Source organism: Paenibacillus sp. J22R160, from assembly GCF_059692135.1.
The window spans coordinates 57,672-115,342 of record NZ_JCAUAU010000009.1; the positions used below are offsets into that span (position 1 = coordinate 57,672).

Genomic DNA, 57,671 nt, shown 5'->3' on the forward strand with positions numbered 1-57,671 from the left:
TGCCTAGCAGTTTTCCCATGTGCGAGAATGCCGTGACCAGCAGTTGAACGACGGACATGAATACAAGACTGGTGAAAAAGGCAAACGCGAAAAATTCGAAAGGGAACGTAGGACTTAAGCCCACCGCGGCAATCAGAATGACGCTGGCGATGGCGGTTTGAACGAGCGCGACGAAGGCAAGCACGCCGAATTTCGAGATGTACCACAAAAATCCGGACGGAGGCGGCGACACCGTCGCTCTGAATGAAAAGATGTTGCCAAACAAGAGAGCACCGATATAGAAACTGAGCGAAACGAAAAACGGCGCCACCCCCGTTCCATAGTTCGGAAGCGGATGAATGGACTGCTCCTTCAAATGGACGGGATTGGCAAGCATCGCGAATAAATTATCCGACGCATGAAGACGTCCCGCTTTTTCCGCAACTTCCGCCAGCCCCCGGCTCAGCTCAGCTCCTCCTTGTGCGAGCGCTTGCTGCCCGTCAGACAGCTTAGCCACGTTGGTCGTAAGACTGTTCCATCCGCCGGACACTTTATGAATACCATCGGCTGCAGCAGTAACACCATCATGAAGCTTCGAAGCGCCGTCGCCAAGCGCCGCCGAACTGCTCGCGATGAGTCCGGTTTCGTTCGCAAGCTGTTGCACGCTGCCGCCGACATTCGCAATACCCTTGGACAACGAGTTCGTCCCGCCTTTTACTCCCTCGAGCTCATCGGATAGCTGCTTGCTTTGCTTTCCGATGAGCGTCAGATCCGCATCTTTGGCTTGAGTGGGGTGCGCTGCAAGCCATTTCGACAACGCATTGTTCAGTTGCTTAGCTGCAGCCGCTGCCTTGTCCGTCCCTTGAGCAGCGTCTGTGCTTCCCGTTTTCAGCTGATCAATCCCTTTTTGAAGACTCACAATGCCGCTGGAAAGCTTCGTGGCTCCTTCCTTTAGCTGCCCGGCGCCTCCGGAAAGGCGATCCGAAGCAGAAATCAGCTCGGAAGCACCCTGATCCAGCTTCGATATGGAAGCTTGTCCATTGTGCAGACCTTCGAGAAGAGCTTTCGTCCCGTTCGCCGAATCCGTCAGACCGGTATCGAGCCGAGAGGCTGCATCGCTAGCCTTCTGGAAGCCCCCGCTGAGCGGGCTCAATTGTTCATAAATGGCTTTGGAGTAGCTTGCTGAAAGTTTTTCCGATAGTCCCTGCCTGATCGTCTCGACTGCGGATTTGCCAATTTTACTCACGATATAATTCAGACCCTCGTTCAGCTTTACCGTAAGCTCCAGCGGCGTTGGCTGGGCAGCCCCTAGGGACGTCGCCCGATGGGAAAAGTCGGAAGGAATGAATATTTCAAAATAATATGTCCGGTTCCGGAGTCCCTCATCGGCTTCCTCCGCATTGATAAATCGCCATTCTAAGGAACTGTCCTTCTTGAGTTCGTTGACGAGATCATTGCCAATCGCAAACGTATTACCTTGGTAATCAACCGGCACATCCTCGTTCACAACGGCGACCGGCAGCCTTTCCAAGTGCGCATACGGATCCCAATATGTCCATAAATAAGTTCCGTTGTAGAGCGAGGGTATCAAACACATTGCGATTAACGGCACGAGTATTCTCCGAGATCCAAAAAACGCGCGCCATTCCTTCCATATCCATTTCAAAAAATTCGCCTCCCCGAATTTGAGCGTTTCGACCTTGCTCCAACATTTCCTTATTATCCATCAATTGAAAGAAATCATTCAGGCAACGACAAATTGTGTGAATGATGGTTTATCCTGAGATTTGTTCTTAGGCTGTTAGGATGGTTGTTATAAGAGTATGAATAAAAAAGGAATTAACTCGATACTAATGAACGCATATAATTAGATCTATTGGAAGGCAGTGATCTTATAGAAGGAGTGTGGAAAGTATGTTTCATGTAAAAGATGTTTTATCCGATCAATTATTAGCAAATGCTAATGACCCTAGTTGGTACCTACCGTTTTCAGATGCTGTTGAAAACTTGACGGAGGAGGCAGCGTTTTGGAAACCTAGCGAAGATTGTAATAGTATCGCTGAAATTGTGCAGCATCTGATTTATTGGAATGAAACTTGGCAAACCAGGTACCAAAAATCTGATGTCCATGCTGTACCTTCCATAGGAAATAATAATAAAAGTTTTATCATCCCGAATAATCAAAAATTCAATGACTTAAAAGAACGATTATTAGAGGTGCTTTTACAATGGCAAAATCTGCTTACTGAAGAAAAAGTAGAAAGTGATGTGCATGGTTTCCCTGTGCCTGCCAAGTGGTGGGAAATACTTGGAAATGTTTCAACACATAATGCCTATCACATTGGTCAAATCTGTTATATTCGGAAGCTGCACAAGAGCTGGAAAGTAGATACAAACTAAGAGCAGTTACCGGAAAAAATGAAATCCGCCTATATGGCGGTTTTTTTTATCGAAAAACACAACAATAATACCGGTAGTAATCCGACTATGAATAAACAAAATCAGTTATTTTTGCGTCCTTTCCGTTATGAGAAACCCATTAATGTGGTTTCTGACGGAGATCTCCAAAAAAGTCTAAGTGTATAAGACTCTTGAAACCAGAAATGTCTAATTGCTGGCAATATTCCATTCCCCGTATAGTGTTGTCAGGAAAGGAGGCGAGATGTCAGCGACAGGTTAAACAGTCGCCCGCAACCCTCGGTTAATGTTTTATAATAGTAAAAAATAACGTCAACGAGGGTTGAACGATGCGCAGGTGGAAAGCGATGCAGCATATGAAAAAAAATGAAGTCATATCCAAATCCTTTTTACGCAAGAACTTGTTTCTGATGATGGGGGCAGCCGTACTGCCAACCATGATCATTGCACTAGTCACTTATGGGATCGGTATCTCTCAAATTAACAAGCAGGTGAACGAAACCCATCAACTCATGTTGAACAAAATGTCCGGGAAGCTCCGCTCCGAGCTTTCTCGTGTGGAAGTGACCGTACGCAGATGGGCTTATAATCCGCTATTTGGAGAGTATTTGAACGATTTTGACTATTACAACGATCTGACTACGAACAAGACGCTGCTTAATTCGCTTTCTTCCATGGAACAATCAAATCCATTGTTTAAAAGTATCGAATTGTATTTGAATCATTCCTCGCTCCTCGTATCCAATGTAGACGGCGTATCGCCGATCAATAACGAGGCGAAACGAAACAGGTACCATAATGTGTTCATGAAAGAATCCGACTTTTATTGGGATTACGGTTTACCTGCCGGAAGCAGCTCTGTTCATGGCCAGTCCGTTACGTTAGTGCAAAAAATTCCTGCCGAATCGTCAGAGCCGATTGGCGCGTTGTTTATTCATTTAAACGAATCTGATTTGAACAATATGGCGCAGCAGTTAAATCCTTACGGCTCAGGTTTCTCGATCTTGCTTAACAGCGATTTGCAAACCATTGCTTTTGGCAGTACGGATGAGAAAAGCATACCTGCCGAACTTGTTGCACACATTCGTGAACAGTTGCAGCATACCTCGGATCAGGCTGGTTCGTTTCGGGAAAAGCAAGGTTCCGAAACATACGCTATCTCCTACGGAGCATTTCAACGGACGGGCTGGACGTTCGTTATCTGCACGCCGCTGACTAAAATGACGGAGACGGTGACACTTGCTTCGAGAGTGATGATTGGAACCGGACTGTTCAGCTTGCTGCTTGTTATGTTGCTTTCCTGGGCTGCAACTCTGCGGATGAACAGGCCGATATCCCGTCTGCTTCAGTTACTGCGGCACGATAAGCCAAAGAACGGACAGCTTTACAAAGACGAGATCGAGCTGATCGAGAAGCGTTGGATGGAGCTAACCAGTGAAAGCGAGACCCTTCAGGCACAGCTGGAAAGCAACAAGACAACCCTAAAGGATGGTTTCATGCATCGGCTGCTCAGCGGACATTTCTACCATTTGTCAGAATCCGATTTGCAGACCATGATGAATCAATATGGCTGGGATACGGCGAAAAAAACCATTAGACTGCTCGTAATTCAGCTATCGGGGCTGTCGCAGCTGGACGGCAGATTTTCCTCTGGTGATGAGCGGCTCCTTACCTTTGCGGCGGCTAACATTGCGGATGAACTGACGACTTACGCTAAAGACCGTATTGAAGTACACAATTTACATGATTTAACCATTGGTGTCTTTTGTTTTTCTGATCACGCTCAAAGCGTGGAGAAAAACAAGTCTGAAGTGGTCGACTTGGCTCAAATGCTCCTGAGTACGCTTTCGGCTGTACTTCGTATGAACGTGACGATCGGAATCAGCAAAATCAGTTTATCACTCGGAGACATTCCCGCTTTGTTCGAAGAAACGAGGAGGTCTCTGCGTTACCGAAATGCTTCCGAGCCGCTTCAAATTATGGACATGGAGGAGCTGCTGACCGGAGGTTCGGCTGAACTTGACTATCCGTTTCAAACGGAGAAAGAGCTGCTGCAGGTGATTCGTATGGGCATAGAGCGTGAAGCAAGTCAACTCTCTCACCGCTTTGTGAAAGAACTGCAGACGAAATCCGGCAGCGAGCAGGCTGTGCAGCAGGGGCTGCTGCAGCTCCTGGGAAGCATACAGCAGGCGGTATGGCAGTCGGGGTTTAATCCGAATCGTCTGTACCAGGGACAAAATCTGTACGAACAGCTGATTGGCATTCGCGATTCCGGGGACATGCTGCAGTGGCTGGAGACTGGTGTGCTGAAGCCCTACATGAAAGAGCTGAACGAGACACAAAACGTGAGGCAAAAGCAGCTCGTAGAGCGCGTTCAGGAAACCATCCAGCAGCAGTTTATGAAGGATCTTTCGCTGGAATATGTCGCTGAACTGCATGGCGTCGACCCGTTTCATTTAAGTAAATCGTTCCGCAAAATATTGGGAATTACTTTTATCGATTATTTGACAGATTGGCGGATGCATCAAGCAAAAACGTGGTTAGCGGAAACAGATATGAAAATCAACGATATTGCCGAGAAGGTAGGGTATCAGGTGACATATTTTAACCGTATATTCAAAAAACAAATGCAGATGACGCCAAGTCAATATAGAGAGAAATTTACCAAAGTGGATTGAGGTGTTGCATGTTGTGGTGGAGAGAGGTATACCGTCATCGGACGAATTATTTGTTTATTTTGCCGATGTACTTGTTTTTTACCGTATTTTTGATTGTTCCGACTGTTCAGGGCATCGTCTGGTCGTTTTATGACTTTTCACTTGGGCAGCACAAAGAGTTTGTCGGCTTGCAGAATTTTACCAAGCTGTTTCATGAGAACGTGTTTTGGCTTGCTCTACGCAATACGTTTCTTTTGGTTCTAGGGGTTGTCCCGCTCAGTCTTCTTATTTCACTTATCATCGCGGTGGCGATAGCTAATAGGAACCAATATCTCAAATCTTTTGTACGCGGTGCTTTTTATTTGCCGCTTGTCGTTTCTGGCGTGGCGCTTTCGCTGACATGGAAATACATTTATGATCCGGCAGCGGGGCTAGCTAATCAATTGCTAAAACAGGTCGGACTAGAATCGGTCACTTGGCTGGGAGATCCGAAATATGCGTTATTATCTATCATTATTATCATTTTCACGTATAGTCTGGGCAATCCTATCATTTTGTATCTGGCTGCGCTTGGTAATATTCCAGAGACGTACTACGAGGCTGCCCGTATCGACGGGGCTGGCAAGCTGCGGCAGTTTTTTAACGTGACGCTGCCTATGCTCAAGCCGACGACGCTTTATTTGGTTGTCACAGGTACTGTAGGTGTATTTCAGGTGTTTGTCATCGTCAAGCTGTTAACGACCGGCGGACCAAATAACTCGACACAGACGCTTGCTTATTTGCTATACGAGAAGGCGTTTGTATACGGACAGTACGGGGTTGCCTGCGTAGTAGGAACCGTGTTGTTTGTGCTGGTTACCTTGATAGCACTAATACAGTACAGATTTCTCTCATCGGATATCGAATACTAGGAGGTCATCACGTGTTAAGTAACAGAAAACGTTATTCTCCTCCTCAATTGCTGACAATTGCCTTGGTGCTCCTGGCATCAATCCTAAGCATCGTTCCATTGTATTGGACGGTCATCAATTCCTTGCAGCTTAACCAATATTCGGTCAAATTTCCGCCTGATGCACCCTGGAGGCACTTGAATTTAGACAATTACGTCTATCTGTTCACGAAAACGAAAGTAGTCCGCTGGCTGTTCAACAGTGTTCTAGTTGCGATTGTTGCCGCATTTCTGATCGTTTACTTAGCGGCCTTGGCCGGCTACCCGTTGGCTAAAAAGAAGTTTCCAGGTTCGAAGGTTTTATTTCTTATTGTGTTGGCTTTTATGACGATTCCCCGTGAAGTAATCCTGCTTCCGTTGTTTATGATGATGAAGAATCTGAAGCTGTTGGATTCCTATTTGGGGATCCTGCTGCCGGTCATCGGCTGGCCGTTCGGGGTGTTCCTGATGAAACAGTTTATCAGCACTGTACCTTCAGAAATATTCGATGCTGCGGAGATTGACGGGTGTGGTCAATGGGCAACATTTCATCGGATTCTGCTGCCAATCCTAAAACCGGGGCTGGGTGCATTGGCCGTGTTCGCTTTCGTCTATGTCTGGAACGATTATATTTGGCAGTTGATTGTCGTTAAATCGGATGTTATGAAAACGCTGCCGCTCGGTATTGCTTCGTTGTCGGACGAAATTGTGTTGAATTATGGCCGGCTGATGGCGGGGGCTGTCGTCGGAGCGTTTCCGCTTGTAGCGGTATTCATTGTGTTCCAACGCTACTTTACAAGCGGTATAACGATGGGGGCTGTAAAAGGCTGAGGAGCGATTCGAACTTCTTAAATGTTAAACGAATAGCTTGCCAAACAACAACCAAATCATGAATAAGAACTTTTAGGGAGGTTACATAGATGAGAAAATGGATGGCATTCACCGGAGCGGTATTGCTCGCCAGCATGGTAATCGTAAGCGGCTGTTCTACAGGTTCCAGCTCAAGCGGAGAAGCTGGAACCAGCACGAAAAAGGTATCGCTTGAATTCTGGAACCTGACCTTCAGCCAGGAAGACATGGAGAAGTTCGTTAAGAAATATGCAACTATTGCACCCAACGTGGAAATCAAGGTAACAACGCTGCCAGCGACTGGAATTGACGAGAAAGTCAACGTGGCGATCGCTTCGAATGATTTCCCTGATATTTATGACGACGGGGTGCAGAGGTTGGGTCCCCTTACGCTGCGCGGCGTACTGGCGCCGCTCGACAGCTATATCACGAAAGATTATAACCTCGATGACATGAATCCGGCGGCTCTGGAGCTGAGCAAATACAACGGGATGATGCATTTTTTACCAGTGGCGATCAGCAGTCAGGCGTTGATGATCAACAAGTCGCTGTTTGAGAAAGCGGGTGCCGCTGATTTGCTTCCGAATGCGACAACCCGGGCCTGGTCCAGGGACCAGTTTGCCAAGGCCGTTCAGAAGATCGGCGCGCTCGGTGACGGCACGTACGGCTTCGGTCTTGCGGTTGGCGCAAAAGATCACGATAAATTCATGGATGGTTTCATTTATAGCGACGGAGAGGAACAAGTGGACAGCACGTTTAAAAAAATTACGTACAATACACCTAAGAACGCTGCGAACCTTGATTGGCTCATAAAACTGGCGACTTCCAAGGATGCTGTTCAGGGGGTTACCGGAAATAAAATCTCTAACGTGTTCGAACTCTTTAAGCAAGGCAAGGTCGGCATTATGAACACGAATACCGGCTATGCCGATGAAATCCGGAAAGGGCTGAAGGATGGCAGCATCAAAGGCCCGCTGGAGCTCATGTACGCACAGTTTCCGACTGGAGACGGATCTGTCGGCAAAACGTACGTCGGCGGCAACGGGTTTGCAATTAAAAAACAAGAGGATAAAGTGAGAATGGAAGAATCAGCCAAGTTTATTATGTGGATGACAAGCGGGAAGGACGCTGAGATCAACGACGCTTTTTTTGTGAAAATGGTGCAATTCCCGGCCCGTAAATCGCTGCAGCAGCTCATTACCGATCCGGAGGAGAAAGTGCTTAGCGGTATGCCGCAAAAAGCGATCTTAAATGTCAATATGATTCCGAATTACCAGCAGATGCGTCAAAACTGGTTCAACAGCTTTCAACCTGCTTTCTTGAACGATGGGAAGATGACGGCGGCTCAGGCGCTGGCTAATTACGAAAAGGAAAATCAGAAGCAATTAGATGAAGGGAATGCCAAAAAATAATAGGAAGGAGCTGTAGCACGGTATGAAAAAGAAGTGCATTTCACTTTTACTTGCGGTCGTTCTAATCACCTCCATTTTCACGGGTTGGGACATCGCTGCCGCTGCCACGAACCCTGTCTCCTATGTCGATCAATCGTGGGACACTACTTCCGGTTGGACGGTAACCTCCGGCTCAACCGCAGAGATTAGCCCAGTTGGGCAGCTTTATCTGCAAAGTGTCACGACAAGCAACAGCGAAATTTACAAGAACGCTGCGGTTCCAGCTAATTTTGATTTAGAAATTAAGGTGAAGGTAACTGCCTTCGGCAACCAGAATAACTGGAGGGTGAACAACGGGACACAGCGTTTGTTTATGGGTCTCAAGGCGGACGGCATTTATGCGTTTAACTCCTCCGGTACTTTCGTCAACATATATGCAGCTGCAATCGACGCAGACTGGCACACCTACCGTGCCGAGGTGAGAGGGCAGAACGCTTACGTGTATATGGACGGCGACTATGTGGCTAATTTCACGATTCAGGCAAGCACACAGACGGCGGGGGTACACATTTGGACAACAGGTCCGGCGGAATCCGACATGTACGTCGATTATACCAAGGTGTACAGTGCAAACACGTATGTTTACAATGACAACTTTGAGGATGAAACAGCAGGCGGCGATCCGAGCCACTGGATGGAAAAACCGGGCTACGAGGGCTTGCCTGGCAGTTGGAGTGTTGTGAACGATAGCGGGAATAGCGTGTATGCGCAGACGGCTGCGGATTCAGAATATTATTCTTTGTTACACGGTTATGGCCGAAATTTGGTCTACCAGGGGCGGATTAAAGTCGTCAGTCATGCCAGCGATTCGTGGATCTGGTTTGTTGTTCGCTGGAACCATATGCTGTCCTCCGTGCAGGCCGGCTACGATTACGGATTGGGCAAATGGGTGCTGAAGGAGCGGATGTCTGAGGATGCGAACTGGACGAACCGGTCTGTAAGCGCTGCGGAAAGTCTGTCCAGCGGCTGGCATACATTCAAAATTACCGCCAATGAATCTACGGTCACACTATATATTGACGGGCTGCAAAAGGTAAGTGCATCAACGATGTCTAAACTGACCTGGGGGCATATGGGGTTAGTCACGAATAAAGCCCAAGTCTATTTCGACGATATCGACCTTGTAGCTGACGGCAGGGTGAACGACGGGATCTACGAGTATATTTTGCCTGATGGAACGGGTACCTATTATCAGCGGAATTTTGATATGACGGCTAAAAGCAATGGAGATCTGTACGCCATATTTAATGAAGGCAGCACCGCCGATAAGACAGTTTCAAAATATATAACCTCCACGAATAACGGCACAACATGGTCTGCCCCTGCTTTGCACAAATCGTCGACTCTGAACAGTGCAACCGGATTATATGACCAGACTGGCGGTTCGAGCCCGAACATCATTCATCTAAATTCAGGGAAATGGCTGGAAGCGCTGCGTGAGCAGAACACATCGTCTGCTTCGGTTCCAGGCACATACAAAGATTATGTCCGCTTATCGAACGATATCAATAGCGAGGCGAATTGGAGCGGTAAATACTACATCGAAAATGATTGGTACAACCGGATAGCAATGCCGGGTAAATTGACGCAGGCAACGACGGGGAGAATATTTTTCCCAGTAGGGACAGGCAGCGAAGCGACAGGTGGCTTGCAGATTTATTACAGCGATAATGACGGAGCCTCCTGGTCAGCTGCGAACGTATCCGGCTTGGCAGGGGTGAATTTGCAGGAGGCAAAAGTTGTTCAGCTTCCGACTAGCGGACAGTTTAAAGCCTTCTTCCGCACCGATCTGGGCAAGCTTTACCAGAGCCTTTCCACCGACAACGGTGTCACATGGGGAACGCCCGCTGCTACTGTATTTGTATCACCGATGAGCGCGTTTAATATCGAACGGGACGGCACAAGCAATACTTATTATATGTACTGGAGCTATAACGATCCAAGCAGAGATACTGCCCCGCAAACACCGAGATTCCGGAATGCGCTTGCCGTTAGCAATGACGGAACGAGTACCTGGAGCTACGCGATGGACGTGGACGATTGGGAGGGTGAAATGGAAGCAGGCGCAAGCACTCCTTTGAATAATGCAAGATACATGAACAACAGCATGAAAATCATTGGCAATTATATCTTTTTAAGTGTCAGCGAACAACAGAAGCCGTTCCCCAAAGCGGAGTTTGACGGCAAGTTCAAAGTTAAGTTTTACCGCATAGATAAAGCCAAGCTTCAGGTATACGCCAAGTTCCCACCACTTCACTAGCTGAGCTGTTGCGGCCCTTAACCCTTGTGGTTGAGGGCTTTTCAATCGGTATGAATAAAAGAATAATTAATATTCCTTGACGGGAATATTCCCTTGATGGTATATTTTGTGCATGAGCAATAAACCATCCAAAAGGAGGAAACGAAATGAATCAAGAAGTTACGGCCTACATCGATAATCTGCCGGAATGGCAGGGAGGGATCAGTTCGACCCTGCGGGACATGATTCATGAGACAATTCCGGAAGCCGAAGAGCGCATTCAGTATAAGAAACCACATTTTCTGAAAAACGGTCATTATGCGGCGGTCATTTCGCCTTCAAAGGATGCCATTGCGTTTATGATCATGAATGCAAATGGTATCGACTTTCCGAAGGGATTCGAAGGACCCGCTGAACGAAAGTGGATCAAATTGCGGGAAGGCGACACGCCGGATTTCGCCCAGTTGTCTGGGCTTCTGCAGCAAGCCTCCAGTACACTATAGTTGAAATCTTCGGGAGGGCCAATGAAAACGACAACCTTGAACGCGCTCGCGGAACCCAACCGATTTCAGATCATTGAACTGCTGCGCGAAGGTCCGCTTACGGTCGGAGAAATTGCGGATCGGTTGCACCTTCGGCAACCCCAGGCATCCAAACATCTCAAAATCTTGAGTGAAGCAGGTCTTGTCGAAATACGAGCGGACGCCAATCGACGAATCTATCGACTGCGCCCGGAACCCTTAATGGAAATGGATGAATGGATCAAATCGTTTCGCGGCATGTGGGAAGAACGTTTTGGCCGTCTTTCCGATTATCTCATTCATCTAAAAAGATCAGGTTCATCTCTAAATTCCAAGGAGGAAATCTAATGAGCAACCAACACGGACTTTTATTGAAACGTGAGTTTAACGCCCCTCGAGAACTCGTATTTAAGGTATGGACTGATCCGACGCATTTTGGTTCTTGGTGGGGTCCCAAGGGTTTCTCACTTGAAGTGGCAAAGATGGACGTCCGTCCAGGCGGTATGTTCCTAGGCTGCCAGAAGTCTCCGGATGGGCAGCATGCGATGTGGGGCAAGTTCGTTTACCAAGAAGTGCAAGAGCCGGAGAAACTGGTATGGGTTCAATCCTTTTCCGATGAAGAAGGGAACATTATTCGTGCCCCGTTCAATCCGAACTGGCCGCTAGAGATTATAAATATTCTAACGCTCGAAGAAAAAGAGGGGAAGACGGTTTTGGTGCTGCAAGGCGGACCGATCAACGCTTCTGCTGAGGAACAGGAAGCATTTGACGCGATGGCACCAATGGTTGCGCAAGGGTTTGAAGGCACGTTTGAACAACTCGAAAATTACCTGGTCAGTCAACTGTAACCCTGTACAAATCGATGAGACGGAAGCCTCGGGATATATAAAGGAAACCTTTCCGAAATAACCACTTTTACTTTCCCTTCCGATACTAAATTCGCAATGGTGGCCAATTGTTCAATATTGGTCGCCATCCTGACTCTGAATGCCGTGATTATCCGCTCCAAGGTCGCGTAAAAACGCAACATTTTTTCCACTTGTCGTCGTGGCCACATTCGCACCGAAATGTTCTGGCGAATTGAATCGCGAAAATACCGACTCCGCCTGGGACTTGGCCGCAGATTTCATTCACGACCTCCAGGCACGACAGTCGAGGTGAACGAGGCTCATCTCGGCGATCGTGGCGATCCGCTCGGCAGGCTGCCTGCCGGACAACGTTGCTTGGGAGATGGAACCCTCGCAAGTTCATTACCGAACTTTAAATTAAGAAAGACGCCTGATAAGGCGTCTTTCGCTCTTTTGACGATACGGTTAAATTATAATAGGAGCACAGAGAATATCTCTCCTTTGAATTTACAAATGCAAACTAAAAACATTTGTTCGAAAAAAGGGCGGGTCGATTTCGTCCGGATAGCTCGCTTTGTAATAGTCGACGAATAGATATTAGAACCATATATGGGAGGGAAACCTTGTAATGAAACGAAACAGATTAGGTACTTCGGAGCTCATGGTAGGCGAAGTAGGATTAGGATGCATGTCGTTAGGCACAGATCACCAGCATGCAATCTCTATCATTCATACAGCATTAGATCGTGGGGTAAATTTTCTAGATACGGCGGATTTATACGATGAAGGTCTTAACGAAGAAATCGTAGGTGCAGCGATTCATGGGCGCAACCGTGGGGAACTCATTATAGCCACAAAAGTGGGTAATAGACGAATTCCAGGCAGAGAGGGCTGGGTATGGGATGCCTCCAAAGCGTACATCCTTTCCGCGGTTAAAGAAAGCTTGAAACGGCTGCGTACGGATTACATTGATTTATATCAATTGCATGGTGGAACGCTTGCAGACCCGATCGACGAGACGATCGAAGCCTTTGAACAATTGAAGCGAGAGGGAGTAATCCGCTATTATGGTATATCCTCGATTCGTCCAAATGTCATTCGTGAATATACAAGCCGATCATCAATTGTTAGCGTCATGAGTCAATATAGTTTATTAGATCGACGACCGGAGGAAGCAGTGCTACCTTGGCTTACCGAGCATTCAATCAGTATGATAGCTCGTGGTCCAGTGGCGAGAGGCATTCTGTCGAATGGTGGACAGCGACTTCAGGAAGGTTACCTTGATTACACAGGAGAAACACTAAGCACCCTTCATCCTAAATTGTTGAATTTAGCCGATTCAATTGGCCGTAATCTAAGTCAGCTTGCCATTCGCTATGCACTGTCGCATCCCTCGGTTGCCGTGACCATCCCAGGAGCTAGCTCTCTAAACCAATTGTTGGAGAACATCGATGGAGCAGAAGCCCCTTCCCTAAGAGAAGAAGAGGTCATTTTGCTACAGAAATTGACCCGATCAAATAGGTATGAACAACATCGATAAAAGATACAAATGTGCGAGATTCTGTCCTAGGCAAAATGGAGATAATGATGCAAACCTGAATCGGAGAGAAGGAACTCGATAGATCAAAGAGAGTGAATAAACATGACACACTGTTGTCTAGTTATATATGATAATCTAAGATAAAAATGATTGGAATCGAAAGGAGTACTAACATGGAAAAGCAGCCTATTGGATTTAGAAATGCAGAACCATTTTTTAACATCATTATGGAAGGACTTAAAGGTGAAGTTGATGGTGAATACTTTTGGGATGCTGTTGCGGATGATGCCGTATTTGATTTTTTATACAACATTCCAGGATTTCCAAACAAGATGGTGGGCCGCTCGACATATATGAATTGGTTTAGTAATTATGGTGTGAAGCTTAATAATGCCGATAACCTTAAGACATATAAAGTGCAGGGAGAAAATATTATTGTTATGGAATATCAAGTCCACGGAATCCAACCAAACTCCGGTAAGCCTTACGATAATCGATTTTGTTCAATTGTTACAATTAAAGATCGAAAAATAGTTTATTGGAGAGACTATATGGATTCGCTTGCTGTTATGCTGTAGAGGAGGAAGCAGAATGTTGGTTCAACAAACGAAACCACGATTAAGAAAGTTTGGTCCAACGGATTTATTCCTATCTCCGCTTGGGCTCGGTTGCTGGCAGTTCAGCAGAGCACGGGGTATCGTCGGGGGGTTCTGGCCAAAGCTGGACAATGAGCTCGTTCACGACATCGTACGCGTCAGTCTCGAGGGCGGCATCAACTGGTTCGATACGGCCGAAATCTACGGCGACGGGGAATCTGAGCAAATACTAGCTGAATCCTTGCATGCAGCTGGGGATTTAGCCAAGGATGCTCACGTTGCCACCAAATGGTGGCCAGCGCTTCGTACCGCTAGCAACATTCCGCGCACGATCGATGAACGGCTTCGCCTTTTGGACGGATACCCTATCGACTTGTATATGATCCATCAACCTTTTTCTTTTTCCTCGGTTACAAGCGAGATGAGGCAAATGGCGAAGTTGGTGAATGAGGGCAAAATCCGCAACATCGGGGTCAGCAACTTCAATGCACGAAAGATGCGGGAGGCGGATCGCGTCTTGAAGGAGTATGGTCTGAAGCTAGCATCCAACCAAGTGAAATACAGCTTGCTGGATCGTCGGATCGAACGTAACGGCATACTGGAGACTGCCCAAGAGCTTGGTGCTGCTATTATCGCTTATTCTCCACTCGAGCAAGGCATTCTAAGCGGCAAGTTTCATTACAATCCGGAGCTAATTCGTAAGGCCCCCGGACCGCGCCGTCTCATGAAAGGCTTCAAGCCGCACGGCTTGCGGCAAACGAAACCGCTCATCGACGTCTTGGAAAGATTGGCCGTCCAATATGATGCCTCCGCGACGCAAGTCGCGCTCAACTGGATCATTCATGCACACGGCGATTCCGTGTTCGCCATCCCCGGAGCGTCCAAGCTCCGCCACGTCGAGGAGAATGTGAGAGCGATGAGCTTCCGTCTGACGGCCTCCGAGATCGGTGAACTAAGCGAAATGTCTGCTCAAGTTGCATTAAAGTAATTGGCTGATAAGCTTAAACTTCGATTATTAGCCACTATATGAAACCGATCCTTGAGACCCCAAGTCCATTGATCGGTTTCTTTGTGCATACTACTGTTGAGTCATCTAACCTCATCTTACAAAAAAAGTAAATTGAAGTTGAGCAAATATTGCAACTTTAAGAAGATACCTTTCGTCTATTAAATAGGTTTAAATTTACTAATGTGGATGAAGGAGGTAATTGTTGAATGAAGGATTCGCTTTTTGAAGATGCAATGATGCTCAGGGCTGGTCAGCACACTTGTACAGAACAGCGTATCGCAGAAAATTAGGGATAACATCCATCTCAACTCTTCAACTAAAGTTAACATGAAAATGAAAACTTTGGAACGAATACCGAGTATAACCAAATGTACAGGTTTAACTCGAGAGAATGGATAGGAGTGTGATCCAATGAGCTGGAAAAAAGCAGCCATTGCGGCTGTAGTTGGAGCGCAAGTCATCATGACATGCGCTTTCGACGCATCAGCGGAAGGGGCAACTGTTGTTTGGAAGCCCGTACCTAGTGTGCAGCCGGAGTTTCAGCACGAAATGTTCCCTTCGGAGGTACCTGAATCAGGTAGAGTGCCTGCCGTTATTAGGTTGCTGAGCAACATCCCTTTTTATGACAAATATGAGGATTCCGGTGGTCCACCTCAGGGCTATTTGGCTCCTCAGGAGGTGCAAGTAGTCAAGGCAGGCATGCCATGGTCGGGAACGTATAATTGGTGGAAAGTCAGCACCTGGCTTGGCGATAAGTGGATCAATGTGCCTTCAAAAGCGTTGGACGTCTCTCCTCCGAAGCAAGTATCGCTGCTCGACAATACGCTGATGTACGCCAACCCGACTGCTAATTCACCATCAACGGGTTCATTGGCACCGCAGGATGTCGAAGTGGTGGCTGCTACGAAAAGATGGTTTGTTGCCGATAACTTCGATGACAGCACGATGACATGGCTGCAGATTCATACGACCTGGCTCGGTGATCAATGGATTCGAGTTCCCCTTAATCGTATTGGTACGCTGCGGAGCGTTGTGCCGGAGAAAGAATATTTCATGAACGAAAGCAACATACCGCAAGGTGTTGGGCAAATAACCGCAGAGTTCATTTCGCCATTCAGCAGCACGGGCTATCGTGTGGAGACAATGAGCGGTGTTCAATGGATGTATTACCGAGGTGCGAAGATTGAAGAGTCCCAAGAAAGCTTGGAGCTGGATACGCGAACAACGCTTTTTGCCAAACCGTATTCTTACGGGGAAGAGGTGGCAATTCTTCAGCCTCAGAACGTGCACGTTTTCGAGCGAATTAACAACAATCCATATGGGAATTCAGCGGATGAACCAATCTGGTATCATGTTCATACGTCAGCAGGGGATGGTTGGTTGAATAAACAGTTTGCCGATCCTATTGCTGCTAAACCGACAGATGTGGCCATTGAATTGAAATCAAATGCACAGCTAATGAACTACCCCTCAGGTAACTGGTATAAATACGCGCAAGCGTCGCCTCAAATTATTCACCCGATTCGATATTGGGATGATACGGTAGGGAACCGTTGGTACCAGATTGATTCTTATGTCGGGCTTGTCTGGTTGAAATTAAATCCATATTCCGATCATATTGTGGGTGAAGGATTTGATCCGGCTATTGACATGTCCTTCTACACCTTATACTACAACAGTGCGAAGATTGAAGGTGAGGAGCTTAAGTTTCAAGATCGACAAGTGGGATATATACGCGATAACACATGGTATGTATCCATTCCCTTTCTATCCGAAGGTTTCCGTTACGATAAAAGTGAATCAGGCGGCTGGACCACATACCAGAACAGCAGATTTGGTAATGGTTTCCGCATTAAGCCCGGTTCATTGCAGGCAACAACACTTTGGAACGGTAAAGAGGTTCAGCAGGTGAGCTTGACAGCAGCACCACAGGCCTCGTCAAATGGAGAGATATTTCTGAACGAAGCTGATGTACGGAACTTGTTCGGTTCACTTATAGCTAAGGTTGATAACTCCCTTACCTTCACTCTTCAGGCGTACAATGTGACTGCTCTTGCTATTCCCACTTCAGTCGATTCAGATCAGATGGTACTCAATGTTGCCTTCAGGGACAGCACTCAACAGATCCCAGTCAATGCTTCACCTGAATTAAGACCCAAGTTGACTGTAGAAGAGATTGGAGCCCCACCGGCAGAGGCCATCCAGACCTACTCAAAATGGATTGCACCAATTCAGTGGGATATGGCTTTCTTCCAATACAAAGCCATCAAGCCGCTGAAGGTCGGACAGAACCAGCTGCGGGCCAGACTTGAGATTGGCGGTAGGGTTTTATGGCAACAAGAATTCACGATTATGAGGACGAAATAGCTTCAAAGGAAAAAGATCGTACTCCGACGAGGCCGGAGACGATCTTTTTTGATGTTTTACTTGGTAGCGGGAGCTGTTACTTCCCAGTTTTTCATATAGACGATGCGCTCTCCAACCTTGATTTCTACCGTCAGGGGATTGCTTCCCGGCTGTAGAGGGGCGTCGAGCGTCACGTCAAAGACGTCTACGTTCATACCGAGCCCGTAAAGGCGCTTTACTGCCGCTTTGTAGACTTCAACCGGATCGTCTGGAGCGGCATCGCGCCGTTTCACGAGGATCGTCATCTCGGCGGACTCCGTTCCGGCTTCAATATACGTGTTCTCGTACAGCAGGCCCGAGAGGTGCAAGCGATTCCCGTCGACCGCCGCAGGCAAGGTGAAACCGCCAATCTCATATTCGCGGGAGCTTAATACGACGTGCTTTTCGCCAAAAACGACTTTGTCGTTATACAACGCGGAAGCGCCGAAGAGCTGGCGCACTTCCGCTAAGCCGAGCAGCGGAGGGAGCTTCGTATCCGCAACCGACGCCGGCGCCGACGTGAGCTTTACTTCACTGACCGGCGTGTCGTGCCAGAACGTCTTCGCCGTTTGCTCCCCAGCCTTGAGCTGGAAGCCGTACCCCGCTGTATGCATTAACGACCACCAGCCGTTCGCATCGGGACCAATCAGCTTGAACTGGTACTGTTTCGCCAAAAAGTCCGCGCTGAGCTGCGGCTCGCCATTCTGCAAATGACCGATGGTGTCAGCTCCGAACGTAAATATCCCCGCATCATTGTGATAAAAGGCGCCTTGATACCGCATCGCCGAGCGAATCTGAACGTCGTTCTCGCGGTCCTTAAGCGTGATACTGTCTTCAAAGGGCAGAAGCTTCACCCAGCCTTCGCCGACAAAGGAGTTGATCTTGTACCAGCGCGTCCCGTCCGGAGCGCTCCAAGCAGCCAGCGGCTGCAAAGTTTGCGGTCCAATCTGCCCGTTTCTCAGTGGAATCCCGTTGTTCGGAAAACGCATGATAGGCGTCGCACCGTTATGCAATACGATCGATTCTGTATCGTCGGACGTCTCTTCCGGCTCGGCATAGGACGGGCTGAACCAGCCCTCGGCTTGCTCGTTCCGCACGTGGTACCAGTTTTCATGGGTCATGTAGTCGTCATTCTGCGTCGTTTCAATGACGTTCAAAATTTCGGGTGGAAGCTCCGAGATGATTTCTGAATAGGCAAAAGGATACTTGAACAAGACATAAGGCTTCGTCCGCTTGATCGTCTGCTGGCTTGCTTGAATCGGCATGCCAGGGCCGTATGCCCACTTCGTACCTTGCTCCGTTTCGAAGCTGTAAGAGCTGCCTAGCAGAGAGCGGAACTGGGCGGTTTGCCGAACGAATAGGTTCGTTAGCAGTCCATCGCTCTGCTCCGTAATGACGTGTAGAAAAGGTGAATTCTGATAGTTAACGCCAGGATAAAACGCCCAATTGTTCGTCTCTGTATACGTGCCAATTTCATCGAGATGCAGGTGGATCCATTGATCCCCGAGCCACGTCGTGTGAATTTTGAGCCAGTGCATCGGATTGTTGTCGGGTTCCGCTTGCCGGAACCAGTTCTTCTCCGCATCGACGACCGTAACGTCCTGCGGCGATAGCGCAGCTGTAGGTCCGGCGGCTTCCGCAGGGCGGGCGTAGAGCGGCGTTTCCGCCATTAAGTGAATCGTTTGCGGCGGAGGCACTTCGATTTGCCAAGGAGCGGTCTTGACCCAGCGGTCGCCGACATCGGTATGTATTTTCCACCAATTATAGGCCCCAGACCAATGCGACTCCGCTTCGATGACGTTGACCGTTTGCGGAGCAAAAGTGCCATCCGGGTCGTTATTGAGCGTGTTCGGAATGACGTAGTACGCCATGTTTTCCACGAATGTAAGTGTCTTGGGGATGAAAATGCCGTCTGCCGGTTGCGTCGGCGTATCCGCATATTCCGATGCGCTAGCGCCGGAGGTCAACAGCACGAACGGGATTGCAGCGCCTGCTGCAGCGATGAGAGTTGCTTTTCTCCACATGCGTTGGTCTCCTTTTGGATGAAATTTTCAATCGTCTAGTATATTCTACTAAGAAATGGTTCAGAAGTTGTGGTAAAGATCCGAATCTGGAGACCTTCAATTATCTGAGCTTTAAACATGTCTGCGGTATTGGACAATAAGGCGAATTAGCGCTGCTACGATTCTGGGGATCCCGATTGCGGGAAATCCCTACGTAGGATTCTGATTGGGGCTGAAGGTACAAAGGAGCATACCTAAGGCTGTCTGGACGAAGATTTCAATTTGAAGCCGTTCATACACGTATCCCAACCTTGGTTAAATCCTCTCCAGTCTTCTCCTTTCGGTAGGAGCACCGAGCTAATTCCACCTAGCCCCCAATCCTCGTAAATCACGTCTTTGCTACCTTCCTGGTGGTTATTCACGATCAGAACGCGGAACTTTCCATGAATAAGACTTTTTAATGCTGCATGTAGCTCCTGCGCTTCCTTTCTTTTAGAATTGGTTCTAATAAAAAGAATTGGTTGACCTTGAATAGTTTTCAAAAATCGATCTACGCGTCGATTGAGCTTTTGTTTAAACGCTGGATAAGCTTCCGGCCATCGCTCCGCTGTGAGATAAAGAGGGAAGTCATGGAAAGATATAACGTCATTTGCGGTATCTCTTACAACAAAGCATTCATTGGTAGTGCCAATGAGTTCAAGCTGGCTAAGTTCCATAAATCCGTTGAAACGATGATCTATCAAACGAACCACTCCCCCGATCGAATCGGAAACAAACCAATCTAAGGGACCAGCATATTTTCGTAAGCCCAGTCTTTTAAGTTGATATGCTGTTTGACATGTAGAACCCAGACTAATGTAGGCCGTATAACCACCTAGGGAATCTCTCCATTTCATAACTTTCACTCCCGTTTCAACAACCGATCTCCTCCACAATGACGAGTAGAATTAAAGTATGCAAAAATTATAATTGCGCTTGGGCAAGTATACGGTGTAATCCGAAAGTTTTTACTGACAGACAATTTATATGCAAGTTTATCCTCAACATAAAGCTTGAGCAACTGTGGGTCGCTCCGCTAACCTTTGACCTTAAGGCCCTTCAACGGCTAATGCTAAAGGCGACTTTGTGACTAAGATACTACAACGAGCGGGTTGGAAATGATGTGTAGTGTAACCTGTGTTATTTCGCTGCCGCAGAATGATAATTGAAAAACGAACCAAAATATAGACTAATGTCCAATCAATGACTATGTACCGAGAGTATGAATATACCGTAATGAAAATTTATTTGAGGGGAATGAGTAGATATGAGTGGTGCAAGTTGTGCAGGTTACGGTGTTAACAACGCAGCAGCTGTTCTGGTTCTTTTTATTCTTTTGGTTATTATCTTAATGACTTTTGCAATTTAAACCAACATCACAAAAAAACAAAAACGGTCTTATCGCGAAATAGCTCCGAATACAGACCGTTTTTTCTTGTTGTTTAAATGAGGGTGACGGGTGAGTTGGGTGCTGGATGGCAATAACAATATATGGTCAAGTGGATGTTTACGCACTAGGTTGTTTGAAATATGATATCTTAGTCGCTTTGCGAATCCTCTTAAAAATGCGATTAAGGCTGCCGGCATCAATAGCCCAGTTGAAGTAACGGACAGGTTAATTTCTTAAACCAACACAAAGAACAACAAGAAAAAAGGTCGCTAAATAAAATACGTGTCGTTTTTTAGCGTTGTTGTCTTATCATAAAAAAAGTCACCCTTAGATTAAGAATAAGGGTGACCCTTTTATGGTAAATGAAGGTGAAATTTGAGATAGTTGCTCTGGTGGTTTAATATATAAGATTCAAGTTTAAAAATAATGCGTGGGCACATAGTTGGAATTAGCCGCTATTTTTTCCGGGTGTTATAAGAAGGTGTTTGACCCGGCACTGAGTGAGCGAAACAAGATAATACTAATTCTCAGTTTCTGTCCGATTTCATTGTTCGTCTATTTTAAAAAATGTAGATCAGGATTCCAGTAGTACAAATTCACAAGCACCAACATATCTGCTGTCACTCTTCTGAAGGGACCATCCGAAATCTTTATAATAAATGCTGGCTATTCAATTCTCAATTTGGTACATACGTCCAATCAATCACCACTTAACGAACATATTTTATACCGTAGTGACAAATCACCAGAGGGGAATGAGTACACATGGGAGCAGTAGGTTATGGTGGAAGTTGTGCAGGTTATGGTAACAACGCAGCAGCTATTTTGGTTCTGTTTATTCTTTTGGTAATCATCACATCAGCTTTTGTATGGTAATTTCTTAATCTAACTGAGAAAAACAAAAACGGTCCTATCGCGAACCAGATGCGAACACGGGCCGTTTTTTCTCGTTGAGAATCCTTAATCTTAACGGGATTGAGGAATTGGGGTAACTTCCTTGTTTGTTTCGCTTACGCAGAACGTTTGTTCGAAAATAGAAACCAGGACGAGGGTGCTTGTTAACCTCATAATACGAAGGGCAGTTTAGCTTAGGCTGTTGGAAGGGACAGGCTTCGCGTCTTATAGAAATGGATGCGGATGCGGATTGAGTTGCCCAGCCTTCAGCGGTTCTTTCGCATATCCAAGCTCCGCCGGCACCTGAAGCGCTCTCTTCAGCCCTGTCAAGCGTTGCAAATGATGTCCGAACGTCATAGGGAGCATTCCCGGAATCAGAACTTTTACGCAATGCAGCCCGTTTCGTAGCGTTTCCTGCGACGACTGATCCACCACGATCACATCGAGGTTCAAGCGGCGAAACACCTTGATCATGTCCTTCAGATCATCAGTTAGATCCGTATGACTTGCCTTACGCGTGAACTCCTCGTCAAACGTTCTGAGCGGACGCTGTTCATCCAGCAAAAATTGCAGCCGTTCCTCTGCCTGCGGCAAACCGTACAGCATGGCATGATCCTCCATTTGCAATACGAGAAGCGGATTGTCGAACATTTGGTTAAAATGTTCTAGGCCCGCCTCAAATCTCTCTTGCAAGAAGACCAACCTGCCGGCCAATTCGTGAATGGCGCTTTTCGCTGCTCGTATCGGATCTAAATGAGCTCCCGCAGCACAGATAAGATTCATCTTCCCGGGGCTGACGCTTTTCGCGAGCGCCCAAATGCTCGGAATCCCATTCTCCATCGTCATGTTAAACAAAAGTACATTGTATCCGGCAACAACGCGCAGCCTTTCGAGCATGAGCAGCAGTTCCTGATCGTTGGCGGAATAGGGGTCCAGGCGAGGGATAGGCAACTGCGCATACCAAGTCATCAGGAACGAGTCGCGCTCCGTCACTTCCAAAATCCCATGTAAGATGGCTTCCTCCAAGCTTCCACCTAACGCACAACCGTTGGAGCCTTCCTGGACAAAGCCGCTGCCGAATCCCGAGCTGTAATAAGCGAGACTCTCCGGGATAAGGATCGGACAGTTCTGCATGAGCGAATAGCCCCATACCCAATCGATCGGGAGGTCGGGATCAAACGGTTCGAACGGGAAATCAGGCTGCGCGTACTGTTCCTTCGAATATAAGCCAACCTTGGAGGGCTCAAGCGCTTGATCCGCAACATGGTTAAAGCTGTCGTAGATTACGGTACGTTTACCGCGAGGGGTTATACCGCAGTGTCGCTCCAATCCTTCCAAGATCGCAGTCAATTCGCTTTCCGCATAAGAAAAGCTGCGGCCTCCCGTTACCTCATCTCCCATCAGAAATGACGGCAGATTGACTCCAACCCCGGCAAACGGCGACTTGAGGTCAAGCATCTTGGCATTAAAAACGCCGGTCCGAGAATCCATATAATCCTTGGCCAAATGTGGTTTCAGGTCGTCTATTGGACGGCAGCGGTAACTGTCGATGTTTATCTTCGGTCTCGGCTTGAGTGAAATGTTGGACGCCGCCGATGAATCGTCGAGCAAGCTGCCGCACACCTCACAGAGTGGGTCAGGCAGAATGAAATGGAGCGAGGTATTCAGAGTTTTCAGGTTAACGATATACATATGCTCCTCCGTATGGGCTCGGCTGCCCTGCAACACTCGCTCCATCTCGGCAATTAACAAGTGGGCTGTATGCCAAAGACCTGAAGGCGAAGATCTTACGCTTTGTATATCCCCAGGCGACGCCGTGAAACGTCGGTTATCCGCACACTGGGAGCAACCTGGCGTGCTCGGACGAATCAACGGCCCGACGATGCCTTCATCCATTGCAATAAAGCCCCGCAACCACGGGATGCCGGCCTGCTGTAGAACCTCTTCAACCTCGAAGTATCCGGAGGAAGGCCAGTCATCATTCAGCACCACTACTAATTTCGCCGCTATTGGTAATTCTGAAGTGAAATCTGCCTGTCGAACGACCTCATAATGGTCCAATAGCTCTCTGCATACGTAGTCGGCCAATAATCCTTCTCCGACAACTGATATGATAGCATTCACGCAGTTCACCTCATCTCGCGGCAATGTGCCCCGTTCGTTTCAGCGACATTCTATAAGATGATTTCAGTATATATGAGTGATGACTAATATATGCGCGTATTGGACAATGTGCTTACAATTTTTCTATAGGAACCACAAAGCCGATTTAACATATTGATCATCAAGAAAGGAAAGTACATGGTCAGAATTCGTGGCGAAATAGGATGTCCACTTAGCCCAAGCAATTACGCATGCGCCTATTCGGTATAAGACATGAGGGACAAATAGCTGCACATAAAATTACTTGTGAAGGGTTTGGAATGATCGGGAATTACGAAGGAGGAATAAAGTGACAAAATTGAACCATTCGATGCGACTGAAGATGAAAAGGACTACATTTTTCAACCATAATTCAACCAGAAGTGGGAATTTTCGTAACAACGAAAGCTCGTTCCGCATGAAAGACGAATTGATTGATCATTTTGTTCAAGATGTGAGCCAAGACACTCCACATCAATTACCGGACGGGGTTCTCAAAGAGTATGCTTCTCAAATTGAGTTTTTGGACACTTTCGGTAATTCTGGTGCTCACCGGTTTCATCTCTATCGTCAGGCCAAAGTATTGTTGGTTGGTTCAGGTCCATTTTTGATCTCGGTCATTTCTGCGCTGCTTGTATCCGGAATGCCCAAGTTTCACGTGCTAGTCTCTGGCTCAGAGCCAACTGATCGGCAAAGGATGTTAAAACTGGCGGCACATGCTCGTAAATCGGACCCCGAAGTGACAATAGAGGAAGTTACCATGCAGGAGGAAGGGGTTAGTAATTGGCGGGAGGCAGTGAGGCCATTTGATTCAATTTTGTTTGTGTCACAGGAGGGTGATATCGAGCAACTGCGGATTCTTCACGCGGTTTGCAGGGAGGAGAGGAAGGTGTTTATTCCAGCATTGTGTCTGCAGCAGGTGGGCCTGGCAGGTCCGTTAGTGCATCCGGACTTTGAGGGATGCTGGGAGTCAGCGTTTCGCAATATTCACGAATCTGCGATTTATAAAGACCCTCAGCTGCATACCTTTTCTTCTACAGCTGGAGCGATGTTAGCGAATGTGATCGTGTTTCAATTATTAAAAAAGATTACGGGTGTGAACGATGCGGAACAAAGTAATCAATTCTTCCTGCTTAATCTGGAGACATTGGAAGGAAAATGGCATACGTTCATGCCTCATCCTCTTGTGACCGGACCTCCCGCAGCAGAATGGATTCATGAGTTCGATCTGCATCTGGAACGGAGATCAAGCAAAATTGAGAACGGATTGCTTCCTTACTTCAGCCGGTTGACATCGACTGAATCAGGAATTTTCCATATTTGGGAGGAGGGAGACTTAAAGCAGTTACCACTTTCTCAGTGTCGCGTTCAGGCAGTCGATCCACTATCGGAAGGCCCGGCTAGGCTTTTGCCAGACATTATTTGTACAGATTTGACGCATGAGGGAGCCAGGCGGGAAGCGGGGCTGGCCGGGATTGAAGCGTATGTTTCTCGAATGGCAGGTCTGCTTGTTTCGATGCTTCCATCCTCTCAGGAATCAGAGTGCAAGAGGATAGGTCAGCAGGAATTTATCGGCGTTGGAGCGGGAGAAACGGTTGCGGAAGGCGTTGGCCGAGGGCTACAATGGAGTTTGGCCGAGGTACTGGGAAAGCGACACGCATATCAGTTGCCTTCTGTCTTTCGAGTAAAGTTGTCAACAATAGAAGATAAACACTGTCAATTTTATTTGCAGGCTTTGACAACGATGAAGGGAGCACCAATGATTGGTTTAGGAGAGGAAGTATACGGATTCCCTGTGATGTGGGTCGGTACAAGTGATCGTTGGTATGGCGCTGTAGGCTTGAATGTGACCGTAGCATTGCGGGATGTTTTGCAACAGGCTTTGATAGAGGCACAAAACCAGCTGGCTTGCCGCACATCGAAAGTATTGGAGGTATCGTCTGTACATCTAGCCGAACAGTTACCTCTAATCTTTGAGATCCCCTCATGTGAAGTGACATTAAGATCGGATGTTCTAAAGACCGCCTTACAGGTCTTGGAACGGAACTGTAAGAGGCTCTTGGTCTTGGATCTAGCAGTAGAACCGTTTTTGAAAGAGGAAATGGCAGGTGTGTTTGGCGTTTTGCTGAGAGAGGGGGAATCCCGGTGAGCAACGAGAAAAAACGACCGCATTTTATTTCGCGGCCGTTTTTTCTCGTTGCTCATTGTGTTGGACTAAGAAATTACCATACAAAAGCTGATGTGATGATTACCAAAAGAATAAATAGAACCAAAATTGCTGCTGCGCTTGAACCGTAACCTGCACAACTTCCACCATAACCTACTGCTCCCATGTGCACTCATTCCCCTCTGGTGATTTGTCACTACGGTATAAATTATGTTCGTTGAATAGTGATTGATTGGACGTATGTACCAAATTGCATGTTGGAATAACTAGGGATTTCATCCCGGGCCATTGTCAAACCGATTATAGAGCACAATTCCACGAAATTTCGTCTCTTTTTACTTCTCAGACTACTGTCATTTCAAATAATATCATTTCGTATAACCGGACAAATTTCCAAATCTAAACTGTATTCATAACTTAAGATAGGCACTTAACTAGTGACGAGTATGAAGTAATTAGAACATGAGGTGCAAAACAATTGAAAATCAATACACCGAACCAAGAAACACCACAACCGATAAGAAGTGATGGAGCGGGTTGGTGGGATTTAGGACCACGTGACATTATGCGAGACAAAGAAAACCCTGACATGCTTGTTTCTCCTGTCACTGATGCTGGATCGTTACCCAACCTAAAATTCTCTTTCTCTGATACAAATATGCAATTAAATCACGGTGGTTGGTCACGTGAAGTGACGGTTAGACAACTTCCGATTGCGACCGAGCTTGCAGGGGTGAATATGGCTCTGACTCCGGGTGGTGTTCGAGAACTGCATTGGCATCAGCAAGCGGAATGGGCGATCGTGCTTGTGGGGCGAACACGCATTACATCCGTCGATCAAAACGGGAGGAACTTTATTGCTGACATAGGCGTGGGAGACCTTTGGTACTTCCCTCCAGGAATTCCGCATTCTCTTCAAGGACTCGAAGAAGGCACTGAGTTTTTGCTCGTTTTCCCTGACGGTAACTTTTCTGACCTTAATACATTAGCTATCACCGATTTCTTCGCACATACTCCAAAGGAAGTTCTTTCGGCGAATTTTGGTGTTCCAAAAAGCGCTTTTGAAAATATCCCGAAACATCAAGTGTACATTTTTCAATCTGATGTTCCCGGTCCAATAGAAAGTCAACAGGTGGCAGATCCTCAAGGTACGATACCATTACCCTTTAAACATCGACTACTTGCACAAGAGCCGATTGTTACGCCGGGCGGGAGTACAGTGCGTATCGTGGATTCAACCAATTTTCCTATTTCGACTCAAATATCCGCAGCGTTACTTGAAATCAAACCGGGTGCCATGAGAGAAATGCACTGGCATCCCAACGCTGATGAATGGCAATATTATATCTCTGGTACGGCGCGCATGACGGTTATGGCACCCAATGGTACGGCGCGTACTTTTGATTATCGTGCTGGTGACGTGGGATATGTACCACGTGCCTTCGGACACTATATTCAAAACACTGGTGATCAAAGCGTGTGGGCATTGGAGATGTTTAAGAGCGATCGTTTTGAAGATGTTTCACTCAATCAGTGGATGGCGCTCACTCCTCATCAAATAGTAGAAAAGAACTTACATGTAGGGCCAGAGTTCATGAATGCTTTGAAAAAGGAAAAACAGTTTATAGTTAGTCATCCCGGATTCTCATTTAACCCAAAAACAGATAGATAAGTATACTAGCACTGAAAGGCACTCAGAACATTAGTTCGGCAGATGATATATATTTGAACGTGAATCTTTAAGGTGCCGAAGGAATATGCTCAATCGGGAATGATCCGCTTAAATTATTTTTGAGGCCGCCGTTTGGCGGTGTAAAAGGGCGTCCTCCGGTATGCGACACCGGCGTCCACTAGCCGTTGCGCGTAACAACAGCGATTATTGGCGGCAGTCAAAGAGTACTTTCAAAAAAATGGGTGAGAAGCGTGGCTTAATTGTAGAGCATCACAGCGGGAAAACGGGTGGAGACTCAACTGAAAATTACTTTAAGTGAATTATTAATCAGGCAGATGTAATTATTATCATAAATGGTGCAATAAAACATACTTCTATGTGGGCTGTTAGGGAGCTAGCAGAAAAAATGGGGAAGAAGATTGACTACCATGATGGCTTCATTTGAAGAGGGGTTACTATAGAGACTGATATTTACCATTTTCGAAATGTTATGTTTAAGAAAAAAATAAAAAACTGGCAAGATATTGAGCTTACTTCTACATCGCTAAACAATATCGAAGTCTATGTTTACATTCAACATACAGGTGAGCTCAAGAAACTATGACTTGCTGCGTTGCATAAAATGGAATACGTCATTTGATCACCAACACGGACTGGTGTGAAATTTAAAGGGATGAGCACGCAAAATATCGGGATAGGTATTCCAGGGAAAAGAAAGAATCCCAAAATTTATCAAGTCAATCACAAAAATTATCAATGAAAGCGCATTCTTTAGTTTTGTAAGATAAAGGTGTAAATAATAACTTACATAATCTTGAAGGGGGATAAGAAATATTATAAAAAGAAGATTAGTAACTTCGCCTAATTTCATCAATGATTTCAAAGCGGAACTTCTGCCACTCAACGATTTAAGTATTACGGCTAAAAATACAAAAGCTAAGCCATTTGCTGTAGACGGTAAGTGCTGTCATATTATTCCCTGAACTTGTTTACTATCACCCAAGTGTTTTTAAAGAATTAGGCTTGAGCGTTCCAACAAAGTGGGAGCAGTTTGTAAGTGAATTAACGGTGATAAAAAGAGCGGTACATATCAGCCTTATGCAATGGGCGGTAAGGACTCCTGGCCGAGCTACTCGTTAAATGAATTTATACCGTTGCTAGCATCTGGCGACGAAAACTATTATGACAAAATCGCTGGAATGGACAAGCCGTTTGACAAAGGTACGTCTTTCTACAAATCTTACAGCGATATCCAAGCTTTGTATGATGCAAAGGCAGGAAAATGGGAGAGGGATGCGTGTCATCTCCTCTCCTCTTTTTGGGAAATCTATGTAAAACAGTTCCTTTTTAAGAGAGTATAGTAAACGGTTCCAAAAAAAGATATTGTGGCGGTCTTGCCATCTAAGAAGGAGGTTTTTTGGATGACTACAAACATTGGAAGAAAGTTACTTGCTTCGTGTCTTGCTCTCTCCATGGTTTCACCTGCGTTTTATGGGCTGACTGCTCAGAAGGCGAGCGCTGCGGAGGTTGTTAATTTAGACCCAAAGAACATGCAACAGCCATTTGACGGATGGGGAACATCGTTAGCCTGGTTCGGCAATATTACGGGCGGCTGGAACGATGCGACGAGAAATGCATTGGCGGATGCGCTTTACTCCCCTGAAGGATTGAACTTCAAACTTGTCAGATACAATATTGGCGGCGGTGAAAATCCCTCTTATGAGTACATGCGGGAAGGTGCCGAAATCCCCGGATATTCCCCATCCCCTGGCGTATACGATTGGTCGCAAGATGCGAATCAGCGCTGGTGGCTGAAGGCCGCAATAGCAAGAGGCGCCAATAAATTGGAAGCGTTCTCCAATTCAGCTCCTTACTACATGACAGTTAGCGGAAGTACGACAGGCCATTGGGACGGTAATCAAGATAACTTGAAGTCGGATCAATACAACAACTTTGCCGACTATATGGCAACTGTTGTGAAGCATTTTAAAGAAGACCCGGACTTGCAGGTGAATTTCGACTATCTTTCTCCGGTCAATGAACCTAGTACGAATTTCTGGAAAGTTAAAACTGAATTTGCACAAGAAGGTTCGCACTATGACATTTCCTCGCAAATGAAAATTATTAATGCAACCCGCGCGAAACTGGATGAAAAAGGTCTGCAATCGGTTCAAATTGCTGCTATGGATGAACACTCTCTCGATACTTTTATAAGCAATTGGAATTCGTATGATGAAGCAACTAAGGCAAATATCGGGAAGCTGAACACCCACTCTTACAGCGGTTCGGATCGGGTAGGAGTCAGAAATCAAGCCAGAGCGGCCGGTAAGCCGTTATGGATGTCCGAAGTAGATCTTGGTCCTAAAGACATTGTTCACAATCACGATGATATGGAACCGGCACTGGCACTTGCAGACAGAATTATGACGGACATGACATGGCTTGAGCCTAATGGTTGGGTACTCTGGCAGGCTATTGAGAGCGAGAAAAACATGAGAGATCACGAGAACAGGAACTGGGGTATCATTCATGCCGATTTCGATACGCAAGAGTGGTGGTATACAAAGAAATATTATGCCATGCAGCAGTTCAGCAAGTTTATCCCGCAAGGTTCCAGATTTATAGCAGACAACAATGATAATACGCTAGCCGCTTACGATCCTGCTAAGAATAAAATCTATGTCGTATATAGAAATGCAAATACGACTAGTCAAGATATTTCTTTGAACATGTCACAGTTTGATGCTGTTGCAGGGAAAGCAACGACATACGTTTCTTCCACTTCGGAGAATGTGGCGCAGAAGGACGAAGTTTCGGTTGTGAATAAAATGTTGCATGCGACTGTTTCTCCGAAATCGATTACAACTTTTGTTATTGACGGAGCAACGTATGAAAAAGGCGAGGCTATCCCTCAAAGTCAGATGAATGCAACGGCAAGCAGCTCCGCTTCAGGAGAAGATGCGGACAAAACATTAGACGGAAATGCGAATACAAACTGGCATTCCGCTTGGTCCGGCACACCGTCTCCGGCTCCGCACACAATTACATATGACATAGGGAATGAATATAACGATGTTTACCAGTTGAAATATTTGCCAAGGCAGGATAACAGTTTCAATGGTGTTGCGACCAAGTATGAAATCGCTGTCAGCACAAACGGCACGAATTTCACTCCGGTTGCCGCAGGGACGTGGAATAACGACAAGTCTGAAAAAACGGCAACGTTCTCGTCCGTAGCTGCTCGACAGGTGAAGCTTACAATCACCGAATCAAATCACGGAGACGGTACGCAGTTCGGATCGGCTGCCGAGATTAATATTTTGAGAAAGCCTGGATTTGCAGTGAATATTCCGATACTCACCAATGTTATCCAGCGAGCTACAGATATTATTACTCTCAATAGTGCAAGTGTTGACATTATGAAATTGCAATCACTGGTTAGCGAAGCCAACACGGTTATAGATACTCCTAATGTGACTCAGGAAGAAGTCGAGACTATTCTAGGAAAACTTAACGCAGAGTATAACCTGCAATTCAGTATCATTGACAATGGGATTATCCCGCAAAATCAGATGACCGCAACGTCAGACAGTTTCGCAGCCAATGAAGGTCCGGAACGTACGCTGGACGGCAATGCCGGAACGAATTGGCATACGGCGTGGGACGGTTCCTATAAGGTGCTTCCGCACTCAATCACTTATAATCTTGGCAGTGCGTATGACGGTGTTTACAAGCTGAAATACCTGCCTCGGCAGGATGAAGATTGGAATGGCGTTGTCACCAAGTTTGAAATTTCCGTGAGTGACAATGGCACCGATTTCAACAAAGTTGCTGAGGGAACTTGGAACTCAGACAAGTCGGAGAAAACAGCAACCTTTAATGCGCAAGGCGCTAACTATGTAAAATTTACTGCGCTTGAATCCACAAGCGATGCCGGGAAACAGTACGGATCGGCTGCCGAGATCAATATTTACAGTAACCACGGATTTACAATCAATAAGTCAACCCTCACTAGAGCAGTTAGTGTTGCAAATGATTTTAAAAGCAATTTTAACAAAGATCATTCTTACTTGACTACGTTGAACGTCCATCTTGCGCAGGCTGATGAACTGCTGAGCAGCCCGGTTATAACGCAAGAAGAGATAGAGAAATTGGCAGGCAAAATTACGGCTGAAATCAACAAGATCAAATCGGATGTAAAGCAGATTAATGAAATTAGTCTCTTCTATGCGCCTGAAGCTTATGCATCCAATCCTTCCAGTCTTATTCTGGATAACAATACTAACACCTTCTATGAATCAAACTGGGCTTCCAATGGCAGAAAGTTCAGATCAGGCGACTATATCATTATTGATCTGGGCGAGAACAAGGCCGACGTTGGGAAGCTATTGGTTACGCCAAGGCAAGGCAATGAGAACGGCAGAATTAAACAATACAAAATTTATTTGAGCGATAATGATTTGTCCGTGAAAACGCCAGACGGTTCTGAACAGTATTTGAAGAATAATTTCCAGTTTGCAGCAAATGGTTCTTTTGACTCCACCAGCAGCAGTGTTCAATACGCTACATTCAAACCAGGCAAAGCCAGATATGTAGCGATTCAGGCTATCACGACTGGTGGAGACGGAAACACGCTCAGTGCAGCGGAGCTTGTGGTTAGTCAGAAAGCAGGAACTGTTTTCGATATAAGCGGCTTGCAAGCTGCCATAAATCAAGTGCGTACGATAGCAGGGATCGGTCCGAAAGTGGAAGACATGATTGAAAAACAAATTACCACGATCGGCGTTCTTAGCGATTTGACCGAGGAATCTATTGGTTACTACACAAAAGTTCTGAATGATATGTACAATTTCTATCGGGGCTTAGGCAGCGTGAAGTCCATTAAAAGCGGCGAAGTATGGCTGGATACGGAAGGCGTGCCGATTCAGGCACATGGCGGCGGCATTCTGTACAATGAACAGAACAAAACGTATTATTGGTACGGGGAAGATAAAACCGAAAATAATCTTTACGGATTGGATGCGGTACCTGCGACAGGCATTCATGCCTACTCGTCGAAGGATCTGTTAAATTGGAAAAATGAAGGCATCGTATTGCCGGTATTCAACAACCAGCAATTCGTCGATGGAACACCGCCTGATGAGAATATGCCACTATATATTTCCGAGGAGTCGGGCATTTATAAGAACAGTCCAATTCCTGACTATAATCCTACTGTCGTTAGACATGCACCGGTTCCAAGCGTTGATCCGGAAGTTGGCAGAACCAAGTCCCCGGCACCGACGCTGAGCAAGCACAATTCGCCGGAAAGAATCGCTGAATTGAACGCTCTGTACGCGGATAAGACGTATGCGGAGAAAAAAGCGATGTTCAAGGAGTTCGACTGGGCTAAAGTTGTCGAGCGTCCGAAAGTGGTCTACAACAAGAAATACAACAACTATGTCATGTGGTGGCATCATGATGGACCGATTGAAGGGTCTTACTGGTGGGCAAGAGGCGGCGTCGCGGTCAGCGATTCGCCAACCGGACCATTCAAATATTTGGGTTCAGCCAGATTACCGAATAATGGATGGGGCGGCGAAGAAGGTGAAGGCATGCTGCGCGATATGACGTTGTTCGTAGACGATGACGACAAAGCATACTTGATTTACGCATCAGAAAATAACGCAACGGAGATTGTTACGCAGTTGAATGATGACTATACCGGACCTGCGATGAACGAGAATAACAAGTCGGTAGAAGGCGTTCACTGGGCTAAAATTATCTGGAATAGTCGAGAAGCTCCGGTGATCTTCAAGCAAGACGGCGTGTATTATATGATTACATCAGATTGTAAAGGGTGGACTCCAAACGCAGCCCAATATCATACAGCGACCAATATTTTAGGTCCATGGGAAGATAAAGACAACCCGGCTAGAGGCTGGAATAACGACAGGACATTCGACAGTCAAGGTACTTTTGCGTTTCCGTATAGAGATGAAAATGGAAATATTGTTCCGAATAAGTTCATCTTTATGGGGGATCGTTGGAAAAACACGAATCTGAAAGATTCGAGGTATGTATGGCTGCCGATCGAGTTGAATTCGCTAGACAGAACTGTTGAATTCTATTGGCATGATGAGTGGGATTTCTCTTACTTCCAGCCAGGCAAGAAAGTTACTTTCAACAGTAATGGCGGCAGTGCGGTTCGAGGTGTTTTCGGAGTAACGGAAGGTTCGAAAATATCTGCGCCAGAGGCCCCGACTAAAAACGGATATACGTTTGCTGGCTGGTATCAGGATGAAGCATTGCATATTTCATGGGATTTCGCTGTAAATACGATCCCGGCAACAGATTTTACGCTGTATGCGAAGTGGGATGAAATTGTTAAAGTGATTAATGATGTACTGCCAGTAAATGTAGCTACGGCTACTTATGCGGCACCGGTTCTGCCTGCAAATGTGACTGTTGTTTATAACGATGACACAACTGGAGATAAATCTGTTCAATGGGATGCGATTGATCCTTCCCTGTATGCGGTAGCTGGCAGCTTTAGCGTGAGCGGAGCTGTAGATGGAACTGTAATTCCTGCGGTTGCGAATGTAACCGTAACAGATAATGCTTACAAAGCGGAACTTATCGCACTTATTGCAAATGTCCAAGTTAAATATGATTTGGCTATAGAAGGAACAGAAGTCGGCAATTATCCGGCAGGCTCGAAATTGGTATTGTTGGCAGCCATAAATCAAGCACAGCAAGTAGTAGACAGCGGCTCTGCAACCAAGCTGGAGTTCGAGCAAGCAACTGCTGATTTGAACGCTGCGCTGCAAGCGTTTGAGGCTTCTAAAATCCAACAGGTGAGTGTAAATAGCATCACGATCACAAGCACAGATAACGCTTCAACAATTACCGCGAAGAACGGAAGTCTTCAGTTACAAGCAGCGGTGCTGCCTGCCAATGCTATGAATAAGTCAGTAACATGGGCAGTGTATGAAGCAGACGGATCAACAATAACGGATAAAGCGACAATTAACGTATCCGGTTTGCTGACGGCTGTGAAAGATGGAGTCGTTAAGGTAGTTGCAACAGCAGCGGATGGTTCCGAGGTTCATGGGGAAATGGTTATTACCCTAAGCGGTCAAACGACCATTATTAATCCAGGACCTGGAGGTGGCTATGTCGATGGCTCTGTCAATCCTACACCGACAAGGAAAGAGGATCCAACTCGTTATACACCAAAAGATTCGGAACTTAAAATTGTCCCTGAAGAGGGCGGGGATACAGCGCTAACCGCCGTCATCGATCGTGAACGACTGGTTCAGAAATTAGATGATCTTCACGACACAGCGGCAACGGATCATCCTGTTCTTACGATTGACATTCCAGGCGAGCATGCATCGAATGCCATAGAGTTGCCTCTGGATATTTTGTACAACAATCTCAAAGAAAATCAGGGCACTATTTTGACCGTAAACAGTCATTTAGGAACGTATGAACTACCGCTTTCTATTCTAGAGCAAGCAGGCACAGCGGGTACAGATAAAGGCGCAACGCTCATCATCCGCATGGATAAAGCGAAAACACAGCAAGAAAAGCAGTTTGAACAATCCATCCAAAACAAAAGATTAGAGCGAGTAAGCGATATTGTCGACTACAAAGTCATTCTGAAATCGAAGGACAAAGAAGAAGAGATTCATTACTTTGGCAGCAACTTTGTTACACGCGCAATGAATGTAGATGGCGTCATCACGAATCCTTCGGCAGCAACGGCTGTCGTTTATGATCCGGTTACTGGTGAACTGCAATTTGTTCCATCTGTATTCACTGTGAAAGACGGGAAGACAGTCGTGACCATCATCCGTAATACGAACAGTATGTACGCTATCGTTCAAAACAAGAAAACATTTGAAGATATGACGGGACATTGGGCTCAAAAGGAAGTTGAAATGTTAGCTTCCAAAATGATTGTCAATGGAACATCAGATCACACGTATACACCGGAGATGCAAGTGACGCGGGCTCAGTTTGCAGCACTTCTCGTAAGAGGACTGGGGTTACCGACAGAAACAACGCCATCCGTATTTACAGATGTTGCGGCTACCCAGTGGTACGCGTCAGAAGTGAATACAGCCGCTAAATACGGCTTGGTCGAAGGTGTAGGCGAAGGTATATTTAGTCCGGATCTACTGATTACGAGAGAGCAGATGGTCGTCATGATGATGAAAGCTGCCCATCTCGTTCAGGGAGCAGCGAATACGGATGTAAAAGCAACAGTGTCATTCGCTGATCAAGACCAGTTGTCAGACTATGCTCGCAACGCGGTAGCAGAAGCCGCTGACAAAGGTTTGGTACATGGGAAAACAGAAGCAACCTTTGCTCCGCAAGATGTAGCCACTCGCGCAGAGGCTGCTGTTATTATCAAGCAGGTTTTGCAATATTTGAAATTGATTAATTAATACGAAACATCATATGCAAATTTGAGCGCTCTTCAAACCGGTACATCCCATCAGAACGCGGGTTTACCACAGCTTATTCAGAAATTGAAGGCTGCAGACGCAGATGACACGTGATAGAGAAGCAAGCACAAATCGACAAATGGAAATCATCGAAGAGGATACGCTTCTTGTCAAAACCCAATGACAAGAACCGTATCCTCTTTCCGATTTTGACAAGAACATTATCTCAACCGGTATCCTCGTCATCTGGATCAAATCCCATCCGTCCGTTCATTCTGCCGATGACTCTTCTTCAAACTCTTCATCCAGTTCACCTGCTAAAAGGTCTTTTATTTAAACAAGCATTTTTTAACAGTTCCTTCAAATAATTTGATAAAATTAAATATAATTGAGAAGGGAGTTGAGGATGTAATGGAAATCAATTGGCTGGCAGAAGTGGAAAAAAGAAAAGATGATCTTTTAAAGGACTTGGAAGGATTATTGCGTATTGCGAGTGTTATGGATTTAACAACGATTACTCCTGAATATCCAATGGGCGAAAAGATTGGCGAAGCATTAGATTATGTTTTGGCATTAGCCCAAAATGAGGGTTTCAAAACTAAAAACTTAGACGGCTTTGCCGGGTTTGCTGAATGGGGAGAGTCTGAAGATTATGTTGGGGTAATTGCCCATGTCGACGTGGTTCCAGCTCCTGGAGAGTGGACAACACCACCTTATGAGCCAACTATTCGAGAAGGAAAGCTTTATGCCCGCGGTACCATAGATGATAAAGGACCGGGAATGGCTGCATTTTATGCGTTGAAGATATTGAAGGACCTTGACCTTCCTTTAAAAAGGAAGATCCGTATGATCTATGGCACAGATGAGGAAAGTGGTATGCGCTGTGTGAAACATTATCTTGACGTTGAGCCCGCGCCAACTTACGGTTTTTCGCCTGATAATGAATTTCCGATGGTGTACGCCGAAAAAGGGCAAATTAACGTGAAACTGACTTTAAGTGGCAGTGAAGAAGAAAAACATGGAACTATTTTAGTTAACTTTTCTTCGGGTGACAGGGGAAACATGGTACCTGGACAAGTCGCTGCTGAAATTAAAACGAATCAACCTGAGGAACTTGTAAACCGTTTTAAGACATATTGTAAGGAACAGGGGCTACATGGTGAGGTCAGCAAGTCCGATGAAACGATTATTTTAACCCTTTACGGTAAAACCGTGCATGGTATGGAACCGCAGAATGGCGTGAATGCCGGACTTGAGTGCCTGCATTTCTTAAACACATTAAGCTTTGCGGGTAGTGACCAATCCTTTATCACATTTGCCGAAAACTGCCTATATAGAGATCCTTTTGGGGAAAAGTTGGGAATCCAATACAGTGAAGATGTGCTCGGACCATTAACGGTGAATGCCGGCATTTTCAATTACAATCATACAGATGGTGGTTCGATTCAGTTGAACATTCGCTTCCCATTAAATAATGATTACCAACATACCATTGAAATGATCACGAAAAATGCTGAGATCTGCCATTTCACAATCGCTGATGCGTGGCAATTCCCTACACATTATTTCCCTGCCGATCATCCTATGATTAAAACACTGCAATCGGCTTATCAATCGATTACAGGGGATGAGCCCACACTTTTAACATCGGGCGGGGCAACGTATGCGTCGTTAATGAAAAATGCAGTGGCTTACGGTGCGTTTTTCCCTGGTAAGGTAGATAGCTCTCACCAGATTGATGAATTTATTGAAATCGATGATTTAATCAAAGCGACAGCCATCTACGCCAAAGCATTATATGAATTAAGCCACTTATAGAACATTGTTTTTTGTAAGGTAGAGTATGGTGTATTTATTGCTTCAGGAGGACCGAAGAGGACGTTATCGTTGGCATGGAACCAACGGGCCACTACTGGTTGAACCTCGCTTATTATCTAAAAGAAAAGCAAGTGAAATACGGTGTAATAAATCCATTGCACGTGAAAAAAAGTAAATAACTAGATGACAACTCAACAACTTCATACCATTGAAATATAATGATAGTCAAAACCTGAAATGAAAATGAAAGAGGCTGCTCCGCTTAGGAACAGCCTCAAATAAATTATTTTTTTAATATCTTCAAAATATCCAGTGCTTTGTGATAAACAAATCTTTCCCATCTCGCTAATAAACTATTTCCATTATCCCCGTTCGCGATTTGAGTAGTGTGACGTTTATGAAACTCTGCTACTCGTTGATTATGTTTATTATGAAATGTATTGAAATGTTGGTGGCGAAGGTTTGTTTTTGCGTTCATCGTTTATCCCTTCTTTCCATTTTGTATAATTATATCATGCATGCTAATTTATCCACAACAAGATCATTGTCACGGAGAACTATAGTTCAACCACGACATACGTGAAGGCAACCGGAACGATCGGTTGCCTTTTCTATTAAACGAGAGGGTATTTTGATCAATTCGCGAAAACTTTAGGGATGGATTATTTTCAAGATTATTGGAAATCAAAGCAAGGGGAGTAGGATATGAAGTACTATCAAAAAAAGAGATTGAAACAGAGAATCTTTTAAGCAATTTATCATTTTATCTTTGATTTCTGCTCCGCATACATACCAATGGCACCTATTGGAAATCATAATGCCTAATTATTGTTTGTAGAGGAGTGTTATAGATGAATGATTTGATCAAGAATGCAGTTTCGCTCGGTCTGGGAATCACGATTGTGACCAAAGAAAAACTGGAAAACTACGTCAAAGAGCTTGTGGTAAAGGGAGAAGTTGCCCCTGAAGAGTCGAAGGCGTTGGTGGCAAAGTTGATCAAGAAGGGGGAGGAGCAGCAGGACGCTCTTAAAGAAATCGTACGCGTACAGCTTCAGAAGCTGCTGGTTGATTTGCACCTGGCGACAGAGGAAGATATTAAGCGGCTAGATCAGCGCATCGACCAAATGGAACACAAGCTACAGGCATAGTCGATTATGAGGAAAAGGATACGGCAGTTACAACGATACCGGGATATTGTTATTGCTTTGGTTCGCCATGGTTTCGGCTTCTTGGTAGAAGAGTCAGATCTGCTGCAGCGTCTTCGTATTCCAATTAGAAGATTTCAAGTGAATGACGATACATTCCGTAAATCGCTTGGACTGCGGATTCGGGATGTCGTTGAAGAGCTCGGACCAACCTTTATTAAACTGGGACAGATCGCCAGCACCCGTAGTGATCTCCTTCCGGAAGACATTGTAAAGGAGTTGGAGAAACTTCAGGATGATGTGAAGCCCATTCCGTACAAACAGGTACAAGATATCATTGAGACTGAACTAGGACAAAGTATCGGGACGGTTTATGACCGCTTCGAGGAGCAGTCACTTGCAGCGGCATCCATCGGGCAAGTGCACCTTGGCGTGCTCCATAACGGAGAACGTGTGGCTATCAAAATCCAACGACCTCAAGCCGCAGAATCAATCCGGATCGATCTCGAGATTCTAGCGGATTTGGCTGCGATGGCCGAGAGACGTTTTGCATGGGCACGCCGGATTCAAATGGAGGCCCTCATTGCGGAATTCGGCAGATCGCTCTTAAATGAGCTGGATTATATCAAAGAGGCTAGGAATGCGGAGAAGATAGCTGAGCAGTTCAAGGATGTCGCCCATATCTATGTGCCGCTGATTTATAGCGATTACAGTTCGAAAAAGGTCATGACGATGCAGTATATCGAAGGTGTTCGGCTGTACCAAGAGGATCAACTCAACGCACTTGGGTACGACCGAGCGCGAATTGCCAATCGGCTCATTCAAGCATTGTTTCATCAGATATTCATTGAAGGATTGTTTCATGCAGATCCTCATCCCGGGAACATCGTCATCCAGCCGGGCGAAGTGATCGCTTTACTTGACTTTGGCATGGTCGGCCGGCTCACGGCGGAGTCAAAATTCCATTTTTCCTCACTGATTATTGCTCTTATGCGCCAGAACACCGATGGGGTGATTAAGGCGATCTACCGGATCGGGCTTATTGACGAGGAACTCGATATGGCGGAGCTGCGTTTTGATATTGAGGAGCTAAGAGAGCGATATTTCAGAGTCCCTCTTAGTCGTGTAAGCCTGGGGGGAATCGTCAACGATCTGTTCGAGGTGGCGTACAAGTACCATATTCGCATTCCGGCGGATTTCATCTTATTAGGGAAAACGCTGGTAACGATTGAAGGGGTTGTCACAAAGCTAGATCCTACGATCAGTATCGTAAAGATAGCGGAACCGTTCGGCCTCCAACTCCTGTTGGAACGACTACGCCCGAAAAATCTGACATCAAGTTTACTCAAAGATGTTACGGATTATGGGTACTTGCTAATTGATTTTCCAAGACAGTCGCGAGAGTTCTTTTCACTGATAAAAAAAGGGAAGCTGCATATGAATATTAGCGTCCCTGATGCCTACGATTTCCTGCGCAAGCTGGATCGCATTGGCAATAGGATTACATTCGGCATCGTTCTCTTATCTTTCAGCCTCATTATGATGGGACTCATCATCGGTTCTTCCATTGTGGGTCGGAAGCATTATTTCTTGCTGAATGTGCCAACCATCGAAGTTGGGTTCATATTGGCATCATTAATGAGTCTCTGGTTGCTATTTTCGATTTTTAAATCGGGCAGATTCTAGAAAATGTCCTTCGTCAGCGCTTATAGAATAAAGAAACGACTGCTACGCTGGTTTAAGCTCTTGGAGACAGGCTAGGAGAAGAACTTATTAGTCCAGGCAATGGAGTTACGACAAACTTTAAGATAAAAGCGAACGACCGTGGATTTCATGGGCATTACCCTGATGATGTTGGTTGTCAAGAACATTGTCCGATCACCGACATGCAGTAGACCGAGCTTAACTTGTTAAAGAACAAGTTGCAAATTTAACATTTTTAAAGTAAGAGCATTTCTTTGTAATGAGAAATGCTTTTTATTTTGTCAATATTGAAAGATATTTCAATAACAATAACATTAAAACAATATAAATTTATTGTTTAACAATAAATAATGTGCTACAATCATGTTGTCAATAAATAAGTGAGGTGTATTAAATGAATGTTAAACGAGGTTCAACCACTTTCTTAAAGGTAATTATTTTTCTGGCTGGAATTGCAGTGCTTGCTTTGTGTATCTGGTTGCCTGTGATAGCCGTTAGAGATGCAAGGGTACATCCAGATACGGCTTACTTCCTAATTCCCTTTTTAGTATGTGCATACGGATTCTGTATTGCGTTTTCGGTTGCGTTGTATCAAGCATATAAACTATTAACCTACATCGAAAAAAACAATGCTTTCTCTGAATTATCCCTTAAATCTTTGAAGATTATAAAGAAATGTGCTTTTACAGTCATTTTCCTCATTCTGTTAGGAATAGTAAGCTTAAGGGTGCTTGCTAAAGTTACAGGTAGTGATGATGCAGCGGGTCCTACATCATTATGTCTAATGGCCATTTTAGTAACAGGTATCATTGCAGCCATTGTGGACGCACTTCAAAAGCCATTAATAAATGCCCCAGATATAAAGTCAAAAAATGAATGATTAACGGATATGTAAGACTTTGAATTGTCAGCCAGGTGTTTTTTGGGGTACAAAAGCGACGAATACACTCTTTAATAAAAACAGAACTACGGGGACGATAGCTCAATGAACCGCCTTTTTCTCCAAGGCGGTTTTCTTTAACGGATAACGTTACTTTAGTAAACTACAAAAAGAGGCTGCCTCCGCGAAAACGAGTGGTAGCCTCATTAAGCTATCAGGCAGGTTACTTCCAATATGTGGTACAATTATACAATCCATATTCACTCTTCCGAAGGGGCTAATTATGAATGTTGTGAAAGCTACAAAAGGTGATCTGAACGGATGGTTGGAATTGGCTTCTGAAGTTGAATACTTATTTGGCCCAATGATAAGCGATCCAAAATTTATTCAAGCTATAGAGAAAAATATTAACCAAAGCAGTGCATTCTGTGTGAGGGAAAACGATGGAACTCCTGGAACGTGTTTACTTGGTGGAATTTTATTTTCTTCAGTAAGTGCGCCAAGTTATAAGATTGGATGGTTAGCTGTTTCCTCTCGAGCAAGAAATAAGGGCATAGCTACTGAACTTCTGAAGCATGTACTGAAACTCGTTAATGCTCCGGCAGAAGTATCAGTTACTACATTTGGTAATGATATCCCAGAAGGACAGCCTGCAAGACGGTTATATCAAAAGTTCGATTTTGTACCTCAAGATGAACCGATTCCGAATGGTCCTGAAGGTGGTACTCGACAAAAATTTAAACTGCTAATTACACAAAAGGTTTAAATAAGGTATGAGGACTTGATATACGATACCATTAAGGTTTCTAAAAATTAAATTAAGAGGCATTAAAATGGGAACAACATTTCGAATTACTACGTGAAAGCGAACGAGGAGGAGGCGACTAGTGGGTGAGAAAATGCACGTCGACGAAATGGAAATAGATGAGGCACTCGTGCGCCGACTGCTTGCCGACCAGTTCCCCCACTGGTCAGAGCTATCTCTACGACGAATCGAGCCGGCCGGAACAGTGAACGCCATCTTCCGACTAGGTGAGGAATACTCTATTCGGCTGGCGCGGCGTAAGGGGCCTACGACACCAGGAAGTCGCGAGTTTACTTGGCTGCCCAAGCTCGCACCATTGGTTCAGCTTGAAACTCCTATACCTATCGCTCAAGGGCATCCGAATAGCGAATATCCGTGGTTTTGGGAGATACATACGTGGGTTGAGGGCGAAACTCTGCCAATAGAGAAGATTGACGAGATTCAGGCAGCACGTGATCTTGCGGCGTTTGTTGAAGCACTGCACCAAATTAACTCATCGGGTGGGCCGCCGGGACGCGGCATTCCTTTGGCTCAACGGGATGAGGAGTTCCGATACTGGCTGGCGCTGTTCGATGGCGATTCTGCTGTATCTGCTGTGTGGGAATCGGCACTTGCTGCGCCTCCGTGGAAGGGTCCACCGGTTTGGCATCACGGCGACCTTGATGTGCGTAACTGGCTCGTGCGAAATGAACGCATCACCGGTGTGATCGATTGGGGTACAATGGGCATTGGCGATCCTGCATGTGATATCATGGTTGCGTGGAAATTACACTCGCCGGCAGCTCGTGATGCGTTCCGCGAATATCTTCCGACAGATGACGCTACGTGGGCACGAGCTCGCGGATGGGTCGTATCGCAGGCGGTGGCAGTGCTGGCTTACTATACGCCGGACAACAATCCAGTTCTGTACCATGAGGCGAAATCTTGGCTCGACCTGGTGCTGTCAGAATTCATTTAAAAATCTAGCAACGGATATTGATGAATATTAATAGCTGAATAACAAACTTTAGGCCATTCCCAAAGGATGGCCTAAAGTTGCCGTTTATTTATATAATAAAATGGATAATATCGTTTTTTTAATGTGAAAAACCGATGAACGTCAATTGTGTGTTAAAACTGATAGGATTCTAAGCTAAAGAAAGAACTATAGTTGAATGACGAAGCTGCCGACAGATCGGCAGCTTCATTACGTTTTCATTACGTTAACGGGCAGTTTAGGCTAATGAAGGAATTGTAAGAGCATCTCCCGAATAATGAAATATCCCTTGTAGCTGCAGTAGAGGAATTGCGAAGAGTACATTCGTCCGGTAGTTAGCATCAAAACGCACCAATGTGAGTCGCTGGTGAAATTATACTGTAAAGAGATACTGGAAAAGTGGTTGCCGAACTATCGGTAGCCGCTTTTTTCCTTAGTTTATACTGAATTTCTCAAGATTTCTAAAAAGTAGGAAAAGAAGGAAAAGTAGAAATCATAGGAGTTTAGTGTAGGTGTAGTACAAAAAAAGGAAATTCATTAATCGAGATAAATACACAGCGGTTTTTTATTTTTATGGGATACTGAATATGAATCGACAAAAACCGATCGATCCGAACAAGAAGAATCTATCAGATATATGTGCGAACTATATGTAGGGCACACATGGTCACCCGAGAGATTTCAATGCTTGCTTTTGATATTGCCTATGATTTCAGGCTACCATGAAGGAGAAAAAGGTCGAAACGAGAAGGAAAATATATCCATAAATAGGATTGACAAATATTCCCTCCAGTTTTAAAATTTGTATCAAGGTACTTTGTTAGTCATCTTAACTATCAAAGGGGGTGAGTAAAGTGCTTGGACGCGCTCAAACTGGAAATACCAAGTTAGTTAAACAAATGAATCGACATGTACTTATAAGTCGGCTTAGGGAATATAAGCGAGTTTCCCGTGCGGATCTGGCTAAGCTTACTGAATTAAGTCGTCCGTGTGTGTCGTCTTTAGTGGATGAAATGATACGGGAAGGCCTCATCAACGAGGTAGGCATCGGTGAATCCAAAGGAGGAAGAAAACCGATACTGCTTGAGTACAATTTTAAAGCTAAAGGTGTGATTGGTGCCGTATTTGAAGGTAGCACTCTCCATATGTCTATAGCAGATCTTAGCGGAGAATTGCTCTTCAATTATGGGACCCGTTTATCTCAGCCGACCAACGGGGAGACGGCGATTCGCGCACTGGAAGTGGGTGTGGAAGACCTACTGAAGCAAAGTGGGTTTGATAAAGACCGTCTTCTAGGGATTGGGATTGGACTTCCGGGAATCACGCAGCGAACGGACGGAACGATTAGTTATGCGCCAAGCACAGGTTGGATGGGGCTACCTGTTCAGCAAGAAATGGAAGAGAGATTGAGCATCCCGGTATTCATCGAGAATGACGTTAACTTAATGACGATTGGTGAGTTTCATCAGGGGATTGGCTTTGGTGTCCGCAATCAAGTACATATGTATGTAGGTACAGGTATCGGTGCAGGAATTATTATTGATGGTCAATTTTATCGAGGCTTTCGTGAAGCTGCTGGCGAGATCGGCTATATGATGATCGGTCCTGTCGGGCGAACTCGACGCGGTGAATATGGCGTATTCGAAAGAAATTATTCGGTTTCCGGCATCATTGAAAAAGCAAGACTGATTCTGACAGGCTGGAATGAAGATACGAGTGTAATCACCGAACTTATGAGGCAATCGGAGGTTGGAAACCGTGAAGCGGAGCAGCTTTTGGAAGACATTTACGTTCACTGGGCACATGGCATGGTCAATTTGATAAGTGTGTTGGATCCAGAGTTGTTAATCATTAATGGAGAAATGGTTAACATCGGCGAACAGGGGATAAAGAAGTTAAATGGGCTTCTAGCTGAATGGGTTCCCTTCGTACCACCTGTCAAAGTTGCAGCCTTAGGTATTAAAGCAGGAATTATTGGAGCTATTCAAATTGTCTTGGAAGCCCTTTCATAAACATGCATAACGGATCACCAAAAATAAGTTACTGGAGGAATTTAAACAATGAGAATGATAAAGGGGAACGTATCGAAATGGGTTACCGGCATGCTTCTTTGCTCTGTTATGACAGCAATTACAGCGTGTGGGAGCGCGACTCCTAGCGGTGGGCAGGCAACCAACCAGACAAATAAACCGGCAGAATCTGCTAAAGCTGCAGAAACTCCAAAGTCTGCTGAGAAGCAAAAGCTCGTCATCTACACGGCTAGAGATAAAAACGTTGTGGATGAGATTATTCCAAAGTTTAAAGAGAAAAATCCCAATGTCGATGTTGAAGTGCTTACCATGGGCGCTCAACAAATCATGGAACGTGTCCGTGGAGAGAAAGCTAATCCGCAAGCGGATTTCTGGTGGGGTGGAACCCAGTCCTCGCTCATGATAGCGGCAGATGAAGGACTCCTAGAAAGCTTCAAACCTAGCTTCGGCGACAGCATACCGGCGCTCTATAAGGATGCGAAGGACCGTTGGTACGGCGAAATGCTGCTCCCTGAGGTGATTATGTATAACTCTAAAGCGCTGAAAAAGGAAGATGCTCCTCAGGATTGGGATGACCTGCTTGATGCTAAGTACAAGGGAAAGATCATCATTCGCGGTGTTCTCGCTTCCGGTACGATGAGAACAATTTACTCAGCGATGGTGTTTAAAGAAGGTGGAGCTACAGATCCGAAGAAAGGCTACGACTGGCTGAAAAAGCTGGATGCGAATACGAAAGAATATGCGCAGGATCCTACAAACCTATATTTAAAGCTGGCGCGTGAAGAAGGAACTCTGTCTCTTTGGAATATGCAAGATATCATGATTCAGAAGGAATTGCAGAAGCAGCCATTTGACTTTATTTATCCGAAGAGCGGTGCGCCGATTCTGGTAGATGGTGTAGGTATTGTTAAAGGTGCAAAAAACATGGACGCAGCCAAAAAGTTTTATGAATTCCTATTTGACTCCAAGTTGCGAGTGGAATTAGCCGAGAAACTATTCCAAATTCCTACCAGAACGGATATTAGCAAAGATACGCTTCCTGCTTGGTTGAAGGGCGTCGAATTAAAGCCTATGCAGTTGGATTGGACAGTTATGGCTAACAAGGAAAAAGACTGGATGCAGTACTGGGACGAAAACATCAGAGGTAAAGGCGGCAAATAAATCACATGTGATGGCGGGGGGTACTCTCCGCCTCTATTACAACAAAGGAGGTAGCCCGCTTGATTGATGTGGCTTTGGAACATGTAAGCAAAGCGTTCGGAAAAGTGAAGGGTGTCCAAAATGTAGATATCAGAATTAAACCAGGAGAATTTTTCACTTTTCTTGGTCCGAGCGGATGCGGGAAAACAACGACGCTTCGAATGATCGCCGGATTCTATTATCCAAGCGCAGGGCGCATTGTCTTCGGGCATGAAGATGTTACGATTCTGCCTCCGAATAAACGTAATACAGGGATGGTATTTCAAAACTATGCGCTTTTTCCGCATCTGACCGTATTTGAAAATGTAGCGTTCGGCCTGGAGGTTAGAAAAAAGTCTAAAGCGGAAATCACAGTAAAAGTAGAGCGAGCCTTAAGACAGGTGCATCTGGGTGATTTCGGACATAGACGAATTGACCAATTGTCAGGCGGACAGCAGCAGCGTGTAGCTCTAGCAAGAGCCCTCGTGATTGAACCCAAAATATTACTTTTGGATGAACCTTTGTCCAACCTAGACGCTAAGCTTAGAGAAGAAACACGTTTAGAGATCAAGCGTCTGCAGATTGAGCTTGGCATAACTACGATCTACGTTACCCATGATCAAGCGGAAGCGATGTCGATGTCAGACCGCATTATGGTCATGCATGGCGGTGTCGTCCAGCAAATCGGGACCCCCGAGGAAATATATCACCACCCGGTTAATCGGTTCGTAGCTTCATTCATCGGTGAGTCAAATTTGTGGGAAGGCGTTATTGAAGAGATCTGTGGGGAGGAAGTGAAAATCCGAGTTGCCCCTAATCTTTTGCTAACGGCTTTAGTCCGTAATTGTTCACCGAACACAACATTGACAGTTGGGACAAAAATTACTGTATCCATACGTCCTGAGTCAGTTCGTGAAGCACTACCGGAAGAGCAGCTTCGAACGAATGCGGTGATCGGCAAGGTGATAATTTCAGAATTTACGGGCATCAGCGTCAATTATTTGCTTCAGGTACAGGCGCTTTCGCTGAAAGCCATGTTTGTCAATCACAAAACACAAGTCCAGCAGCGTGGTGACGAGTTGTACATATATATTCCCAAAGAAAGTGTATACCTACTGGGGTAGACGAGGGTTCCGATGATGAAATCTGAAATGCAATCCTATACACAGTCTGTCACTCGTAAACGTTCGATCATACATTCACCCAATTTCGTTTATGTACTAGTAGCTCCACTATTTCTTGTATTACTGGCTTACGTACTATTTCCCTTATGTCAGACCTTTCTACAAAGTGCCTTAGTAGATGGGCAGTTTTCGATGAAAAGCTACGCCAAGTTCTTTAGCTTGGAACATACTGCAAACCTGGAAGCCCTATGGACTAGCATTTATTTATCAGTTCTTAGTGTGATAACGTGCGCACTCGTTGGTATCACCATGGCTTTTTTGCTTGAGCGTTATGAATTCCCTGGGCGGAAAATATTAGCCGTGCTCGTTCTGGTTCCAATGGCTTTGCCCCCGTTAATTGGTGTTCTATCCTTTACGTTTTTATATAGTGAGAGCGGGATCATTCCCCGAGTTCTAAAACTTCTGTTTCACCTGGATCACGTCCCTTTTTCGCTTAAAGGCGTGTGGGGAGTACTCGTTGTCCATACGTTTACAATGTATACGTATTTCTACATGACAGCTTCGTCCGCTATCAAGGGGTTGGATCCGTCCTTAGAGGAAGCTGCATCCAGTCTTGGTGCCGGAAGATTATATATTTGGCGGCGAGTTATTATTCCGATGCTAACACCGGCCATTATCGCTTCATCTCTATTGGTTTTTATGGTTTCTATGGCCTCTTATACGGCACCTCTCATCTTTGGGATAGAACGGACTATGACGATGCAGATTTACTTGTCGCGTACAAATGGCAATCTGGATATGGCTGCGACGCAATCGACGATTTTATCGTTCGTTTCCATTTTGTTTTTGATTCTAATGCGTTGGTACCAAAGTCTTCGTAATTATCAAAATATGAGTAAAGGCGTCTCTGTGCACAGGACCGAAGTGAAAACGGTGTGGGGCCGATATTTGGCGATGCTGCTTTCCTTCCTCGGTGTCATTGTCCTGCTTCTGCCGATTTTCGTGATCATTCTTATCTCTTTTTCCGTAGATGGAAAATGGACTACGCAAATTTTACCCCCAGAGTACACCTTTAAGCACTATGTGGAGCTTTTTACCGATAGCAAAACGTGGCGTCCGGTGGCTAACAGTTTCAAAATGAGCTTCATTGCCACATTAGGCAATGTCATTTTTGGCGTAGCCGCTGCTTACGCGATGGTTCGTATGAAATTCAAAGGAAAGTCATTAATGGACATTTTTATTATGCTACCATGGGCGCTACCGGGTACAGTTGTAGGTATTAATCTGATAGCTGCATTCAGTACGCCGTCAATATTCAGCTTTAACCAAGTATTGGTAGGAACCTTCTGGATTTTGCCTATCGCCTATTTTGTTCGCCATTTACCTCTGGTTTTCCGCTCGACGTCCGCCACTTTGATACAAATGGACGCCTCCACGGAAGAGGCAGCACGCAATTTGGGTGCTACCTGGTGGTACAGCTTCCGGCGCGTGGTGTTCCCGATGGCGCTTAGCGGCATACTGGCCGGGACACTGCTTGCGTTCGTGGATGGCATTGGCGAATTCGTGGCTTCAATTTTGCTTTTTAAAACAAGCACCGTTCCCATCTCAGTAGAAATATTTCAGAGAATGTACTCGTTCGAATTCGGCACTGCTTGTGCATATGGCGTTTTGCAGATCGTTCTGATTATCATTGTTCTCTTTATTTCACGTAAGATTACAGGGGATAAAGCGGGAAGCGCAATCTGACGTTCACTGATTTTTATCAAACAGGTTCGGTCATATCGTGGGAACACCTAGGAGTTCATAACCACGTCATGATAAACAGCGGGAAATTGGCCATTTCTTGCCGTGTGAGATAGGAATGATTAAAGGAGGAGTTCAATTGAGTGGTAAGTCGAAATCAAGCCCCAAGTTAGTATCCATGATGACGAGCGTTGCGATCGCAGGAAGTATGCTCTTACCTGCAACGGCAAGTCCTGCTTATGCAGAACGAGGCGTAGTAGATCTATGGAAATCGATCAAGCCGTTAGCGACTATTGCAAGTGCCATGAATACCGGTGCCCATCCAGATGACGAGCATAGTGCTGTGCTTGCTTATCTTTCTCTTGGCAAAGGCGTCAATACTTTCAGCGTTATCGCAAACCGTGGCGAGGGCGGGCAAAATGAAATCGGCAGCGAGCTAGGGAATCCCCTGGGAATCATCAGAACGCGCGAATTGCAGGAAGCTTCTAAAATCACTAACGTAACACTAGGTATGCTTAGTGAAGAAATTAATGATCCGATTTTTGACTTTGGATTTTCTAAAAGTGTAGATGAAACGCTTCAACATTGGGGAGAGTCCGTTGCGTACGAGCGGTTGATACGTAAGATCCGTGAGGATCGTCCGGATGTCATCATTCCATCATTCCTTAATGAAGATTCGACGCATGGCCATCATAGAACGATTAACGTTCTTACTGTTCGGGCTTACAAGGATGCCGCTGACCCAAATGTATTCCCTGAGCAGCTAAAGAAAGGTCTGCAGCCTTGGCAAGTTAAGAAGCTATATTTGCCAGCGGACGCTAAGAAATATAACGTCACGGTTCCAGTAGGCGATTATGATAATATCTATGGCGCTTCTTATGTACAGCTGGGTGAGGAGTCAAGGTTTATGCATAAGAGCCAAGGTATGGGCAGAGTCGTAGATGAAGGTCCTTCCGGTAACTACTATACACTTGCATCAACTACAGTGAAAACGAATGAAAAGGAAGCAAATTTCTTTGAAGGCATTGCGTTTACTTTTGACGACCTGGCTAAAGAAGTTGAAACCAAAGGCAAGGATAATAAAGTAACGAAGGACTTACAGCTGCTGCAAAAAGACAGTGAAGAGGTGATCAAGGCATTTCCAAACTTCACGGAAGTGGCTCGGGAAATTCATGAAATGAAAAAGGATGTCCAAAACGCCTTGGCCGATGTGAAGTCTTCCAGTCTGGATCAAGTCGTGAAGGATGATTTGTTCTATCGTTTGAATGTGAAAGATGCACAATTGAACAAAGCTAGTATGGAAGCCACATCGCTGGTTGTTAAAGTAAAGCCAGATACCGGTGAACTGGTAGCTGGGCAAACGACCAAGGTCGTGGTTTCTGCCTTCAACGGCGGCAATGTAGACCTGAAAAACATTCAGTTAAAGTTAAATGTTCCGCAAGGTTGGGTAACAAAGGCCGAAGGTCCTGTTACCTTCGATTCGATTGGTAATAATCAAACGGTTTCCGTTACGTACAATGTGACCGTACCTAAAGATGCTGCGGAGTTCAAGCCTTATGAGGCACCGAACCTAACGGCTGATGTTACATACAATGCGTTTGATACACCCAGTACGGTTAGAGCAGTTCCGCAAAATGCGGTTGCAGTTCTTCCAGCGTATGCGATGTCTCTTAGCCCTAGTGCAACTGTATATAATACACTGAAAACGGATGAGGCGATTCCGGTTAAGGTTACAGTACGTAACTATACACCAGGTGCTTCAAAGGCATCTATTTCCTTGAATCTGCCGGAGGGTTGGACGGCTGAGCCGGCTGTTGAAGAGATTAGTTTCGCTTCTAAAGGCGAAACCAAATCCGTATCCTTCACTGTCAAAGGCTCCTCCAAGGTGGCCTCAGGTAAGTATTCGATTACGGCGGTAGCTAAGAATGAAGATGTTCAGAGCAATGAAGGTGTTCAAGTGATTTCATATCCGCATATTGGTAAAACGTACTTGGTTCAGTCTGCTGAGCTAAAAATTCAAGCGTTTGATTTGGCAGTCCCGCAAAACTTGAAAGTTGGATACGTGTCTAGCGGTTTTGATAACATTGATGAGTATTTGCGTCAAGTAGGCGTTAATGTTGTGAAGCTGGATGACAAGACAATTCAATTCGGGGATCTCTCTCAATATGACACGATTGTTCTTGGCATTCGTGCATACGCATTCCGTCCGGAGCTGATTCCGAGCAACCAACGTCTGTTGGATTATGTGAAGAACGGCGGGAACCTTGTGGTTCAATATCACAAGCCTGAAGATAAGTGGAAGTCTGAGCTTGCGCCATATCCGATTAAGATTGGCGAGCCTCTTATTCAATGGAGGGTAACCGATGAAACTTCCAAGGTTACGATGTTGGCCCCGGATCATCCGATCTTCAATTATCCAAACAAGATTACAAATGCGGATTGGGATTCGTGGATTCAGGACCGTTCTGCTTATAATCCTGCAGAATGGGGCAATGAGTACACTGAGCTTATTTCTAACGGAGACCAAGGTGAAAAAGAATTCACGGGTACTTTCTTAACAGCTCCTTACGGAAAAGGTGTTTATTCATACAGCTCGCTGGTTTGGTATCGTGAAATTCCAAATCTGGTTCCTGGCTCAATACGTATGTTCGTTAATATGATTAGTCAAAAACAGCAATAGACATTTTCCAATTAATTACATATGGAGGCCACGATAATATGTGTCCTCCATATGTATTATGAATTCGGGGGTTGTTATGGGGATATGAATGTAATTAATGTTCATGGGCGAGAGGTAGATGAAGTTAAGAACACGACGCAATTTGCTGTGGTTCCATTGGGCTCTTTAGAATATCATGGGCCACATTCACCGTTGGGTACTGATGTTATCTTGGCAGAGGGCTTTGCACAAATGGTAGATTTTTCTCTTAAGCCCTTAATCTATCCTGTAGTATCATATACGCCTTGTCCAGGCAAAACCCAAGATTATCCTGGAACGGTTTCTGTCCGCCCATCTGTCTTTATTGATTACTTATCAGACATCGTAGAGGGAATTTGTCAGTTGGGTATTCGAAATATTGTCTTACTCAATGCTCACGATGGCAATATGGGTCCTTCCCGGACCGTAGCCGAATCCATCACCGGTACATATAAAGATGCGAGCTTCCTGTTAATCAACTGGTGGCAAATGGTTGCGACTGAATTTTCTGAGCAAATGGGGATATTTCAAGGGACTGCGGGCAGAGGCCATGGGGGGCCATACGAAATGTCTGCCGTTAAAGCCTTTCGACCTGACCTGGTTTCCGTACAGGATTCGGACTTGGAATTAGATTCATACCCCTCTTTAGCTTCAATGCCGTATGTTTTAGTGGAGGGCACGCCTCAAGGATGGGATGGATACACAGGTAAAATTAGGCAAACCTCCTATGAAGCTGGGGAGCCGATTGTGGAAGAAGCCGCCCGGAATATGAATCAACTAATCGCGAATTGGCTTGTGATGAGAGCACAAAATGATAGGAAAGGATGAATTGTAAAATGGGTTATCGTGAACAGCTGCTGCAATCGGAAGGTTCCTCTTTTCCAGGTAAAACGTATACGGAGGTTGTTTTGGAGCCAGCGTTTAATGAAGCAAAAGAAAATCTGCTAGGCCCTATGATGGCTATCAATAAGGCACATTTGATCATGCTGCGCGAGCAAGAACTGGTCACAGAAGAAGAATCTAAACAAATAGCTAAAGCCATTCAAAAACTTGATCTAGAGGCGCTGCGCCACAGCTCGTATACCGGAGAGTTCGAAGATTTATTCTTTCAGGTCGAACATCAGCTGCTGGAACATGCCGGGGATATTGCTGGCAATTTGCATCTTGCGAGAAGCCGCAATGATATGGGAATTGCGATATATCGAATGGTGCTTAGAGAGAAATTAGCGGTGACACTGTCTTCTGCACTTCTATTAAAGGACCATTTACTGGATTTTGCAGAAGAGCATTTGGGGACGGTTATGATTGGCTATACACATACGCAGCAGGCTCAGCCAACGACTCTAGCTCACTACGTGACGGCTGTTATCGATTCCTTGAATCGGGATATTCGACGCATGAAGGCGGCTTATGCCAATTGCAACCGAAGTAGTATGGGAGCAGCAGCATTGACGACCTCAGGCTTTGCTATCAGCCGGGAACGTATGATGAACCTGCTTGCTTTTGACGAACTTATCGAAAATTCATATGATGCGATAGGCGGCGCGGATTACTTAGGAGAAATCGCGACAGCCATCCAGCTTGCGGCAGTTAATTTAGGACGGGTTGTGCAAGATCTTCTCTTGTGGTGTACTCAAGAGTTTGCCGTGCTCAAGGTAGGAGCTCCTTACGTCCAGATCAGCTCCATCATGCCTCAAAAACGCAACCCCGTCTCACTGGAACATATGCGGGCGTTATTGTCGAGCTGTGTCGGTAATACGAATACAATTCTGTCCATGATACATAACACGCCTTTCGGAGATATTGTAGATACCGAGGATGATATGCAGCCATATGCTTGGAAAAGTTTAAGTATTATGGATAAATTATATAGATTGTTAGCCGCCGTTATAGGCACGATGGAGGTCAATAAAGAAATGCTCCGCCAGAGGACGGAAGGAAGCTTCGCAACAGTCACCGAGCTGGCGGATACTTTAGTAAGATCGGATGCTCTGTCATTCAGAAAGGCCCATCATATTGTCAGCGATGTGGTAAAAAAAGCGATCGATGAAGGTTTCAACGCAAATCAAATCACCCTTCAAATGGTGAATGACGCATCCAGACAAATCATTGGCCGAGATGTGTCTCTAAATGAGGAAGACTTGCGCAGGGCGATGGACCCCGTTCATTTTGTGGACATCCGTACGTTGCCGGGAGGCCCAAATCCTAAAGAAATGAAAAGAATCATCGATGACCGCAGGCTCCAGTATTCGTCTCATTTTCAGTGGCTGCAAGACGCCCGGGAAAAGAGCCGATGTGCAATTCAATATCTGGATGAAGTCATTCTTCTATGGAGTGAAGCCTAATGAAGAAATTAAGGATTCCACTACTTGCTTTTGACGGAGGAGGCACCAAAAGCCTTGTCGTACTTACGGATAGGGAAGGAAATGTACTAGGGCAAGGAAAAGCAGGGCCTTGTAATTATCAAGGGGTTGGCAAGAAGAAGGCGTCGCGGGAAATCGCTCATGGTATTCGCGAGGCGATACTGGATCTCGGTATTACCGAGAATCTCGAAATCCTACCTTCTATCGAGATCGACTGCGCTGTATTTGGAATCGCCGGCTTGGATACGGAATATGATAGGAAAATGATTATGGAAATGGTAAAGGATTCACTCTACCTTCTGTCTATACAAGTAGGGCACTTAATGGTTTATAATGATGGATTAGCCGCACTATTAGGTGCGACCGAAGGTCAGCCCGGTGTGCTCGTCATTGCAGGAACAGGTTCGATTGTGTTTGGCATAAACGAGTTTGGTCAAACGGGCAGGGCTGGAGGATGGGGGCATCGGGTCGGGGACGAAGGAAGCGGTTACTGGATCGGCAAGCAGGCTGTGACAGCAATACTTCGAACGAATGATGGTCGGGGTGATGCAACTAGACTAGATGAATGGGTGCTGCCTCATATGGGCTTTAACCATGTTGAAGAACTGTTCAATTGGGTCTATAGTTCGGACTACTCCGTGGATAAATTAGGAGAGTTCTCACAGTTGGTTAATTTAGCGGCAATAGCTGGAGATCATGAGGCAAACCGTATTTTATCCGCAGCCAGTGAGGAATTGTTTGTGAGTGTGCGAGCTATTATTCAGCAACTATTGTTGAAGGATAAACCGTTTAAGCTGATCCTGCAGGGTGGCGTTTTGCAAAATATTAGCCTCGTTCGTAAACATTTGATTTCCAAAATCGAGGAATGTGCCCCCCAAACTCAAATCGTTGAGATGCAGGAGGAACCGATAAACAGCGTTACTTCGATGGGTCTAGTTTATCTAAAGACTTCGATCAGCAAATAAGGAGTTGAATGATATGAGTAAGAAATTATTATTCGTTTTTGCTCATCCTGATGACGAATCCTTTGCGGCCGGAGGGACCATGGCTAAAGCCCATAAACAAGGGCACGAGGTGTATTTAATATGCGTCACTTCGGGCTGTAAAGGGAAATCCGGTGAGTTTCAATTTAGCTCGCGAGAACAGTTAGCATTTCACCGCGAGGAAGAATTACGGAAGGCATGCTCTATACTTGGTGTTACCGGATTATTTTTATTTAGATATCCGGACGGGGCCCTTAAGGATCATGACCCGGACAAACTGGCAGAGCAGATTAGTCAAACAATTATTTCTTTAAAGCCAGATGTAATCCTATCGTTTCCGCTCGATGGGGTTACTGGACATCCGGATCATATTGCCGTTTCCCTCGCTTCAGAAAAGGCCGTAATCTTATCGGAGGCGTATTATCCCCCAGATCAGCTGCCTAAATTTTATTATATATCCGTTCCTCACTATTATGATCATTGCCAGGACGCTGGACCCCTGAGTACATGCATCATTACAGGAAAAGTGGATATCAGTGAATTTAGATTATTGAAGGGACAGGCACTGCAATCTTATAAGAGCCAAGTCTACTCGGTAAACCGGGCCTACCCGGGTGTGATGCAGAACGATTTTACGGTCATTGGGCCTTATGAATACTACACCTTAATTCGTGCCAACGGTAATCAGGTCGACCTGACGGCAGAAAAGTTCTCAAACAAATTAATAATTATCGATTTAGTTGATAAATCTAGTTTTTAATGGATTAAATTACGCGACTTAGTTGAGATAATGGCGAAATTAAAAAGAGTGGGTTTACCAGTAACATAAAGGATCTGGAAGAGGAAAGAACACGGGTAGAGTTGCCTGAATCAAAGAACATGAACTATTTTGAATATTGTTCCGTTCATGATGTCACAGAGATTGAGATTGAGATTGAAGGCACAAAAGTGTTTAATCTTAGTGATTTGCTGAATAGACACCTATTTCAATGCTTGCTGTTACAGGCCGTGCATCAGGAGTATTGGTTTGAGTTTTTTTAATCAAAGGCTCCCTTATTTGATTTTGAGAAGAACTTGATCTTATTCATCATCATACTTTGATATGAGGTGATGATGATGATGTTGAATGAAAGCGAGCTAACAAAATTTATCGATGAAGCTGAACAAGTCTGGTTCGAAGTCTGCTATTCAGACCGAAAAGGAGAGGAGTTGAACCTGAACGGATATGTATTTCAGGTTATAGATGATAAACGTTTTGATACTGTTGAGAAGGTAGAACTATTTTTCAATCAGTATTGGAGTGATAAATACACCAAAACGATGATGTGCAATTTAAAGGTGCTTTCAATTAACGAGGAAACTGCAACCTTATTAGGTGATCCTCCTCAAGATCTGCCCTGTCGAGTGGAATCCTTACGTGTAATAGAATCCACGTCTGATCAGTGTAAAATTCGATGTGTTCTATCATGTGAAACTGATAAAAACCGTGTTATCCATTATACAATCCGGAAATCAGTAGATGACGGGAGGATTAAAATCGTCTCGAGAACAGGGACAAAAGACGATTGTCGTTATCAATCGTGCAAATGCTGGCTGGATTAAAACGCATAATATAATAATGACCCTGATGCCGCGTAATTCGCGGTTTTTTCATTTTATGGATATTTGTGCAGTAATGTGAGCTGGCGGGACCTGGGCAGAAATTACATAAGAGATGGGACGATACTGGGGCGACGGCAGCTGTTCCCTGGTTATTTGAAGTAGCGGGAGCAGATAGTTCATTCGTTTCGAGAGTACCCTCATACCGATCGGCTGCCTTTTCCTTGCTTAAGAGAGGATATCCTCTGCTCATGTAATAAAATTCACACTTCTCTGGTAAGATTCATACTGGACAAAGTAGGGATCCTGTCATATTGTTTTTGTGGGATCATTGAGAAAGAAGGGTATGCCATGTGGAGCCGGTTAAAGCCGAAGAAGATGTATTTGAACATATTTTTGTATTCATGCATTGTCGTGACCTTGCTCACCCTAGTGTTCACGATGTTCTTGAGTCAGCAGTTC

43 protein-coding genes and 1 pseudogene (2 of these 44 cut by a window edge) are annotated in these 57,671 nt (G+C 45.4%); 37 read left to right on the forward strand and 7 right to left on the reverse strand.

The features are described from left to right. A protein-coding gene (locus AC58UW_RS19230; RefSeq protein ID WP_497422223.1) for a YhgE/Pip family protein crosses the window boundary here: on the reverse strand, nucleotides 1-1,645 show its 5' portion. Its footprint begins 275 nt before the window's first position; only the first 1,645 of its 1,920 coding nucleotides appear in the window; its start codon is at nucleotides 1,643-1,645; its stop codon lies beyond the left edge, outside the window. A gap of 248 nt (nucleotides 1,646-1,893) precedes the next feature. Here AC58UW_RS19230 and AC58UW_RS19235 point away from each other — a divergent pair, with 248 nt between their 5' ends. From AC58UW_RS19235 to AC58UW_RS19275, 9 genes are all read left to right on the forward strand, one after another. After that, nucleotides 1,894-2,379: a DinB family protein gene (locus AC58UW_RS19235; protein ID WP_497422224.1), complete on the forward strand. Its 486-nt coding sequence runs from the start codon at nucleotides 1,894-1,896 to the stop codon at nucleotides 2,377-2,379. A gap of 347 nt (nucleotides 2,380-2,726) precedes the next feature. Continuing rightward, nucleotides 2,727-5,075, forward strand: a complete 2,349-nt coding sequence (locus tag AC58UW_RS19240) for an AraC family transcriptional regulator (protein WP_497422225.1) — start codon at nucleotides 2,727-2,729, stop codon at nucleotides 5,073-5,075. A gap of 8 nt (nucleotides 5,076-5,083) precedes the next feature. Beyond that, nucleotides 5,084-5,965, forward strand: a complete 882-nt coding sequence (locus tag AC58UW_RS19245) for a carbohydrate ABC transporter permease (RefSeq protein ID WP_497422226.1) — start codon at nucleotides 5,084-5,086, stop codon at nucleotides 5,963-5,965. Between the two features lie 11 nt (nucleotides 5,966-5,976). Next, nucleotides 5,977-6,813 carry a carbohydrate ABC transporter permease gene (locus AC58UW_RS19250; RefSeq protein WP_497422227.1) on the forward strand — a complete coding sequence of 279 codons (837 nt, stop codon included), beginning with the start codon at nucleotides 5,977-5,979 and terminating at the stop codon, nucleotides 6,811-6,813. 89 nt (nucleotides 6,814-6,902) lie between these two features. After that, nucleotides 6,903-8,243, forward strand: a complete 1,341-nt coding sequence (locus tag AC58UW_RS19255) for an extracellular solute-binding protein (RefSeq protein ID WP_497422228.1) — start codon at nucleotides 6,903-6,905, stop codon at nucleotides 8,241-8,243. A 22-nt stretch (nucleotides 8,244-8,265) separates the two neighbouring features. Beyond that, nucleotides 8,266-10,542, forward strand: coding sequence for a sialidase family protein (locus AC58UW_RS19260; RefSeq protein ID WP_497422229.1), 2,277 nt, complete (start codon nucleotides 8,266-8,268; stop codon nucleotides 10,540-10,542). A 146-nt stretch (nucleotides 10,543-10,688) separates the two neighbouring features. Continuing rightward, on the forward strand, nucleotides 10,689-11,024 hold the full coding sequence (locus tag AC58UW_RS19265) for a DUF1801 domain-containing protein (protein WP_497422230.1): 336 nt from the start codon (nucleotides 10,689-10,691) through the stop codon (nucleotides 11,022-11,024). A gap of 21 nt (nucleotides 11,025-11,045) precedes the next feature. After that, complete coding sequence (locus tag AC58UW_RS19270; protein ID WP_497422231.1) at nucleotides 11,046-11,390, forward strand: ArsR/SmtB family transcription factor; 345 nt, start codon at nucleotides 11,046-11,048, stop codon at nucleotides 11,388-11,390. Continuing rightward, entirely contained in the window at nucleotides 11,390-11,890 is a 501-nt protein-coding gene (locus AC58UW_RS19275) for an SRPBCC family protein (protein ID WP_497422232.1), read from the forward strand. The genes AC58UW_RS19270 and AC58UW_RS19275 overlap by 1 nt, the downstream gene beginning before the upstream one ends. A gap of 111 nt (nucleotides 11,891-12,001) precedes the next feature. Here the strand turns inward: AC58UW_RS19275 and AC58UW_RS19280 are convergent, their stop codons facing one another. Beyond that, nucleotides 12,002-12,172 carry a hypothetical protein gene (locus AC58UW_RS19280; protein ID WP_497422233.1) on the reverse strand — a complete coding sequence of 57 codons (171 nt, stop codon included), beginning with the start codon at nucleotides 12,170-12,172 and terminating at the stop codon, nucleotides 12,002-12,004. A gap of 346 nt (nucleotides 12,173-12,518) precedes the next feature. Here AC58UW_RS19280 and AC58UW_RS19285 point away from each other — a divergent pair, with 346 nt between their 5' ends. The 4 genes from AC58UW_RS19285 (at nucleotide 12,519) to AC58UW_RS19300 (ending at nucleotide 17,402) form a co-directional block, all read left to right on the forward strand. Next, entirely contained in the window at nucleotides 12,519-13,430 is a 912-nt protein-coding gene (locus AC58UW_RS19285; RefSeq protein ID WP_497422234.1) for an aldo/keto reductase, read from the forward strand. A 173-nt stretch (nucleotides 13,431-13,603) separates the two neighbouring features. Next, a complete protein-coding gene (locus tag AC58UW_RS19290; protein ID WP_497422235.1) occupies nucleotides 13,604-14,008 on the forward strand; it encodes a nuclear transport factor 2 family protein in 405 nt (134 codons plus the stop codon). Between the two features lie 13 nt (nucleotides 14,009-14,021). Beyond that, nucleotides 14,022-15,014 carry an aldo/keto reductase gene (locus AC58UW_RS19295; protein ID WP_497422236.1) on the forward strand — a complete coding sequence of 331 codons (993 nt, stop codon included), beginning with the start codon at nucleotides 14,022-14,024 and terminating at the stop codon, nucleotides 15,012-15,014. 432 nt (nucleotides 15,015-15,446) lie between these two features. Continuing rightward, a complete protein-coding gene (locus tag AC58UW_RS19300) occupies nucleotides 15,447-17,402 on the forward strand; it encodes a hypothetical protein (protein WP_497422237.1) in 1,956 nt (651 codons plus the stop codon). Nucleotides 17,403-17,458: 56 nt separating this feature from the next. Here AC58UW_RS19300 and AC58UW_RS19305 read toward each other — a convergent pair whose 3' ends face one another. After that, nucleotides 17,459-19,444 (reverse strand): hypothetical protein, encoded by a 1,986-nt coding sequence (locus AC58UW_RS19305; RefSeq protein ID WP_497422238.1) that lies wholly within the window; start codon nucleotides 19,442-19,444, stop codon nucleotides 17,459-17,461. Nucleotides 19,445-19,677: 233 nt separating this feature from the next. Continuing rightward, nucleotides 19,678-20,319, reverse strand: a complete 642-nt coding sequence (locus AC58UW_RS19310) for a DUF1796 family putative cysteine peptidase (RefSeq protein ID WP_497422239.1) — start codon at nucleotides 20,317-20,319, stop codon at nucleotides 19,678-19,680. A gap of 410 nt (nucleotides 20,320-20,729) precedes the next feature. On the opposite strand from AC58UW_RS19310, the gene AC58UW_RS19315 reads away from it, so the two are divergent. Both AC58UW_RS19315 and AC58UW_RS19320 read left to right on the forward strand, forming a co-directional pair. After that, nucleotides 20,730-20,831 (forward strand): sporulation protein YjcZ, encoded by a 102-nt coding sequence (locus tag AC58UW_RS19315; RefSeq protein ID WP_127455727.1) that lies wholly within the window; start codon nucleotides 20,730-20,732, stop codon nucleotides 20,829-20,831. Between the two features lie 786 nt (nucleotides 20,832-21,617). Next, nucleotides 21,618-21,728 carry a YjcZ family sporulation protein gene (locus tag AC58UW_RS19320; RefSeq protein ID WP_127455728.1) on the forward strand — a complete coding sequence of 37 codons (111 nt, stop codon included), beginning with the start codon at nucleotides 21,618-21,620 and terminating at the stop codon, nucleotides 21,726-21,728. A gap of 243 nt (nucleotides 21,729-21,971) precedes the next feature. Here AC58UW_RS19320 and AC58UW_RS19325 read toward each other — a convergent pair whose 3' ends face one another. After that, nucleotides 21,972-23,870 carry a TOMM precursor leader peptide-binding protein gene (locus AC58UW_RS19325; protein WP_497422240.1) on the reverse strand — a complete coding sequence of 633 codons (1,899 nt, stop codon included), beginning with the start codon at nucleotides 23,868-23,870 and terminating at the stop codon, nucleotides 21,972-21,974. A 328-nt stretch (nucleotides 23,871-24,198) separates the two neighbouring features. On the opposite strand from AC58UW_RS19325, the gene AC58UW_RS19330 reads away from it, so the two are divergent. Next, nucleotides 24,199-26,037, forward strand: a complete 1,839-nt coding sequence (locus AC58UW_RS19330; protein ID WP_497422241.1) for a putative thiazole-containing bacteriocin maturation protein — start codon at nucleotides 24,199-24,201, stop codon at nucleotides 26,035-26,037. Nucleotides 26,038-26,110: 73 nt separating this feature from the next. Here AC58UW_RS19330 and AC58UW_RS19335 read toward each other — a convergent pair whose 3' ends face one another. Continuing rightward, entirely contained in the window at nucleotides 26,111-26,221 is a 111-nt protein-coding gene (locus AC58UW_RS19335) for a YjcZ family sporulation protein (RefSeq protein WP_079412559.1), read from the reverse strand. A 312-nt stretch (nucleotides 26,222-26,533) separates the two neighbouring features. Here AC58UW_RS19335 and AC58UW_RS19340 point away from each other — a divergent pair, with 312 nt between their 5' ends. The 4 genes and pseudogenes from AC58UW_RS19340 to AC58UW_RS19355 all read left to right on the forward strand — a co-directional run. Then, nucleotides 26,534-27,727 (forward strand): oxalate decarboxylase family bicupin, encoded by a 1,194-nt coding sequence (locus AC58UW_RS19340; protein WP_497422242.1) that lies wholly within the window; start codon nucleotides 26,534-26,536, stop codon nucleotides 27,725-27,727. A 1,421-nt stretch (nucleotides 27,728-29,148) separates the two neighbouring features. Next, nucleotides 29,149-36,162 (forward strand): discoidin domain-containing protein, encoded by a 7,014-nt coding sequence (locus tag AC58UW_RS19345; protein ID WP_497422243.1) that lies wholly within the window; start codon nucleotides 29,149-29,151, stop codon nucleotides 36,160-36,162. 411 nt (nucleotides 36,163-36,573) lie between these two features. Continuing rightward, nucleotides 36,574-37,980 carry a dipeptidase PepV gene (gene pepV, locus AC58UW_RS19350; protein ID WP_497422244.1) on the forward strand — a complete coding sequence of 469 codons (1,407 nt, stop codon included), beginning with the start codon at nucleotides 36,574-36,576 and terminating at the stop codon, nucleotides 37,978-37,980. Between the two features lie 56 nt (nucleotides 37,981-38,036). Continuing rightward, a pseudogene (locus AC58UW_RS19355) lies at nucleotides 38,037-38,156 on the forward strand (IS110 family transposase); the annotation flags it as partial. A gap of 107 nt (nucleotides 38,157-38,263) precedes the next feature. On the opposite strand, the gene AC58UW_RS19360 reads toward AC58UW_RS19355, so the two are convergent. Beyond that, nucleotides 38,264-38,458, reverse strand: coding sequence for a hypothetical protein (locus tag AC58UW_RS19360; RefSeq protein ID WP_497422245.1), 195 nt, complete (start codon nucleotides 38,456-38,458; stop codon nucleotides 38,264-38,266). A gap of 373 nt (nucleotides 38,459-38,831) precedes the next feature. Here AC58UW_RS19360 and AC58UW_RS19365 point away from each other — a divergent pair, with 373 nt between their 5' ends. The 17 genes from AC58UW_RS19365 to AC58UW_RS19445 form a co-directional block, all read left to right on the forward strand. Next, on the forward strand, nucleotides 38,832-39,128 hold the full coding sequence (locus AC58UW_RS19365) for a phasin family protein (RefSeq protein WP_497422246.1): 297 nt from the start codon (nucleotides 38,832-38,834) through the stop codon (nucleotides 39,126-39,128). A gap of 6 nt (nucleotides 39,129-39,134) precedes the next feature. After that, the gene (locus AC58UW_RS19370; protein ID WP_497422247.1) at nucleotides 39,135-40,811 is read left to right on the forward strand and encodes an ABC1 kinase family protein; all 1,677 of its coding nucleotides are present in this window, start codon (nucleotides 39,135-39,137) and stop codon (nucleotides 40,809-40,811) included. Nucleotides 40,812-41,223: 412 nt separating this feature from the next. Next, nucleotides 41,224-41,709, forward strand: coding sequence for a DUF2975 domain-containing protein (locus AC58UW_RS19375; protein ID WP_497422248.1), 486 nt, complete (start codon nucleotides 41,224-41,226; stop codon nucleotides 41,707-41,709). A 283-nt stretch (nucleotides 41,710-41,992) separates the two neighbouring features. After that, a complete protein-coding gene (locus AC58UW_RS19380; RefSeq protein WP_497422249.1) occupies nucleotides 41,993-42,475 on the forward strand; it encodes a GNAT family N-acetyltransferase in 483 nt (160 codons plus the stop codon). Nucleotides 42,476-42,596: 121 nt separating this feature from the next. After that, nucleotides 42,597-43,472 carry an aminoglycoside phosphotransferase family protein gene (locus AC58UW_RS19385; protein WP_497422250.1) on the forward strand — a complete coding sequence of 292 codons (876 nt, stop codon included), beginning with the start codon at nucleotides 42,597-42,599 and terminating at the stop codon, nucleotides 43,470-43,472. 872 nt (nucleotides 43,473-44,344) lie between these two features. Next, nucleotides 44,345-45,502, forward strand: coding sequence for an ROK family protein (locus tag AC58UW_RS19390; RefSeq protein WP_497422330.1), 1,158 nt, complete (start codon nucleotides 44,345-44,347; stop codon nucleotides 45,500-45,502). 54 nt (nucleotides 45,503-45,556) lie between these two features. Next, the gene (locus AC58UW_RS19395) at nucleotides 45,557-46,681 is read left to right on the forward strand and encodes an extracellular solute-binding protein (RefSeq protein ID WP_497422331.1); all 1,125 of its coding nucleotides are present in this window, start codon (nucleotides 45,557-45,559) and stop codon (nucleotides 46,679-46,681) included. 59 nt (nucleotides 46,682-46,740) lie between these two features. After that, nucleotides 46,741-47,823 (forward strand): ABC transporter ATP-binding protein, encoded by a 1,083-nt coding sequence (locus AC58UW_RS19400; RefSeq protein WP_497422251.1) that lies wholly within the window; start codon nucleotides 46,741-46,743, stop codon nucleotides 47,821-47,823. Nucleotides 47,824-47,838: 15 nt separating this feature from the next. Further along, nucleotides 47,839-49,569, forward strand: coding sequence for an ABC transporter permease (locus AC58UW_RS19405; protein ID WP_497422252.1), 1,731 nt, complete (start codon nucleotides 47,839-47,841; stop codon nucleotides 49,567-49,569). Nucleotides 49,570-49,744: 175 nt separating this feature from the next. Beyond that, nucleotides 49,745-52,246 (forward strand): NEW3 domain-containing protein, encoded by a 2,502-nt coding sequence (locus AC58UW_RS19410; RefSeq protein ID WP_497422332.1) that lies wholly within the window; start codon nucleotides 49,745-49,747, stop codon nucleotides 52,244-52,246. An 84-nt stretch (nucleotides 52,247-52,330) separates the two neighbouring features. Next, entirely contained in the window at nucleotides 52,331-53,092 is a 762-nt protein-coding gene (locus AC58UW_RS19415; protein WP_497422253.1) for a creatininase family protein, read from the forward strand. Between the two features lie 8 nt (nucleotides 53,093-53,100). Beyond that, nucleotides 53,101-54,609 carry an argininosuccinate lyase gene (argH, locus tag AC58UW_RS19420; protein WP_497422254.1) on the forward strand — a complete coding sequence of 503 codons (1,509 nt, stop codon included), beginning with the start codon at nucleotides 53,101-53,103 and terminating at the stop codon, nucleotides 54,607-54,609. Beyond that, nucleotides 54,609-55,592, forward strand: coding sequence for a BadF/BadG/BcrA/BcrD ATPase family protein (locus tag AC58UW_RS19425; protein ID WP_497422255.1), 984 nt, complete (start codon nucleotides 54,609-54,611; stop codon nucleotides 55,590-55,592). Before argH ends, AC58UW_RS19425 begins: the two co-directional genes overlap by 1 nt. 13 nt (nucleotides 55,593-55,605) lie before the next feature. Further along, a complete protein-coding gene (locus tag AC58UW_RS19430; protein WP_497422256.1) occupies nucleotides 55,606-56,370 on the forward strand; it encodes a PIG-L deacetylase family protein in 765 nt (254 codons plus the stop codon). 119 nt (nucleotides 56,371-56,489) lie between these two features. Next, entirely contained in the window at nucleotides 56,490-56,651 is a 162-nt protein-coding gene (locus tag AC58UW_RS19435; protein WP_497422257.1) for a hypothetical protein, read from the forward strand. A gap of 75 nt (nucleotides 56,652-56,726) precedes the next feature. Further along, nucleotides 56,727-57,212: a hypothetical protein gene (locus AC58UW_RS19440; RefSeq protein WP_497422258.1), complete on the forward strand. Its 486-nt coding sequence runs from the start codon at nucleotides 56,727-56,729 to the stop codon at nucleotides 57,210-57,212. Between the two features lie 348 nt (nucleotides 57,213-57,560). Further along, nucleotides 57,561-57,671, forward strand: partial view of a helix-turn-helix domain-containing protein gene (locus tag AC58UW_RS19445; protein ID WP_497422259.1) — the 5' portion only. Its footprint extends 2,151 nt past the window's final position; 111 of the gene's 2,262 nt are visible here — the first part of the coding sequence; the start codon lies at nucleotides 57,561-57,563; its stop codon lies beyond the right edge, outside the window.

Excerpts from the sequence above, each read along its gene's own strand:
- AC58UW_RS19235 (WP_497422224.1), top strand. The coding sequence starts at position 1,894 with ATGTTTCATGTAAAAGATGTTTTATCCGATCAATTATTAGCAAATGCT.
- AC58UW_RS19240 (WP_497422225.1), top strand. The coding sequence starts at position 2,727 with ATGCGCAGGTGGAAAGCGATGCAGCATATGAAAAAAAATGAAGTCATA.
- AC58UW_RS19245 (WP_497422226.1), top strand. The coding sequence starts at position 5,084 with ATGTTGTGGTGGAGAGAGGTATACCGTCATCGGACGAATTATTTGTTT.
- AC58UW_RS19255 (WP_497422228.1), top strand. The coding sequence starts at position 6,903 with ATGAGAAAATGGATGGCATTCACCGGAGCGGTATTGCTCGCCAGCATG.
- AC58UW_RS19260 (WP_497422229.1), top strand. The coding sequence starts at position 8,266 with ATGAAAAAGAAGTGCATTTCACTTTTACTTGCGGTCGTTCTAATCACC.
- AC58UW_RS19265 (WP_497422230.1), top strand. The coding sequence starts at position 10,689 with ATGAATCAAGAAGTTACGGCCTACATCGATAATCTGCCGGAATGGCAG.
- AC58UW_RS19270 (WP_497422231.1), top strand. The coding sequence starts at position 11,046 with ATGAAAACGACAACCTTGAACGCGCTCGCGGAACCCAACCGATTTCAG.
- AC58UW_RS19275 (WP_497422232.1), top strand. The coding sequence starts at position 11,390 with ATGAGCAACCAACACGGACTTTTATTGAAACGTGAGTTTAACGCCCCT.
- AC58UW_RS19280 (WP_497422233.1), bottom strand. The coding sequence starts at position 12,172 with ATGAAATCTGCGGCCAAGTCCCAGGCGGAGTCGGTATTTTCGCGATTC.
- AC58UW_RS19285 (WP_497422234.1), top strand. The coding sequence starts at position 12,519 with ATGAAACGAAACAGATTAGGTACTTCGGAGCTCATGGTAGGCGAAGTA.
- AC58UW_RS19290 (WP_497422235.1), top strand. The coding sequence starts at position 13,604 with ATGGAAAAGCAGCCTATTGGATTTAGAAATGCAGAACCATTTTTTAAC.
- AC58UW_RS19295 (WP_497422236.1), top strand. The coding sequence starts at position 14,022 with ATGTTGGTTCAACAAACGAAACCACGATTAAGAAAGTTTGGTCCAACG.
- AC58UW_RS19300 (WP_497422237.1), top strand. The coding sequence starts at position 15,447 with ATGAGCTGGAAAAAAGCAGCCATTGCGGCTGTAGTTGGAGCGCAAGTC.
- AC58UW_RS19305 (WP_497422238.1), bottom strand. The coding sequence starts at position 19,444 with ATGTGGAGAAAAGCAACTCTCATCGCTGCAGCAGGCGCTGCAATCCCG.
- AC58UW_RS19310 (WP_497422239.1), bottom strand. The coding sequence starts at position 20,319 with ATGAAATGGAGAGATTCCCTAGGTGGTTATACGGCCTACATTAGTCTG.
- AC58UW_RS19315 (WP_127455727.1), top strand. The coding sequence starts at position 20,730 with ATGAGTGGTGCAAGTTGTGCAGGTTACGGTGTTAACAACGCAGCAGCT.
- AC58UW_RS19320 (WP_127455728.1), top strand. The coding sequence starts at position 21,618 with ATGGGAGCAGTAGGTTATGGTGGAAGTTGTGCAGGTTATGGTAACAAC.
- AC58UW_RS19335 (WP_079412559.1), bottom strand. The coding sequence starts at position 26,221 with ATGGGAGCAGTAGGTTATGGTGGAAGTTGTGCAGGTTACGGTTCAAGC.
- AC58UW_RS19345 (WP_497422243.1), top strand. The coding sequence starts at position 29,149 with ATGACTACAAACATTGGAAGAAAGTTACTTGCTTCGTGTCTTGCTCTC.
- pepV (WP_497422244.1), top strand. The coding sequence starts at position 36,574 with ATGGAAATCAATTGGCTGGCAGAAGTGGAAAAAAGAAAAGATGATCTT.
- AC58UW_RS19360 (WP_497422245.1), bottom strand. The coding sequence starts at position 38,458 with ATGAACGCAAAAACAAACCTTCGCCACCAACATTTCAATACATTTCAT.
- AC58UW_RS19365 (WP_497422246.1), top strand. The coding sequence starts at position 38,832 with ATGAATGATTTGATCAAGAATGCAGTTTCGCTCGGTCTGGGAATCACG.
- AC58UW_RS19370 (WP_497422247.1), top strand. The coding sequence starts at position 39,135 with ATGAGGAAAAGGATACGGCAGTTACAACGATACCGGGATATTGTTATT.
- AC58UW_RS19375 (WP_497422248.1), top strand. The coding sequence starts at position 41,224 with ATGAATGTTAAACGAGGTTCAACCACTTTCTTAAAGGTAATTATTTTT.
- AC58UW_RS19380 (WP_497422249.1), top strand. The coding sequence starts at position 41,993 with ATGAATGTTGTGAAAGCTACAAAAGGTGATCTGAACGGATGGTTGGAA.
- AC58UW_RS19395 (WP_497422331.1), top strand. The coding sequence starts at position 45,557 with ATGATAAAGGGGAACGTATCGAAATGGGTTACCGGCATGCTTCTTTGC.
- AC58UW_RS19405 (WP_497422252.1), top strand. The coding sequence starts at position 47,839 with ATGAAATCTGAAATGCAATCCTATACACAGTCTGTCACTCGTAAACGT.
- AC58UW_RS19410 (WP_497422332.1), top strand. The coding sequence starts at position 49,745 with ATGATGACGAGCGTTGCGATCGCAGGAAGTATGCTCTTACCTGCAACG.
- AC58UW_RS19415 (WP_497422253.1), top strand. The coding sequence starts at position 52,331 with ATGAATGTAATTAATGTTCATGGGCGAGAGGTAGATGAAGTTAAGAAC.
- argH (WP_497422254.1), top strand. The coding sequence starts at position 53,101 with ATGGGTTATCGTGAACAGCTGCTGCAATCGGAAGGTTCCTCTTTTCCA.
- AC58UW_RS19425 (WP_497422255.1), top strand. The coding sequence starts at position 54,609 with ATGAAGAAATTAAGGATTCCACTACTTGCTTTTGACGGAGGAGGCACC.
- AC58UW_RS19430 (WP_497422256.1), top strand. The coding sequence starts at position 55,606 with ATGAGTAAGAAATTATTATTCGTTTTTGCTCATCCTGATGACGAATCC.
- AC58UW_RS19435 (WP_497422257.1), top strand. The coding sequence starts at position 56,490 with ATGAACTATTTTGAATATTGTTCCGTTCATGATGTCACAGAGATTGAG.
- AC58UW_RS19440 (WP_497422258.1), top strand. The coding sequence starts at position 56,727 with ATGATGTTGAATGAAAGCGAGCTAACAAAATTTATCGATGAAGCTGAA.